Here is a 57,671-nt window from a genome sequence, read left to right as displayed (position 1 = left end):
GCGAGCGTCGGCCATCTTCTCCAGGGCGGTGTTCGCGCCGGCGACGTAGGTGGCGTGGTGCTTGCTGTGGTGCAGCTCCATGATCTTGCCGGAGATGTGCGGCTCCAGAGCGCCGTAGTCGTAATCGAGTTCGGGCAGGGTGTATTCAGCCACGATCTTCCTCTCTTCGGTTGTCTTTCCGGATTAAGTCCAGTTTCTACACTCCCCCACCCGCGGGAGGTTCGCAAGTGCCCGGGCGGAGTCTGTGCGAAGCGGTCAAAGGAGCGCGACGCCCACGATCAACAGGACGATCCCCACAATACTGACGGTGGTGATCGCGCATTGGGCGGCGAGACTGAAACCGCGCGGTGACGCGTCGCCTTCGGCCGGGTCCGCTGAGTGCATCGATCTCGGTCGGGTGGTGCTCATCTGGTCGGCTCGCTTTCCCCTCGTCAGAGCCGCGGACCGAAGTGCGATACGAGTGAGGCAGATCACACTAATGGCTCTTCCGGTTGAGCCTACCCAGACGCGGTCGTGGTGCCAAACGCGGGTCGACCTGCTTTTTCCGTACCCTGGACGCCATGAGCCTCTTCGATCGGATCATGGCTGCGGCCGACGTCAAACGCGTGATGGTGAGCCCGGAGAAGGCCCTGCCCGGCCGTGCCGAGGCGCTGCCGATCCCGGCGGTGCACGCGCTCCTGGGGCATCCGCTGCGCGGCTCGGCGGACGCCGACGGCACGTACGCCCACGGCGGGCTGGGTCGGTGGCCCGCACCCCTGCACACGATCGTGCTGGCCGGCGGCTGCTTCTGGGGCGTCGAGGAGATCTTCTGGCAGGTTCCGGGCGTCTATACGACGGCGGTGGGCTACGCCGGCGGCTATACCCCGAACCCCACCTACGAGGAGGTCTGCACCGCGCAGACCGGTCACACCGAGGCGACGCTGGTGGTGTTCGACCCCGCGCAGGTGAGCGTGGAGGACCTGCTGGCCCTGTTCTTCACCAGCCACGACCCGACGCAGGAGATGCGCCAGGGCAACGACGTCGGCACCCAGTACCGTTCGGCGATCTACACCTCCACCGCGGCCGATGCGGAAGCTGCTGCCGCTGCCGCACAGCGCTTCGCGCCGGTGCTCGCGGCCGCCGGGTTCGGGCCCGTCACCACCGAGATCGGCGAGCTGAGCGCGGTGGGCGACGGCCACTTCTACTACGCCGAACCGGTCCACCAGCAGTATCTGCACCACAATCCGCACGGATATCGCTGCCACGCGTCCACTGGGCTCACCTTCCCGACCGCGGGCTGAGTCCGCGTGGCCGCCCGCGTCACCGCCGAGCAGGCGGCCCGTACCCTGCTGCACCGGCAGCATCTCCTCGAGCGCGCGGACGAGGACGCCATCGAGGTGATCGATCGGTGCGTGGGCCTGCAGGCCCAGGACCCGCAGGCGCCGTTCTTCGCGTTGTGGTCGAGGATCGTCGACTTCGACCCGGACGAACTCGACGAACTGCTCCTCGACCGCGAGACCGTGCGGATGCCGCTGCAGCGCGGCACCGTGTTCCTGATGGATGCGCTCGACGCCCGATGGATCCGGCCCGCGGTGCAGGCGGTGTTCGACGCCGCCCTGGCGCGTACCCATCTGCCGCGACTGAGTGGTGTCGACGTGGACGAGGTGGTGGCCCTCGCCCGTGCCGAGTTCGCCGAGCACGCCGCCCAGGACGGATTGTCGGGTGCGGCGTTGCGGGCGACGCTCAGTCGGCGGTGGCCGCAGGCGCCCGCCGAGGCGTTGGCCGCGGTGGTGCGTGGACGTCTGCCGCTGGTGCAGACCCCGCCGCGCGGCCTCTGGGGACGCAGCGGCGCGCCGGCGTTCCGGCTCCTCGACGACTGGATCGGGCCGGGTGAACCCGCCGTGGTCGACGACGAGGCTCGCAAGGACCTGATCCGCATGTACCTGCGCGGTTTCGGGCCGGCCTCGGCGAAGGCGATCGCCGGCTGGACCGGCTTGACGGGTCTGACACCCTTGCTGAAGGCGATGGACGCCGACTGGGAGGTGGTCACCTACATCGGTCCCGATGGCGGTGAACTGTACGACCTCGAAGGCCTGTCGCTGGTCGACGGCGAGGCCGCGGCGCCGGTCCGGCTGATCGCGCCCTTCGATCAGGTGTTGGTGGCGAACGTGGACCGCGATCGGCTCGCCGCACCCGAGGTCTATCGCGCCACGGTGACACCGAACGGCCGGTCGCCGGGATTCGTGCTCGTCGACGGACGCCTCGTCGGGACTTGGCAACTGGTCGAGGGACGCGTGGAGTTGACCGAACTGGCGGACGTGCAGCCCGCGCAGCGCACCGAGGTGGAGCGGGAAGCGACGGCTCTCGCCGACTTCGCCGCCCAGTGATTCTCCACCGCTGTCCACTGTTCGGAGGAACAGCGCATCGGGGCGACACGCGCAACTCGAAAGTGGAACTTGAGAGTGTCGGGCGGCGTGTTGTCCACACGCTGTCCACAGGACCTGACGGACTTTCGAAGGTGGACGATCGCGAACCGGGTGGTAACCGGCTGATGACCCGGGAGCGGAAAATCGTGCGAAAGTGTGAGGAAACCGTCATGTTTGGCACTTTTACCTAGGTCTTGTCCACAAATCCACAGGGTTGTACACACCATCCGGGGAAATTGGACAGACGTGTGGATAACTGTGGGAAACGCGGCCTGTGGAAAACTTTGTGGGCCCGCGCGGGACGGTCTGCCGCGATCGTCTCCCTCCGATGTGCTAGAAACCGGTGCCGGTCGCGACCGGCCGTCGAAGCCCGAGTGGGTCGCCGGAACCCCGTCGGTCGCGGTGACCACCGCCAAGCTCGTCGCGGATTGTGGGAACATGGGAGACGTGAGCATGGACATCGAGCAGATCGACGTCGCCGGGCTACCGGACGACTTCACCGATGTTGACGACCGCGTCCTTCTGGATGTCCGCGAGGACTACGAATGGGAAGAAGGGCACGTGCGTGGCGCGCTGCACATCCCCTTGGACGACGTCCCCGGACGGCTCGACGAGATCGACCTCGACCGCGACCTCCTGGTGATCTGTCGGACCAGCGGGCGGTCGTTCCGGTTGCTGCAGTACTTGGCGATGCGCGGCATCGACGGCACCTGCGTGACCGGCGGCATGGTGGCCTGGGAGGCTGCGGGCAAGGCCGTCGAGACGGGGATGGGCGAACCGACTTGATGCTCGACGTCTGCCTGCGGTGCCAGATCCAGGCCGATCACCTGCCGGGCCGGACCACGTGTCCGCGCTGCGGGGGAAAGCTGTCGGTGCTCGACGCGCAGACCCGCCGTTCCGTCCCGATGCCCGCGCAGTCCGCACCCGCCCAATCCCCGCCGGCCCAGTCCCCGCCGACCCAGTACCCGCCTGGGCAGCCGTCGGCCCGCGTGCCGCAACGACCGCGCCCGGCCGGCCGGCCGCAGCCGCAGACCACCCGCGCTCCGCTGCGGTGGGTGGCGCATCGACCCCTGAACACGCTCCCTCCGGCGCGCCCGGTGCGTCCGGCGGCTCGGATCGGCACCCCGCGGTACACCGAGGTGCCGCGGTGGGGCCTGCGCGACGTGGGGGTCCCGCCGGGCGACGACAATCGCGAGGCGAAGAGCCCCGGTGCGCGCCTGCGGTGGGCCCTGCAGATCATCTGGCCGGTTCTCGCGGTGGCTGCAGCTCTGCAGTTGCTCCGCTACTGCATCCTGATGTTCAACCGCAGCCATCCCATTCCGTACTGGCTGGATCTGGCGAGCCTGTGGCTGCTGCTGATCTCCGGTGCGGTGGCCGTCGCTGCCGCCGTGTGGGGCCTGTTCCTGTTCGCGCGGTGGCTCCTGGCCGCGCGCGAGCGGTCGTACGAGACCGTCGAGACCAGTGATCCGCGCCGGCGCTGGTTGATCATCGCAGGAGCGGTGCTTCCGTTCGTCAACGTGCTCACCGCACCGCTGCTGCTGCTGGAGGCCGCCGCCGCGGTCGGTCCCGCGCAGGCCGCCCGGGTCCGACCGGCGATCAACCGGGTCGCGGTGGCCTGGGGCCTGGTGAACGGCCTCGCGTTGATCGCGCTGGTCTACCGGATCGTCGCGTGGTCGAGCGGGTCGATCCAGGTGGGCGCCGACGCGATGGTCGCCACCCTGGTCACGTTCGTGGCGTCGGGGATCTTCGTCGCCTGGCTGGTCCCGCGCCTGGACGGGCTGGTGGCGACCGACCTCCCGTCGGTGGCGCCGGCCCGACGGTTCGTGGTGGCCGCGTGAGCACCTCGGGGGTGTCCCGCTCGGGCAAACCGGCCGTCGTCGCCCATCGCGGGGCGTCGGCCGATCACGCCGAGCACACGCTCGCGGCCTACGAGGCCGCGCTGCGGGAGGGCGCCGACGGCCTCGAGTGCGACGTCCGGCTGACCGCCGACCACCAGTTGGTGTGCGTGCACGACCGCACCATCGACCGGACGTCGAACGGTACGGGCGTGGTGAGCGAGCTGACCTTGGATCAGCTGCGCGAGTACGACTTCGGGTCCTGGCACAGCGGGGCGTCGGCCACCGTGCTGACGCTGCCCGAACTGCTGGAGTTGACGCTGGACTGGCACCGGCCGGTCCGCCTGTTCATCGAGACCAAGCATCCGGTGCGCTTCGGCAGCCTGGTGGAGCAGCGCCTGCTCGAGACCCTGCACGAGTTCAAGGTGGGCGCCCCGCCGTCGGCGGATCACAGTCGTGCGGTAGTCATCTCGTTCTCGGCGTCGGGTGTCTGGCGGATCCGGCGGTCCGCGCCCATGCTGCCCACCATCCTGCTCGGCGAGACGGCCCGCGGGCTCACCACGGGCGCGGCCACGGCCGTCGGCGCCACCGGGATCGGGCCGTCGGTGGCGACTCTGCGGACACACCCGGACCTGGTCGACAAGGCCGCCGCCGGGGGACGGGTAACGTACGCGTGGACCGTCGATGAACGTGATGACGTGCAGTTGTGCGCGGATCTGGGCGTGCGCTGGATCGCGACCAATCATCCCGCTCGGGTGCGTGACTGGCTGGTGACCGTCGACTGACACCGTCGACCTCGATTTCGGTAGGGAGAGGCTGAACCATGGCCAAGAAGAGCAAGCGCAACAGCGGACCGCGCCCGGGTAGTAACCGGGCGGAGCGCGTCGCGGCCCGGAAGGCGCGGCAGGCGGCGGCGCTGGCGCCCCCCGCCCGGCCGTTCGAGGCGTTGCCGGCGGCCGAGTGCGACCTGGTCGCGCTCCGGGCCTTCGTCGCCTCGGCCACCGCCCAGGTGACCTTCGCCGACGGCTTCGAGGCGGCCAATGAAGTGGACTTCGCGACCATCCTGCCGGGTGCCGGCGGGGCGTTCGTGCGCTCGCGCGATGCCGCGACCTGGGGTGAGCGCGGCGCTGCCCGCGGCGTCGACGGCAAGGTGACGCAAGGCCTGGTGGGCCTGCAGACCGACCCCGAGCCCGCGGACCTCGCGGCCTCGGTGGCCACGGCGCTGACCTGGGCGGCCTCGGCCGAGCCCGGGAGCGAGTACCGCGGCGGCGACGCCGAGCGCGGACTGGCCGACATCGTCGACCCGACCGCAGCCCTCGATGTGGTGGTCTACCAGGACTTCTCGTGGTGGTTCGCCGACGACGCCGAGGTGACCCCGCAGATCCAGCAGATGCTGGGGCGGGCCAACGAGACGATCATGCCGACCGCGCGCCTCACCCCGAACAGCGGACTGGGTGCACCGTGGTGGGTGGATGCGGGCGAGCGTGCCCACCTGCGCTGGGTGCGACCCGAAGACGAGGACGCCCTGATGAAGGCCATGGCACGACTGCACGCGGCCGGCCGGCTGACGATGGGCGAGGGCTCCCGCTTCGCGGGCTCGTTCCGCACGCACGGCCTGGTGGTCCCGGTCTTCGATCTGGACAACGAACGCCACCACGAGGAGTGGTACGACGGCTTGGCGCAGCTCGACGAGTGGTTCGGCGAGGCCCTGGCCGACGACGCGGATCTCACTGCGGCAGAACGCGGTTCGCGGGCCGGCATCCTGGGCCGACAGGTCACCCTGCGCTGAGCGCGGGTGCGCCTGATCAGGCGCCGCCCTCGCTGAGCAGGTCGGTGGGGACCGGCTTGCCGCGTCGCAGGTAGTCGAAGAAGTCCGCCGTCGACTGGTCGGTGGCCAGCGAGTCGCCGTCGTCGGTGTAGGTGCTTCCGCCGGTGGGGACCGTGGTGGTGACCGTGTCGCCGTTGAGCTTGTAGCCGAGCCACGCGAGATGCCACAGGTGGTCGCCGTCGGCGACGGTCAGCGCGGCCACCGCCCCGTTCAGGAACGGGAACAGCTGGAACGGATTGAGCAGCACGCCCGGGCTCATCGCGCGATGCATCAGCGCGGTGAGGAACTTGCGCTGGTTCACCACGCGTTCGAGGTCGGCGTTCGGGAAGGCCCGGGTGCGGACCAGGCCCAGCGCCTGCGCGCCGTTGAGCGTCTGGCAGCCGGCCTTCAACCGGAGTCCGGCCTTGGGGTCGCGCAACGGCTGGTCCAGGCACATCTGGACCCCGCCGACCGCGTCGACCAGACGGTCGAAGCCGCCGAATCCGATCTCGGCGTAGTGGTCGATACGCATGCCGGACAGGTCCTCGACCGTCCGCACCAGCAGCTGCGGACCGCCCTCGTTGAAGGCGGCGTTGATCTTGTGGCTGCCCATGCCCGAGATCGGGACGTACAGATCGCGCGGGATGGAGATCAGCATCGCGCTGCCGCTCGGCGGCAGGTGGGCCAGCATGATGGTGTCGGTGCGGGCGCCGTCGCTGTCGCCGGTGGCGAGCTTGTCCTTCTCGTCCTGGGTCAGATCGGCGCGGGAATCGGTGCCGACGATCAGCCAGGTGGTGCCGGGCGTGCCCGCCGGGCGACCCGAATACGCGGCGAGCGCGTCGACCCGATGCAGCTGGGCGTCGTAGTAGAACAGGACGCCCACCGGCAGCAGGACCAGGATCAGCAGCACCACCAGGAACCAGCGCAGCAGATGGCGCTTACGTTTGCGCTTCGGCTTGCCGGCTTGACCGGGTTTTGCGGCCGGGGGTGCGTTCGGGGGACGGCTCCCACTGTCGTGCCCGGAGGCGCGCGCCGATCGTTGTCCGGCGCGATCACCGGACCGGTCGGTGGCCGGGATGGGCTGGGGCTCCTGCCGCGGTGCGTAACGACTCGGCTCCGCTGCGGGAGCGGGAGTCGGGGCGGGTACCGCGCCGGCGGGCGGCGGTACGGGGCGACCCGAAGGTTCCCGCGACCAGGCCTGCGGGCCGGGTCGCTGCGGGGGGCCCGGCACATAGGTGGTGCGCGGAGCTTCGGGCACCGGCCGGCGCGGTGGTTGCTGACCCTGCGGCGGAACGACCCGCTGCGGCTGCCGCCGCGTCGGCGGAGGCGGCGGCACCTGGCCGCGCCCCGCATGCGTGGGGCGCCGGGGCGGCTGCGGAGGAGACGCGGGCGGTCGGGGTGACGGGGAGACTGGGGGTGACGGGGAGACTGGGGGTGAGGGGGGAACGGCCTCCGGCGGACGGCCCGATCCGCCGGGCACCCGCCGGTTGGGCGGTCGCGGAGGCTGATTCATCCTCGCCAGAATACCGACGTGGCGAGGATGAGCGCGCTCAGCGCGGCTCGAGGACCTCGAAGCCGGTGAAGCGGGCCAGTTCCTCGGGGATCCGCACCGAGCCGTCTGGCTGCTGGTGGTTCTCCAGGATCGCGACCAGCCAGCGCGTGGTGGCCAGCGTGCCGTTCAGCGTGGCGGCGGTCTGCGGCTTGCCGTTCTCGTCGCGGTAGCGGGTGGAGAGGCGGCGGGCCTGGAACGTGGTGCAGTTCGAGGTGGACGTCAGCTCGCGGTAGGTGTTCTGGGTGGGGACCCAGGCCTCGCAGTCGAACTTGCGCGAGGCGGAACTGCCCAGGTCGCCGGCCGCGACGTCGATCACGCGGTACGGCACGTCGACGGCGGCCAGCATCGACTTCTCGAAGTCGAGGAGACGCTGGTGCTCGGCGGCGGCGTCCTCCGGCTTGCAGTAGACGAAGCCTTCCACCTTGTCGAACTGGTGCACGCGGATGATGCCGCGGGTGTCCTTGCCGTACGAGCCGGCTTCGCGGCGGAAACAGGTGGACCAGCCGGCGTAGCGCTTCGGACCGTCGGACAGGTCGAGGATCTCGTCGGAGTGGTAGCCGGCCAGCGGCACCTCGGACGTGCCGACCAGGAACATGTCGTCCTGCTCCAGGTGGTACACCTCGTCGGCGTGGGCGCCGAGGAAGCCGGTGCCGTCCATCACCTCGGGTCGCACCAGTACCGGCGGGATCATCATGGTGAAGCCGGCGGCCGTGGCCTTCGCGGCGGCCATGTTCAGCAGCCCGAGCTGCAGCATCGCGCCCGGTCCGGTGAGGAAGTAGAAGCGTGAGCCGGAGACCTTGGCGCCGCGGGCCATGTCGATCAGGCCCAGCGACTCGCTGAGCTCGAGGTGATCCTTCGGGTCGGCGATCTCGGTGGGCGTGCCCACGTGCTCGAGCACCCGGTAGTCGTCCTCGCCGCCCGGTGGGGTCTCCGGCGCGATGAGGTTGGAGATCGCGCGGTGCACCTGGTTGAAGGTCTGCTCGGCGTCGGACTGCTTGGCGACCGCGGCCTTCACCTGTGCGCCGAGCTCCTTTCCGCGCTCGAGGAGGGCGGTCTTCTCGTCGCCCTGCGCCTTGCCGACGAGCTTGCCGAGACCCTTCTGCTCGGAGCGGAGGGTGTCGGCCTCGACGATCGCGCTGCGCCGGGTGGCGTCGGCGTCGAGCAACTGGTCGACGAGTGCCGGATCCTCGCCGCGGGCGCGCTGCGAGTCACGAACCAGATCGGGATTCTCCCGCGCAATCTTCAGGTCAATCACGACTCAAACCCTACTCGGAGCGCAGCGTTCCCGATCGCCAGGCATGATGGACGACGATGACTGATCCCGAACTTGAGCCCCAGGGCCCCGAAGACGACGGCGCGGTGCGCCGTCGGGTGTCGGCGACCCGTCTGGTCACGGTGTTGGTGGCGGTCCTCGTCGGCGCTGCTGCGGCCGGCGGTGTGATCGCGTGGCGCGGCGGATTCTCCGAGGCCGGCGGACTCGGCGAATCGGTGATCGGCGAGGGCAACTCGTACACCGAGACCGACTTCACCCGCTCGGTGCCCGGCGACTGCCTGACCTGGGCCGACGACACCGCGGGTACGCCGAGCAAGGTGTCTTGCGAGCAGCCCCACCGCTTCGAGGTGGCGGGCACCGTCGACACCGAGCAGTTCCCGGGCGCCGAGTTCGGTGCTACCGCACCGTGGCCCGGCCCGGAGCGGTTCGTGACGGTTCGCGATGAACAGTGCGGCGTGCTCGTCGACCGCTACCTCGGCAGCGGCGGTCTGGATCCGCAGGGCCGGTTGGCGGTGGGCTTGATGTATCCGTCCAAGTCGCAGTGGGAACGCGGCGCCCGAGTGCTGCGCTGCGGCATCGAGGAGCCGGGACCGGGCGGTACCCAGCTGGAGACCGCGGGTACCGCGGCCGACGCCGACCAGTCGTTCGCCTGGCCCGACGGCACCTGCATCGGCTTCGACGACGCGACCCGTAAGCCGACCACCCAGCCGGTGGACTGCTCCGAGCCGCACGCCTTCCAGACCACCGGCGTGGTGGATCTGTCGCAGCGTTTCGGCGGCCGCGACTCGGGTAAGCCGTGGCCGACCGTCGCCGCGCAGAACGAATACCTGCAGACCATCTGCCCCAACCAGACCAACCGCTTCTTCGGCGGCGAGAAGAACTTCGCAAAGACCACCCTCAATGTGCAGTGGTCGGTGATCTCCGAGGTCAGTTGGCACAGCGGCAGCCGCCGGGTGGTCTGCTACGTCGCACTGCCCGACCGCGGCGGCTTCGCCAAGCTGGTCGGCGATGCGCGCGAACAGGTGTTGATCAACGGGAAGGTGCCCACCGCACCGGCCCAGGGCCCGCCCGGCCGGGCCCTGCCCACCCCGGTGCCGTTGCCGCCGGGATACGCCCCGAGCGATCGGGAAATGCAAGCTCCCTCAGGAGGGTGACGTTGGCAGTCAAGATGTCCGACGAGAAGTTCGAGATTCTCGTCGGGGAGGCTTTGGATCTCCTCCCGGAGGAGCTCATGCGCGCCATGGACAACGTGGTGATCCTGATCGAGCCGTTCAATCCGGAGAACCGCAACCTGCTGGGTCTGTACACCGGGGTGGCGCTGACCCGTCGTACCCACGACTACAACGGCATGCCGGACACCATCGCGATCTACCGCGACATCATCCTGTCGATCTGCCACACCTCCGACGAGGTGCGTCAGCAGGTGGCGATCACGGTGCTGCACGAGATCGGGCACCACTTCGGTATCGACGACGACTGGCTCGACGCCCACGGCTGGGGCTGACCGCCCTCCGCGCTGTCGTTTTCCGGTGAACCTGTCGGTTTCGGCTGTACCCGTCGTTCTAGAACGACAGCCTCGACCGAAAACGACAGCTTCGACTGAAACCGATGGGCGAACCGAGGACGACGGAGCGCATCAGCGGACGAGGTCGAAGTGGCGGAGCCAGCGCAGCACCTCCGGCACCACGCGTCCCCGCTCCAAGTCGACCCAGAGCCAGCGGACCACCATCACTCCGAGCGCTCGTAGCTCATCCTCCCGGCGCTTCTCCTTCGCGACGATGCTCGCCGGGGTCTGACCCGGGCGGGCATAGGTGCGGCCGTACTTCACCATGCCGTCGAATTCGCCGACGAGGCGGCCGCCCCAGGAGAAGTCGACGCGCGGGGAGCGGGTCCGACACCGGTACCGCACCTGCAGCTGCGCGGGCGGCAGCCCGGCCAGGATGAACTGGGCGCGACTCCAGGATTCCCCGACCGACTCGGCGCCCGCGTCGGCGAACTCTAGCGCCCGCTGAGCCATCGCCGCACCGCGGCGGCGCCGGGTGGCGAGCTCGGTCCGGAGGCCGTCGAGCGTCGCACCGAGGCGCAGCGCGCCGTCCAACGCGGTGAGGGCCTGTGCGAAGTCGCCGATGCAGGCGACGTCGATCGCGGTGCGCTCGAGGGAGGTGACGCGTACGGCGTCGATGACGGTCGGGTTGAGCGCGTGCCCCGGATGGAGGTGTCGCTGGTGGCGTTGATAACCGCGTCCGGACTGGCCGCTGAGCAGGTGCACCCGGGTGAGATCGGGTTTGAGCAGGGGCAACCGGTGCAGCGCTGCCGCCGACTGGTGGGACAGCACCGGAGCGGCGCCCCGCCCGGCGGTGGCGAAGGCGAGGCAGCGGAGGCGGTAGACGGCGTCGTCGTACCCGGGCCCGTCGGACACCGAACCCGCGGGCGCATAGGCGCCGTGGCCGAGGTGGATCAGCTCTCCGGACCGAGTCCGGGATTTGAGCAGATCGTCGGAGTGGCCGTGGCGCAGTACGAGGGAGCGGCGAACGATACCGAAGCGGTCGACGGGCAAGTCCATGCCGCTTAGACGCGGGGAGTGACCGGTTCGGTTCCCTCGCCACGCGCACACCGTCGGTTTCGGCTGTGCCCGTCGTTCTAGAACGACAGCTTCGACTGAAACCGACAGCTTCGACTGAAACCGACGGGGCGAACCGAGGACGACGGGCGAACCAAGAACGACGGCGCGGGTCAGCCGAGCGGGTTGTCTTCGTGGGTGAAGTCGGTGAGGGCACCCCAGCGGATCAGCTGCCAACCTTCGGGAGTCAGCTCCAGCTCCACCGAGTCGGTGTTGCGCAGGTGGTTGCGCATCGCGAACTCGGGGTCGACGCCAGCCAGGTGCGCGGCGACCAGCCGGATCGCGGCGCCGTGCGAGACCACGTAGACATCGCGGGGCTGCTCGATGCGCAGGTTCTCGGTGGCGAGGCGATCGAGCACGGGGACGTAGCGGTCGCGCAGCATCTCCAGTGATTCACCGCCGGGGAGGCGGGCGTCCAGGTCGCCGTGATGCCACGCGTGGACGACGTCGCGGAACTGCTCGTGCGCTTCGCGGTCGCTGCGGCCCTCGAGGTCGCCGACCTGTACCTCGTGCACGTCGTCGATGGCAGCGGTGTCGGTGTCCCACGCGGAGGCGATCAGTTCGGCGGTCTGCTGCGCGCGGTTGGCCACCGAACTCAGCAGCACGGCCGGTGCGGCCAGCGGGTTGTCGAGGCCGAACCGAATGCCTTGGCGCGCACCGAAATCGGTGAGGTGGGCGCCGGGCAGGGCGGTGTCGAGCTGCTGCAGCACGTTGGCGGTGGTCTCGCCGTGGCGGACCAGGAAAAGGCGAGCCATGTCAGTCATCCCCTTGTTCGAGTTTGGCGAACCAGCGCAGGCTCTCCGCGTGGTCGGTGGGCTCGCCGGCCGCACCGCTGCGATCGACGGGCCAGGAGCCCAAGAACACCACGCGCTCGGCGCCTCGGTGCAGCGCCCGCAGGGCTTCGCCGACGGCGGCATCGTCGAGATGACCGGCGGCGTCGAGGAAGAACCGGTACTGCGCCGAGCCGCCGAGGCGTCGAGGCCGGGACTCGATGCGCGTGAGATCCACTCCGCGAGAAGAGAATTCGGTCATCGCGGTGACCAGTGACCCGGGCTCGTTGGTGAGGTCGAGGATCACCGACGTCCGGTCGGCGCCGGTGCGCGCCGTGGGCGGACCGGGCCGACCGATGAGCAGGAACCGGGTGTGGGCGTCGGGCGAATCGGCGACGTCGCGCGCCAGCGGAACCAGGCCGTGCAGGTCGGCGGCGATCTGCGTGGTGACGGCGGCGTCGGCCAACCCCTGCGCAACGTCTTGCGCCGCACCGGCATTCGACGATGCGGGCACGAAGGAAGCGTTCGGAAAGCGTTCGGCGACCTGCTCGCGGACCTGTGCGGAGGCGACCGGATAGGCGGCGAGGGTGCGTACCTCGTCGGGGGCGAGGGCTTCGCGGGCGGCGATGGTGAAGGCGACGTCGAGCGTCACCTCGGCGTACGCCTGGACGCGGTGCTCACCGGGCGGCGGCACCAGAGCGTCCATCGTCGCGGGCACCGAGCCCTCCAGTGAGCTTTCGATCGGCACGCACGCGTAGTCGGCGGCGCCGCTGCGGACCATGGCGACGGCGGCGGCGGGGGAGTCGGCGGCCACGGTGCGCACCGCCTCGTCGTCGCCGGTCACACCGCGTTCGAGGAGTCGGTTCAGCGCCATCTCGGTGAAGGTTCCGGCGGGACCGAAGTATGCGAAGACGGACACAAGCCCAGGGTAGTCGGTGATGGATTTCGCGCGAGCTGTTGACGGGGCCGCGGGCCAGCCCATAGGTTAGGTAACACTTAGTTAGGCGAACCTAAGACGAAGGGAGGCTCCATGTCGGGAGCCCAGTCCAGCGCAGTGTCTGTGCCCTGCGATGCCGAGCGTATTCAGTCCGCTTGCCGGCGGGCGCAGGAGGGCACCCTGTCGGTGGACGGCCGCGCGCCGACCGCGGTCGCCATGGTCCACCTCTTCGAGACCGAGGCCTTTCTGCTGGTCCCGGGGCCGGCAGGTGTCGGCGGCGACGGTGTGCCCGCGATGCTCGAGCTCGCCGACTGCGCCCCGATCAGCCTGCGCGAACGGGTGCGGTCGCTGGTGTGGCTGTCCGGTCGCGTGCACGGGGTTCCGGCGCAGTTCGAGCGCGAGCTGGCCGTCGAGATCGCCGGCGACCATCCCGACGCGCGACTCCTCGACGTGGGCCACGGTCACTGCCTGCTGCGGCTGGCCGTCGACGATGCGGTGATCGCCACGGCCACCGGGGCGTCCGCGGTGCCGGCCAGTGCGCTCTCGTCGGCGGAGCCGGATCTGTTCTGGGAGTACGAAGGCCAGTGGCTGGCGCACCTGGACGCCGACCACCCGGACCTGGTGACGCGGCTGGCCGATCAGTTCCCCGAACACCTCCGGCGCGGACGCGTCCGACCGCTCGGGCTGGATCGGTTCGGCATCACCTTTCGGGTGGAGACGCCGTCGTCCGACGACGATGTCCGGCTCTCCTTCGAACGGCCGTGCACCGGGATCGGCGACCTGTCGGCCGCGCTGCACCGGCTGGCTGCCGGGCACTGATCAGCGCCCGGAACCTCCGCGCGGTTTAGGCTGGCCGCGTGAGTCTCTGGGCGCGGCTGGCGCGGGCACCGGAACCGGACGTGCCGGTGGTGCGCGACCCGGTGGAGCGGCGCGCGCTGATCTGGGAGCTGGTGATCGTCGGGATTCTGACGTTCGGCTTCTCGGCGCTGGGCGCGCTCATCTCGCTGATCGACGCCGAGCTCAGCGGCGGCATCGCGCAGACCACGGTCGCGCTCAATCCGGAGCAGGCGCAGCTGGGCATCCTGGACCTGATCGCCCAGCTGATGCGTGCCGCCAAGCTGATGGCGATCGGCGGCCTCGGCGTCTATCTGTTGTGGCGCAGCGGGATTCGGCTGCCGCTGGTGGGGATGGCGAAGCCGTCGGGGCGTGACGTTCCGCCCGGCCTGGCCCTCGCCGCGCTGATCGGTCTGCCCGGCCTCGGCTTCGTCGCGGTGGCCCGAGTGCTCGGTCTCAACGCTCAACTGGTGGCCAGTGACACCGGCGGACCGTGGTGGCAGTACATCACCCTGGTCCTCATCGCGATCGGCAACGCGGTAGGTGAGGAAGTGATCGTGGTGGCCTATTTCCTGGTGCGGCTGCGCCAACTCGGGGTGGGGCAGAACGCGGCCCTCGCCGCCTCGGCGCTGCTGCGCGGCGGCTACCACCTGTATCAGGGTTGGGGCGGCGGCCTGGGCAACGTGGTGATGGGCCTGATCTTCGGGCGCTGGTACCAGGCCACCGCGCGACTCTGGCCGCTGATCATCGCGCACGCCACGATCGACATCGTCGCCTTCCTCGGTTACGCCCTGCTCGCCCCACAGCTCACTTGGCTCACGGGCTAGGGTCGCGGCATGGAAGAAGTTCGGATCTCCGAGCATGTGGTGCTGCTGCGCGGCACCAACGACGGCGCGTACCCGTACGGCAATCCCGTGCGTGTGCACGGCGGCGACACCACCGTGCAGATCGACTCCTCGCTGGAGGCGCCCGCCGTCGAGACCGACCTGGTGCTGCTCAGCCACTACCACGAGGACCATGTGGTGGGCCTGGGCGAGACGTCGGCGCCGGTGCAGATCCACCAGCGGGATCTGCCGGCCGTGCAGTCGTGGGCGGAGTTCTGCCGCTACATGGACTCGCCGCCCGAGGAGATGGGCGAGGAGCTGCGCCGCCAGTTCCGGTGGTCCGAGCGGCCCGACGCCACCGCGCTGCACGACGACACGGTGATCGACGTCGGCGGCGGCGTCCGTATCCGAGTGATCCCGCTGCCCGGCCACACCGGCGGGCACTGCGGCTTCTTCGTGGAACCGGACGACGTGTTCTTCCTGGCCGACGTCGACCTGTCGTCGTTCGGGCCGTTGCACGCGGATCTGGAGTCGCGGCTGTCGGACGTGCGGACCAGTCTGGCGCGCTGCGCGGAGATCGACGCCGCCGTCTACACCACCTACCACCACAAGGGCCCGTACACCGACCGGGCCGCATACCTCGCCGATCTGCGTCGGCACACCGCTGCGGTCGACGAGCGCGGTGCGCGGATCCGCGACCTCCTCGCCCAGGGCCTGACCGCGGAGCAGATGATCGGGCGCGGTGTGGTCTACCGCCTCGACGGGCGACGCCCCTGGTACGCCGACGCCGTGGAAGAAGTGATCGTGGGCCAGTACCTGGCCGAGTTCGACGAGGTCGCGCGCCGATAGCGACGACCGCGGCTATCTGGTCACGGTTGCGCCGTTACCAGCGATTATGCCGATTCCTGGTGGACAATTCTCGATATGAACACACGGCGCGCAGGGGCCTGGCTGGTGGCGGCCACGGTTGCCGCGGCGGTGCTGACCGGCTGCGGTGACGACGCGGACTCCTCGTCGTCGACCACGAGCTCGCAGTCCGTCGTGAGCGTGACGGTCACCGAGACGGCGTCCCCGACGAACGGGGGACCGGCGAACGATGCCTCTACTGCCCAGACTCCGAATCCCCAGACTCAGACTTCCCAGAGTCCGATCACCGGCACCTTGCCCGTGCAGCACGACGCGTCGACGAACGCGCGGCTCACCGTGACCGATGTCCGGGTGGGCGGCCACGACGGCTTCGACCGCGTGGTCTTCGAATTCGGCGGCGTCGGGACGCCGGGGTGGCGGGTGCAGTTCACCGACGATCCGCGGCAGGACGGCAGCAGTGATCCGGTGATCGTGCCGGGCCGCGCCGTCATCGCGGTGACCCTGATCGGCGTCGGCTATCCCGGCGATACGGGCGTGGCCGAGTACAGCGGACCGAACCCGGTGGCCGGGGTCGGCGGGATCACGCAGGTGAACCTGGAGGGCGTCTTCGAGGGACAGCAGCTGGCGTTCATCGGCGTGAGCGCCGCGCAGCCCGCCGTGGCGGTGAGCGCGTTGAGCAGCCCGACGCGACTGGTCATCGACATCGCGCGGTAACCGGGCAGGTCAGTCGCCGACGACGCCGTCCGCGACCAGTGCGTCGATCTCGTCGGGGGAACAACCCATCGACGCCAATACGGTGCGGGTGTCCGCGCCGAGCGCGGGCACGGCGCCCATCGGTGCCTCGAAATCGGCGAAGGTGGCCGGCGGCAGCAGCGCTTCGACGGCCGCGTGTTCGGTGTCGACGGTGCGCCAGCGATCGCGGGCACGCAGCTGTGGATGTTCGACGGCGGTGCCGACGTCCTTGATCGCCGCCGCGGGCACGCCGGTGTCGGCCAGGCGGGCACTGAGGTCGGCGGCGGTCCACTCCACGGTGAGGGCGGCGACCACGGCATCGCACTCATCGCGATGGCGGACCCGGTCGATGTTGGTGGCGAAGCGGGGATCGTCGATGAGGTCGGGCCGCCCGAGGACGTCGGACATCAGTGCGCGCCAGCCATTGTCGCTCTGCACGCCGATGAGGATCTCGCCGTCGGAGGTGGGGTAGGAGTCGTACGGCGCGATGGAGACGTGCCCGACGCCCATCCGCGGCGGTTCGGCGCCGGTGTGCATCCGGCTGTACATCGGGTAGCCCATCCACTCGAGTGTCGCTTCGAGCATCGACACCTCGATCTGTGCGCCCTCGCCCGTGCGTTCCCGGCGCAGTAGTGCGGCCAAAACCGCTTGGGCGCAATACATTCCGGACGCGATGTCGGCGGTGGGGATACCGGTCTTGACGGCCGACTCCGGGGTGCCGGTGATCGAGATGAGGCCGGCCTCGGCCTGCACCAGCATGTCGTAGGCCTTGCGCTGCGCGTACGGTCCGCCGTCCCCGTACCCGGACAGATCCACCGTGATCAGCGCGGGGCGGGCGGCCCGCAACGCGGCCGCGCCCAGGCCGAGGCGTGCGGCGGCGCCGGGGGCCAGATTCTGGACGAAGACGTCGGCGTCGTCGATCAACCGGCGCACCAGCGCCCGGCCGTCGTCCGACTTCAGGTCGACGGCGACGGACTCCTTACCGCGGTTGAGCCACACGAAGTGGGCACCGGTGCCCGCGACGAAGTCGTCGTAGCCGCGGGCCAGATCGCCGCCGTCGGGACGTTCCACCTTGATCACCCGCGCGCCGAGATCGGCCAGCTGCCGGGTGGCGAGCGGGGCGGCCACCGCCTGCTCCACGGACACCACGGTGAAGCCCTCCAGCGGCGGCGTCACTCAGCCCTCGGCCGCGGCCGTGCGCTCGGCGCGGAGCTCGTGACCCTTCGAGGTGAGGCAGCGGCCCGACTCCAGGTCCCACTGCCAGCCGTGCAGGTTGCAGGTCAGCTTGCCGCCCTCGATCACGCCGAACTTGCTCAGGTCGGCCTTCAGGTGCGGGCAGCGGCGCTGAATGGTCCAGCCGTCCAGGTCCACCGAGGCGTCGTCGTCGTGCGCCTCGGCGAACCAGCCGTCGGCGTAGGCGATGCGCTCGTCGGTGAGGCACTTGAAGAACGTGTAGAGGAACTCGTTGTAGCCGCCGATGCGCCAGGTGGTGAAACGCGTGGACAGGAAGATGGTGTTGACCCAGTCCGGCTCGTTGTCGCGGAGCACCGTGCGCACCAGTTCCGGGGCGATGCGGAAGCCGTAGCGGTACTTGCCGTCGCCGTCCTCGCGCATCCGGACGGTGCGCTGCGGGAAGTCGAGGACGAAAGTCTCCTCGCCGACCACCAGACCCACCGGGTAGCCGATGCCGTCGCAGATCAGGTCCGACTGCGCCATGATCGGCTCGAACAGCGCCTTGAGCTGCGGCAGCAGCGGGTCGCCGTCGGGCGCCGCCCAGGTGGCCTTCTCCGCGGCGATGATCGGCGCGAACTTGGCCTTCATCTTCTCGAGGTAGCCGGCCTTGTGCTCGCCGAAGACCTGCTCGGGCGGGTACGGGTGGTCGATCTCCACCAGATCCGAGCCGCGGAACTGCGCCGCCGAACCGGACACCATCATCAGGCCGCGATGGCGCTCGCCGTCGTCGGTCCCGTGCGTCACCATCTGCTCCAGGAACTCGGCCTGGTCCGGGAAGATACTGGCCTGGTCCGATTCGCTGCCGGTGTTGAAGTCGTTGAGCACGAACAGGTCGTCGTCGAGGAACATCGGCGGACCGGCCGACGGCACCACCCAGGTGGCGCCGACCTGCTCGATGTAGCTGCGCGCCCGGTCCATGCCGCGCTGGCGCTTCTGCTTGGCGAAGTTGGCCTTCGACTTGCGGGGGATGTCGTAGACCATCGGGTACCAGATGGCGCCCGAGTACTGGAGCAGGTGCACGTCGACGTGCCCGAACGCCTCCTCGACCACGTCGAGGTCCACCGGCCGGGCGTCGTTCATGTTGAACACGACGGTCTCGCCGTCGTCGATCAGGATGCCGGAGTCGCCGATGGGGCCGTCGGCCGGTGCGCGCAGCGCGATGATCATGATGTCCAGGTCGCCCTTGGGGCCGCTGACCTTGTGCTTCACCGAGTCGGTGGTCTCGACGAACTTGTGGAAGCCCAGCCGCTCCAGGTCGCGTCGCAGATCCGGCACCGGGTAGTCCGGCAGGAGGACGGTGGCGTCCTTGTTGACGTTCTCGATCAGGTTGCGCTCGTCGTAGTGATCACGGTGCAGGTGCGAGACGTACAGGTAGTCGCAGTCGCCGAGGGCCTTCCAGTCCAGTTCGGTGTTGTCCGGGAACGGGATCCACGAGGCGAAGTACGCCGGGTTGACCCACGGATCGCAGAGGATGGATCCGGCCGCGGTCTCGATGTGGAAGCCGGCATGGCCGATGCTGGTGATCTGCACGGTGGGAGGACCTTTCGGATAGTGCAAGGCTGTGCCTTCAGCCTATCCGGGCGCGATGACGCCGCGCCCGGGACTAAGGTCCGCGCACCGCCGCCCGTCCTGTGATTCCGCGCGCATCGGCGGTGGCCGAGTAGCCGGATCGACGGTAAAGGTGGAACGAGAACGTCGTCGAGGGAAGCGGGAAACCGATGGGTGTGCTGGACGCGTTGCTCGACCGTTCGGTGATTCCGGGCTACTCGAGCCTGGGGTTCCGGCTGCGTGCCGCGGGGTGGTCCGTCGACGACCCCGCGCCGGGCAGCCTGACCGGTCGCACCGTGGTGGTGACCGGGGCGACGTCGGGCATCGGCGCGGCGATCGCCGAGGGCGCGGTGGCCCTCGGTGCACACGCGATCCTGGTGGGCCGACGCCGCGCGCGGGCCGACGCGGTCGCGGCTGGCATCGTCGAACGATTCCCCGGCGCGCGGGTGAGCGTGGAACCGGGCGACGTGTCCGCCGCCGAGCAGGTCCGCGACCTCGCCGCCCGCCTGGCCGAGTACCCGGTGGACGCGCTGGTGCACAACGCCGGCGTGCTGCCGCCCGAACGCACCGCGTCGGCCGACGGCCACGAACTCTCGCTGGCCACGCACGTGCTCGGGCCGATCGCGCTCACCGAGTTGCTGCTGCCGCAGCTCGCGCAGAGCGCCGATGCGCGGGTGGTCTTCATGTCGTCGGGTGGGATGTACACCGCGGAACTGCCGGTCGACGACGTCGACTACCGGCGCGGCGAGTACCGCGGGGCCCGGGCCTACGCCCGATCCAAACGCGTCCAGACGGCGCTGGTGCCGTTCCTGGCCGATCGCTGGGGCCCGGCCGGGGTGATGGTCGCGGGCATGCATCCGGGCTGGGTCGACACCCCCGGCGTCGACGATGCGCTGCCCCGCTTCGCGAGGTTCGCGGGACCGCTGCTGCGCAGCCCGGTGCAGGGCGCGGACACCGCGGTCTGGCTCCTCGCGATCGACCCCGTCCCGCCCACCGGCGGATTCTGGCACGACCGACGGCAGCGCCCCGAGCACTATCTGGATGGAACGCGATTCGACGAGACCGCGCGCCGCCGCGTCGCGGAGCAGATGCGCACGATGGTGGAGGAGGAGTACCTCCGATGATCCGCATGAGCCGTGAGGTGCGGACCGCGGCGTCGGCCACGAGACCGACCTCTCGACTATCGCGTCACCCGGGCGGGGCCGACGGACTGACCGCCGCCTTGGCGGAGCTCGACCCCGCGTAGGCCGCGCGAAAAAAAACTTCTCTCCCGCACCCATCCGGCCTGCGCGCCGATCCGAATGACCCATGTCACTGCTGACGGCGCCGACGAACCCGCCGGCGCCTTGGACTAGGGAGTTTGAGAGATATGGGTACACGCAGCACCATGACCAAAGCGGCCGTCCTCGGCTGCTCGCTCGCCGTCGCCGCGGCCATGACCGCCTGTTCGAGCGACGACTCGTCGACCGCGTCGTCGACCAGCACCATGACCACCGGGATGATGGCCGACATGGCCACGTCCGACATGACGACCCCGGCCGACGCAGCGATGGCCGGACTGATCGGCTCCGGCTGCGCCGCCTACGCGCAGCAGGTGCCCACCGGCCCGGGGTCGCTCGATCAGATGGCGACCGAGAAGCTCGGCGTCGCCGTCGGGAACAACCCGATGCTCACCTCGCTCGCGGCGGCCGTGTCCGGCCAGCTCAACCCCGATGTGAACCTCGTCGACACGCTCAACAGCGGTGAGTTCACCGTCTTCGCACCCGTCGACGCGGCGTTCGAGAAGGTGCCGGCCGCCACCCTCGACATGCTCAAGACCGACGCGCCCGCCCTCACTTCGCTGCTGACCTACCACGTGGTGTCGGGTCAAGCCGGGCCCGACATGGTGGCCGGCGAACACCAGACGGTGGAGGGCAGCATGCTCACCGTGACCGGCAGCGGCGATGACACCAAGGTCAACGGCGCGAGTGTCATCTGCGGCGGCGTGAAGACGGCGAATGCGACCGTCTACCTGATCGACCAGGTGCTGATGCCGCCGACCGACGAGAACTGACCGCGGAATCGACGATCTGATCGACGACGGTGCGCGGCCTCGACGCCGCGCACCGTCGTCGTCCCTCACTCACCGAAAGGCACCCCATCATGCGCATCGCTCGTCGAACCCTCACGTCCGCTCTGCTCGCCGTGACACTGCTGTCCGGTGCCGGCGTCGGCACCGCGGCCGCCGGCCCGAAGCCGGTGCCGAAGGTGGAGCTCGACCGGTATCTGGGGACGTGGCGTCAGCTCGCCGCGGTGCCGGCGCCGTTCAATCTCGTGTGCGCCCGCGACACCAAGGCCGAGTACTCGCTCGCCGGGAACGGCGAAGTGCGCGTGCAGAATTCGTGCACCACCTGGGCCGGCACCCCCAACACCATCACCGGTCGGGCGAAGGTCCTGGACCGTGCCACCGGCGCCCAACTCCGCGTCCGGTTTCCGGGCGTCCCGAACTGGGGAGAGTCGGAGACGGTGCCCAACTACATCGTGGTGGGTCTGGACCCGGACTATTCGTGGGCGGTGGTGACCGATCCGAGTCGCCGGTCGGGCTTCGTGCTCTCCCGCACGCCGGCCCTTGATCGCAGCCAGTGGAAGTCGGTCCGCGCGGCGATCGCGCGGGCCGGGCAGTCGGACTGCACCTACCTCACCTCGCCCACCACCGGCGGGCTCAGTGAGATCGTGCCGCTCTGCACCAGGTCGCGGTAGAGCCCGTTTCCCTGGACTAGCCGACGAGGTCGGGGATCGAGAAGGTCAGGCCTTGCCCAGCTGGTGGCCGAGGCATTCGGTGAGCGTCGGACGGCGGAAACGGTGCCCGCATTCGTGCAGGATCGCGGGGAACACGGCCTGATCGGCGAGGGCCAGTTCGCGCGCGCCCTGGCGGCCCAACAGCAGCTGCGGGCCGAACTCGGGGACCCGGAGCAGTGCGGGACGACGGAGTACGTGCGCCAGCGTGTCGGCGTACTCGTTGGCACTGGCCGGCTGCGGGGCAACGGCGTTCACCGGGCCGCGGAGACCGTCGTCGTACAGGGCGCGGTGATAGACGTCGATCAGATCGTCGAGGTCGATCCACGACAGGACCTGGTGGCCGCCCCCGAGCGGTCCGCCCAGCCCGGCCGCGAAGATCGGCCGCTGCAGTCCCAGGGTGCCGCCCAGCGGACTCTGCACGATTCCGGTGCGCACCTGCACGGTGCGCAGCCCGGCCGTGGCGGCCGGGGCGGTGGCCTCCTCCCACTGCTGCACGATGTGTGCCAGGAAGTCGTCGCCGGCCGCGGCCTGTTCGTCGAGTTCCTCGCCGGGACGGGCGTGACCGTAGAAGCCGATCGCGGAAGCACTGACGAACACCACTCCGGTGCGGGCGGCGGCGAGCTCGGCCAGCCGCCGCGTGGGCCCGACGCGACTGTCTCGGATCGCCGCCTTGTGCCGATCGGTGAAACGACCGGCGATCGGTGCTCCGGCCAGATGGATCACGGCGTCGACCCCGGTCAGCAGGTCGGCGGCGGGCGCGTCCGGGTTCCAGGTTCGCTCGTCGGGGCCGTTCGCCGGTCGCCGCACCAGCCGGATCACCCGGTGCCCGCCGGTGGTCAGGAAGGCGCACAGCTGGGTGCCCACCAGGCCCGACGCCCCGGTCACCGCGATGACCCGGGGCTCGAGGCCGGCGTCGCGCGCCTGCGCGTGTCGGGCGAGGTCGTCGGCCACCTGGCGGTGCCGGAACCGGAACGTCGAGCGCAGGGCTGCGCCCGGGACCACCGTGGTGACCCGATCGGTCATCCGCGTCCGCTCGCCGGGTTCCGGAAGGAACTCGTGCTCGTGGCGCCAGCCGCCGGACAGCGCTGCGGGAGCCGTGCGCGCATCGACGGTGATCCGCTCGTCGACGAAGCGGTGCGGGGGCCGATGGTCGTCGGCCCGATGCTGCGCACACCAGCGCAGCCCACCCGGCAGACCCAGCAGTGCCCGGCCGTCGGCCAACGACGACGACTCGGTTAGTGCGCGCATCGGCTGCCACGGCGGCAGCAGACGGTGCAGTGCGCCGGGCCGCGCGTGCCAGGCGAAGACCTCCTCGCACGGCGCGTCGACGGTGCTCGAATACGTGATGCTCATCGTCGGACATCCTCTCGTTGGCGCGGTGGGTGCACAGGGCATTCGGAACCGCGAGCCGCGCGGATGGGACGGACCCATCCGGCTGGGTGTCGGCGCCGAATGCCTTCGCGTGATGGAACACAGCTTGGCATCGTCATCGGGTCGGATCGCCGTGATCGGCAGCGGCGTCGCGGGTCTGACCTCAGCGTTTCTCCTGTCCCAGCGCCACGAGGTGACGCTGCTGGAAGCCGACGACCGGCTGGGCGGACACGCGCACACGCAGACGGTCGTCGCCCCGGACGGCGCGGACGTGGCCGTCGACACCGCCTTTCTCGTGCACAACGACCGGACCTATCCCACCCTGCTCCGACTCTTCGAGCACCTCGGCGTGGCCACCGGGGACACCGACATGTCGATGTCGGTCCGGTCCGAGTTCACCGGCCTGGAGTACGCGGGAGCGCTCGGTGCCGCCGGGCTGTTTCCGACGTGGCGCAACCTGACGCGCGGCCGCTATCTCTGGATGCTCGCGGAGGTGAAGCGCTTCCACCGGCTCGCGCAGGCGGTGCTCGACGATCCCGGCGACGACGAGCCGCTCGGGGTGTTCGTCGAGCGGGCCCGCCTGTCCCGCTACTTCCGCGACAACTTCTTGTACCCCCTGGTCGCGGCCGTGTGGTCGTGCGACGCCGACACGGCCGAGCAGTATCCGGCGCGCTACCTGTTCGAGTTCCTCGCCCACCACGGCATGCTGTCGGTCTTCGGTTCGCCGCAGTGGCGGACGGTGACCGGTGGATCGCAGGTCTACGTCGAGGCGGTGGCCGCGCGGGTCCGCGCGCGGGGCGGGCGCATCGCGTGCAGCACGCCGGTGACGGGGCTGCGCGAAGTCGGCGGCGGCGTGGAGCTGACGGCGGCGGGGGAGCGGTGCACCTTCGACGCCGCCGTGGTGGCGACCCACTCCGGTCAGGCGCTGGCGTTGCTCGCCTCGCCGTCGGACCTGCAGACGCAGGTGCTGGGCGACCTGCGTTACGCCGCGAAGCCGGCCGTGCTGCACACGGACCAGACGCTGCTGCCGCGAGCGCGGCGGGCGCGGGCATCTTGGAACTACCAGATCCGCGACGACGGTTCCGAGGTCGCCGTGACCTACGACCTCACTCGGCTCATGCGCCTGCCGCACGGCCCGGAGGCCCCGGGGCGGCCGCGCTACCTGGTCACCATGGGGCGGACCGACCTCGTCGACCCGGCGACGGTGCTCGCGTCGATGACCTACGAGCACCCGGTGTACGACACGACGTCGGTCGCGGCGCAGCGGCGATTGCCGGACATCGATACCTCGGCGATCGTCTTCGCCGGCGCCTACCACGGGTGGGGCTTCCACGAAGACGGCGCCGCGTCCGGGGAGCGGGCCGCTCGCCGGTTCGGCGGGGTCTGGCCGGACGAGCCGACTCTCGGACGGACGGAGGTGTCCCGATGACCGCCCCGGTGCCGTCGCTGGTCTACACCCGGATCCGACATGCGCGCCGGGAACCGGTGGACCATCGGTTCGCGCATTCGAGCCTGAGCTGGCTGGTCGACGCCGACCGCCTCCCCGTGCTGCCGCGCGGACTGCGCTGGACCGCCCGCTTCCGGGCCGACGACCACTTCCCGCAGGCGAGCACGCCGGGCGCGACGCTGCGGCAGCGGCTCGACGAGTACCTCGCCGCGACGGGTGAACGCGCCGTCGACGGGCCGGTCACCGCGCTGCTGTCGCCGCGAGTGGCCGGGTACGTGTTCAATCCGCTGTCGGTGTTCTGGTGCCACGACAGTTCCGGCGCTCTGCGCTGCGTGGTGGCCGAAGTGCACAACACCTACGGCCAGCGGCACTGCTACCTCGTTCACACCGACGACGCCGGCCGCGCCGCGGTGGACAAGGAGTTCTACGTCTCCCCGTTCAACGACGTCTCCGGCCGCTATCGCCTGCTGCTCCCCGAACCGGACGCCGACGGACGCGTGCACGTGGCGATCACGCTGGAGCGCCCCGGGCAGCCGCCGTTCACCGCCACCTTGCGCGGCGTCGCGCAGCCGGCCACGACTGCCGCCGTCCTGCGTGCCCAACTCCGCGCGCCGCTCGCCCCGTGGCTGGTCTCGCTGCGCATCCGGATCCACGGCGTCCGGCTGTGGGCCCGCGGGCTCCGCGTACAGCCCCGACCCGAAGTCCCGACGACCCCGACCACCCCGACCACCCCGAGAGGACAGACCCGATGACGATCAACGACTGCTGCAACCACGCCGAGGTCCGCGTCGATCCGGCGCGGTGGCCGGACGTCGCCGCACCCCGGGGCGGGCGGCTGCGCGCCCTGGCCGCGGCACGGCTCTTCGCAACGGCGACCCGCCGTCTCCCGGTGTCCATCGAATACCCGCGGGCGCGTCGAGACCGAACCCGGTCGGGCTCCCCGCGTTCGGGAGAAGTGCTGCCGCGCATGATCATTCGCGACCCGCAGGCCCTCTATCAGCGGATCGGATCGGACGGTCTGATCGGTTTCGGCGAAGCGTTCATGGCCGGCGACTGGACCACCGACGATCTGGTGGGCGTGCTCACACCGTTCGCCGAGCGCGTCGCCGACCTGGTGCCCGCGCCCCTGCAGAAACTGCGTTCGCTGGTGCTGCCCGGACACCCGGACGGCGAACGCAACACCGTCGCGAACACCCGGTCGAACATCGCGCGCCACTACGACCTGTCCAACGACCTGTTCGGCGCCTTCCTCGACGAGACCCTCAGCTATTCGAGCGCCTACTTCGGCACCGACGCGGCGGCCGATACGGCGACCTGGGGCGATCTGGCCGATGCCCAGCGCGCGAAGATCGACCGCCTCCTGGACCAGGCCGAGGTGGGGCCGGGCACCCGCCTGCTCGAGATCGGCACCGGGTGGGGAGAGCTGTGCCTGCGCGCGGCCGAACGCGGGGCCCGGGTGCGGTCGCTGACGCTCTCCAGCGAGCAGCGCGACCTGGCGCGCACCCGCATCGCCGCCGCGGGCTACGCCGAGCAGGTCCGCGTCGACCTGCTCGACTATCGGCTGGTCGACGGCGAGTACGACGCCGTGGTCTCGGTGGAGATGCTCGAGGCGGTCGGCCGCGAATACTGGCCGGAGTACTTCCAGACCGTGCAGCGGGTCCTCGCGCCCGGCGGGAAGGCGGCCATCCAGGTGATCACCATGCCGCACGACCGCATGCTGGCCTCCGGATCGACGTACACCTGGGTGCACAAGTACATCTTCCCGGGCGGACAGCTGCCGTCGATCGAGGCCCTGCGCGACGTCGTCGCCACCGAAACGGATCTGACGATGACCGATGAACTCGCGATGGGACGCCACTATGCGCGAACCCTGCGGCTGTGGCGCGAACGCTTCCTCGCCCAGTCCGTGACGATCGGCCGGCTGGGCTTCGACGCCGTCTTCGAGCGGATGTGGACCTTCTATCTGGCCTACTCGGAGGCGGGCTTCCGCTCCGGCTACTTGGACGTCTACCAGCTGCGACTGGACAAGCCGGCGACGCGCGGCGGGCCGGGTTAATCATGACCGCCGTGCTCGGTCCGGATAGGCTGGGGTGCACTGCACCGCTGCCGTCGCGACCGACGGGGCGCCCCGAGAGAGAGCGAGACGTGAGCACCGACGTCGCTGAACTCGAGGATCTGCTATCCCAGGTGGCCGACGGCGACCGCGCGGCCTTCGCCGAGCTGTACGACCGCACCAGCGCGCGCGTCTACGGCCTGGTGCTGCGGGTCCTCCGCGATCGGGGTTACAGCGAAGAGGTCACCCAGGAGGTGTACCTGCAGGTCTGGCGGGACGCCGGAACTTTTCGTCCCGAGCGCGGCAGCCCGCTTTCGTGGTTGCTCACCCTCGGGCATCGTCGTGCCGTCGATCGGGTGCGCGCGGAGACGTCGGCGTCGGACCGGGAATCGCGGTACGGCCGGGACGAGTTCGTCGCCGAGACCGGCGACCTGGAGACCGAGGTGCTCGCGCGCGACGAGGCGCAGCGGGCCCGCGACTGCTTCGACACGCTGACCGATCTGCAGCTGGAGGCGGTCAGCCTCGCGTACTACGACGGCCTCACCTATCGGGAGGTGGCCGAGCAACTGACCGTGGCTCTTCCGACGGTGAAGAGCCGGATCCGCGACGGACTGAAGAGGCTGAGGGGGTGTCTGGGCGGTGAGCGATGATCTCGACCCCCGCGAACTCGCGGCGCTGTTCGCCGTGGACGCGCTCGACGACGTCGAACGCGCGCGGCTGCTTCGGGCGCTGCGCGAGGCGCCGACCGCCGAGCGCGCCGATTTCGACGCGGAGGTGGCGTCGATCCGCGAGGCCCTGGCGGACCTCAGCGCGACGACCGCGGTGCCGCCGCCGCCCGCCCTCCGCGCGCGGCTCCTCGAGGACGTCGACGACGTTCCCGCTCCGGCCGAGCCGGCGCGGCGCGATCCTCGACGAATCCGGCTGTTCGCCGCCGCTGCGGCCGCCACCGTGCTTCTGGGCGCCGGTGGCGTGGTGCTGGGGTACACGCTCGGCGGCGACGCCGAGCCGGTCGCGCCGACCACGGCCGAGCAGATCTTCGCGGCACCGGACGTGCGCACCACCAGCGGCGACGTCGCCGGAGGCCGGGCGACGATCACCTATTCGCCGACGGCCGGCGAGGGCATTCTGGTGATGAACCAGGTACCGAGCCCGGCGCCCGGCACGATCTACCAGATGTGGCTCGACGGGCCCGACGGTCCGCGCCTGGCCGGCACCATGTCCGAGACCGACGTCGCGCCGTCGACCACCGCGGTGATTCACGACATCGGCGGTGCGACCGCGGTGTCGTTCACCGTCGGTGACGCGGCCACCCCGGACAAGATGATCGGCGAGCCCGTCGCGACCCTGCCGCTGTCTTGAGGCCCCGCGAGCACGGGGCACTAGGCTGGCAGCCATGGAACCCGTATACGACACGGTGATCGGCGCAGCGCGGACGCTGTGGCTGGCCCAAGGCCTCAAGTTCAAGATCTCCGGCGTCGAGAACGTGCCGGTGAACGGACCGGGCGTGGTGGCCATCAACCACACCGGCTACCTCGACTTCACGCTCGCGGGCATCCCCGCGCACCTGCAGGGCCGTCGTAAGGTGCGCTTCATGGCCAAGAAGGAAGTCTTCGACAACAAGGTCGGCGGCCCCATCATGCGGGCGCTGCGGCATATTCCGGTGGACCGCGGCAACGGCGCCGAGAGCTACCAGATGGCGGTGGATTACCTGCGCAACGGCGAGTTGGTGGGCGTCTACCCCGAGGCGACGATCAGCCGCAGCTTCGAGATCAAGGGCTTCAAGTCGGGGGCGGCGCGGATGGCGCTCGACTCCGGTGCGCCGATCATCCCGACGGTGATCTGGGGCGCGCAGCGCATCTGGACCAAGGGTCAGCCGAAGGCCATGGGGCGCAACAACTTCAAGATCGCCATCGGGGTGGCCGAGCCGATTGCGCCGACCGGTACCGCCGAGGAGATCACCCAGCGCCTGCACGATTCCATGTCGGCGAAGCTGCTGGAGCTGCAGGAGATGTACGCCGAGTGGAACGGCCCGTACCCGGCAGGCGAGTTCTGGGTGCCGGCCCGGCTGGGCGGCGGAGCACCGACGCTGGCCGAGGCCGACGCGATGGACGCGGCCGACGCCGAGGCCAAGGCCGCTCGACGGGCCGCCGGCGAGCAGAGCGCCGGAGACGCCTGACGCAGCGGGTCGCCATGGAACCGGTCTATCGCACACTGGAGCTCACCGCGGAGGCGCTGGTGCGTGCCCAGGGCATGCGTCGCGAGTACTTCGGACTGGCGAACATCCCCGCGACCGGCGGTTTCGTACTGGCCCTCAATCACAACAGCTACACCGACTTCCTCGCACCGGCGTTGGGGCTCAAGCGGGCCGGTCGGCGCGGCCGTTTCATGGTCAAGTCCGAGCTCAACGACGTCCCGGTGATGCGTTTTCTGGTGGCGCACACGCAGTCGGTCCCGGTGGACCGTTCGGCGGGCGGCGCGGCGTACCACGCGGCCGTCGATTCGCTGCGTGCCGGGAACGTCGTCGTGGTGTATCCGGAATCCACCATCAGCCGCAGCTTCGAGCTCAAGGAGTTCAAGTCGGGTGCGGTGCGCATGGCGGCCGAGGCCGGGGTGCCGGTGCTGCCCGCCGCGCACTGGGGTGCGCAGCGGCAGTGGAGTAAGGGCACCCGGCGGCGCATCGGGTTCGCTCGTATCCCGGTCCACGTGCGCTTCGGGACGCCGCTCGAATATCCAGCCGACGTCGACGTCGACGCGGCCACCGGGCATCTGCGGGAACTGATGGCGGCGCTGCTGAGCGCGGTCCAGGAGGAGTACCCGGAGGCGCCCACCGGCGCCGACTGGCTGCCCGCTCGGCTCGGCGGCTCCGCACCGACGCCGGGGGCGGCCCTGACCATCGAAGAAGCCGAGGCAGCCGAGAAGGCCCGACGGCGTGCGGCGAAGGCCGCCGAAGACGAAAGGAAACGTCGATGACGCGCGAGTCGTGGGGACCGCCGACGATGATCGCCTCCGATGTGGACGGAACGCTGCTCGACGACAACGAGCGCTTGACCGACCGAACGCGAAACGCCCTGGAGCGGGCCCGCGGCGCCGGGGTGGAGTTGGTGTTGGCCACCGGCCGCCCGCCGCGGTGGATTCCGCAGGTGGCCGATCAGTTGGCCGACTCGTCGGCCGCGGTCCGGTACGCCGTCTGCGCCAACGGCGCCATCGTCTACGACGTCGCCGCCGACGAGATCCTGCACGTGAACGCCCTGGTGCCCGAGGTGCTGCGCACGCTGAGCGAGGTGATCGCCGAACGGTTGCCGGGCGCGGGTCTGGCCGCCGAGCGGGTGGGCTCGGTGGGCAGTCGCCGCGGCGACGCGGCCACCCCGGAGTTCGTGGCGACGGCGGGCTACGAGCACGCCTGGCTCAACCCCGACCACGTGCAGGTCGGCGACGATGAACTGTTCGAGGCGGCCGCGGTGAAGCTGCTGGCCCGGGTACCCGGCATGTCGTCGCGCGACATGGCGGACCGGCTCCGGCCCGCCCTGGGCGGTCTGGCCGAGGTGACCTACTCGATCGGCACCGGACTGATCGAGCTCGCGGTCCCGAACACCCACAAGGCCAGCGGTCTGGCCTGGCTCGCGGCCAACACCGACGTCGACGGCCGGGCCCCGATCGCCTTCGGCGACATGCCCAACGACATCGAGATGCTCGTCTGGGCGGGCCTCGGCGTGGCGATGGGCCACGGCGACGAAGCCGCCCTGGCCGCCGCCGACGAAGTGGCCCGGCCCAACTACGAGGACGGCCTGGCCCAGGTCCTCGAGCGCTGGTTCTAACCCACCCCACCCCCGCCCCCCCACCCCCCACCCCCCGACCGCCCCTCTGGCGTGTCGCGACCCTGCTCTCGCCTCGCTCCCCGGGCTCCGAGCGCGAGGCGCAGTCAGGGTCGCGACACGCGGGGAGGGGTCGGCGGGGGGAGGGAGCGGGGAGTGGCGCCGGGGTGTTCGAAGCGTGTTCGACAAGCGTGACCCGGTTGTGACCGTGGCGGCTTGTGCGCCTCGCCGTGTGATCACTACTGTCACATGAGTCCCATTGATCACACGGGCCACAGGCTGCAGCTGGGGTCCCGCGCGAAGAGGTAATGCAGTGCCACTGACCCGACCCGGCCGAGCTAAGAAGCGAACTCTCACCTTTGCCGCCCTGGGGCTGGCGCCGTTGTTGGCCGCCGGCGGAATCGCCCTGGGTGGAAGTCAGTTGCTCCCGGACACGGGGGTCGCACTGAGCGTGAACTCTCCGCTGATTCTGAACGGCAAGGGTCACGGTCACGGGCGCGGCATGGGCCAATGGGGCGCCTACGGCTATGCCAAACAAGGCTGGAATGCCGACAAGATCCTGCGTCACTACTACGGCAACACGACCGCGGGGAAGGTGGACAACCCCGACATCACTGTCTCGCTCAGCGAGCGGCAGTCGGTGCATGTCCGCGCGGACGCTGGTGCCAAGGTGGCTGGCCAGACGGTGGCTCCCGGACAGGCAGTGCGCCTGTCCGGGGGCAACGCCACCATCACCGAAGGGTGCAACGGCGCCGTCGTTCGGACCGTTCCCGCCCAGTGGGTGGAGCCGATCAACGCCGGGCCCAACCGCCCGGCCAATGAACTTCTCACCTTCTGCGACGGCGGCAAGTACCGCGGCGCCCTGGGCTTCGGCCCGGACGGGGTGGCCAACAAGGTCAAGGTCGACGACTACGTCAAGGGCGTGATCCCCAAGGAGTCGGTCCCGGCGTGGGCGGACTCCGGCGGCTTCGAGGCGCTCAAGGCGCAGGCCGTGGCGGCGCGCTCCTACGTCGTGGCCGGTCTCGCGGCGGGCCGCAAGATGAACAACACCCAGCAGTCGCAGGTGTACCACGGCGCCTCGGGCGAGGATCCCCGCACCAATCGGGCCGCGGATGCCACCGCAGGTCAGGTCCGGATGCGCGGCGGCAAGCCGGCGCTCACCGAGTTCTCGGCGTCGACCGGCGGCTACACCGCGGGCGGCGACTTCCCGGCCGTGGTCGACGCCGGCGACCGTGTCTCCCCGAACCACAACTGGACCGCCACGGTCAGTCCCGGCAGCATCGCTTCGGCGTTCGGCGTCGGCGCGCTCCGCAGCTTCGAAGTGATCGAGGCCAACGGTCTCGGCGAGGGCAGCGGCCGCGTGGGCAAGGTCCGCGTGGTCGGCAGCAGCCGGACCGTGGAGGCCACCGGCGACGAGGTGCGGCAGAAGCTGCAGCTCAAGTCCGACTGGTTCTCCGTGGTCGGACAGAAGAGCATGCCCAAGATCGTCAAGCCACCGGTGGGCCCGACGAACCCGGGCGGCGGTGCCCTCGACTTCCTGGATCTGAGCCCGTTGACCGCACTGATGTCCGGCGATCTGCCGGACCTGTCGGCCCTCGGCCTCAGTGAGTTCAGCGGTGCCGCCGGCCAGCTGACGCCGGTCATCGAGCAGATGATCTCCGCCGGACTCGGCGTCCTCGGCGCCAAGCAGGTGGCCCTCGACCGCAGCGACAACTCGCAGGGTTCGCTGGGCACGGTCGCGAAGGACCGCAGTGACAACTCGCAGGGTTCGCTGGGCACGGTCGCGAAGGACCGCAGTGACAACTCGCAGGGTTCGCTGGGCACCGTCGCCAAGCCGGAACTGGTGGTCGACGGCAAGGGCATGCACGGCCTGGTGCAGATCCTGGAGAACGGCGTGATCTACTACAGCCCGCTCACCGGCGCCAAGGCGCTACTGGGTGACGCCTTCACCGATTACCTCGACCGCGGTGGCCTGGCGGTCCTGGGCTTCCCGACCGCCGACGCGCTCGGCTGAGGCCGGCTCTTCGCTGCACGACCACTCCCGCCGCCCGTTCCGGGCGGCGGGAGTGATCCTTCTCCACCTCCATCGGCCGCCGCGCCTTGGTCAACACTCAGGTTCCGTCCGATAGCCTGGTCTGTTGTGACCGATAACAGCGCCTACGACCTGATCGTGGTCGGTTCCGGATTCTTCGGCCTGACCGTGGCCGAGCGGGCCGCGACCGAACTCGGTAAGCGGGTCCTCGTCGTCGAACGCCGCCACCACCTCGGCGGCAACGCCTATTCCGAACCCGAGCCGACCACCGGCATCGAGGTGCACATGTACGGGGCGCACCTGTTCCACACCTCCAACCAGCGGGTGTGGGACTACGTGAACCGGTTCACCTCGTTCACCGGCTACCAGCACCGCGTGTTCTGCATGCACGACGGCCAGGCCTACCAGTTCCCGATGGGCCTCGGGTTGGTGTCGCAGTTCTTCGGCCGCTACTTCAGCCCGGACGAGGCCCGGGCGCTGATCGCCGAGCAGGCCAGCGAGATCGACACCGCCGACGCGAACAACCTCGAAGAGAAGGCGATCAGCCTGATCGGCCGCCCGCTCTACGAGGCCTTCATCAAGCACTACACGGCCAAGCAGTGGCAGACCGACCCGAAGAACCTGCCGGCGGGCAACATCACCCGGCTGCCGGTGCGCTACAACTTCGACAACCGCTACTTCAGCGACACCTACGAGGGACTGCCGGTCGACGGCTACACCGCGTGGCTGGAGAACATGGCGGCCGACGACAAGATCACCGTCGCCCTGAACACCGACTGGTTCGACGTCCGCGACGAGCTGCGCGCGGCCAACCCGTCCGCGCCGGTGGTCTACACCGGACCGCTGGACCGCTACTTCGACTACTCCGCGGGTGACCTGGGCTGGCGCACCCTCGACTTCGAACTCGAGGTGCTCGACACCGGCGACTTCCAGGGCACCCCGGTGATGAACTACAACGACGCCGACGTGCCGTTCACGCGGATCCACGAGTTCCGCCACTTCCACCCCGAGCGCACCGAGTACCCGACCGACAAGACCGTCATCATGCGCGAGTTCAGTCGCTTCGCGGACGGGAGCGACGAGCCGTACTACCCGATCAACACCCCCGAGGACCGCGACCGCCTCGCCGCCTACCGCGACCTGGCCAAGGCCGAGACGGCTGCCAACGGCGTGCTCTTCGGCGGACGTCTGGGCACCTACCAGTACCTCGACATGCACATGGCCATCGCCAGTGCGCTGACCATGTTCGACAACACGCTGGCCCCGCACCTGCGTGACGGCACACCGCTGGCGGACTGACCCGATGCGGAATGACGGAGCACGATAGATGACTTCAACCGACCTGGCCGCGACCGACAGCCGAGCCACCTCGCTGCTGCAGCGCGTGATCTTCCCCCGACCGGGTGAGCCGCTGGACGTGCGTTCGCTGTACCTGGTCGAATCCGATCGCAACGAGGCGCGGGCGCACGCCCCGGACCGCACCAGCGTGCGGCTCGGCGGCGAGTCCGAGGTCAGCTTCGCCACCTACTTCAACGCCTTCGCCGCCTCCTACTGGCGTCGCTGGACGGTGCTGACGTCGGTGGTGCTGCGCATCGAGGTGATCGGCAACGCCCGCGTGGACCTGTACCGGTCCAAGATCGACGGCTCGCGCATCGCCATCGGCGGCGACCTGGTCCAGGTCGACGCGAACGGCCGCGGCGTCTTCGAGTACGAGACCGACCTCGGCCCGTTCGAGGACGGCGGCTGGATCTGGTTCGACGTCACCACCACCGACGCCACCGAGATCGTGGCGGCCGGCTGGTACGCGCCGATCGAGGTGCCCGAGGGTGCGGGCTCGGCCAACGTGACCGTCGGCATCCCCACCTTCAACCGGCCCACCGATGCGGTGGCCGCGCTGGCCGCCCTGACGTCGGACCCGCTGGTCGACGCCGTCGTCGACGCCGTGATCATGCCCGACCAGGGCACCCGCAAGGTGGTCGACGAGCCCGGTTACACCGCGGCCGCGGCCGCCCTGGGCGATCGCCTGCACATCTTCAACCAGGGCAACCTGGGCGGCTCGGGCGGCTACTCGCGCATCATGTTCGAGGCGCTGCGGCTCACCGACAGCCCGTACGTCCTGTACATGGACGACGACATCATGATCGAGCCCGACTCGATCCTGCGCGCCCTCGCCATGTCGCGCTTCGCCAAGAAGCCGATGCTGGTCGGCGGTCAGATGCTGAACCTGCAGGACCGCAGCCACCTGCACTGCATGGGCGAGGTGATCGACCGGCATCGCTTCATGTGGACCGCGGCGCCGTTCGTCGAGTACGACCACGACTTCGCGAAGTACCCGCTGAGCGACCGGGACAACTCCAAGAACCTGCATCGTCGGATTGACGTCGACGGCAACGGCTGGTGGATGTGCATGATCCCGCGCGTGTGCGCGGAGGAGATCGGCCTGCCGTTGCCGCTGTTCATCAAGTGGGACGACTGGGAGTACGCGTTGCGCGCGGATCGCGCCGGCTACCCGACGGCGACCGTCCCCGGCATCGCGATCTGGCATATGGCCTGGTCGGACAAGGACGACGCCATCGACTGGCAGGCCTACTTCCACCTGCGCAACCGGCTGGTGGTGGCCTCGCTGTACACCGACGGCCCGATCGCCGGGATCCTGAGCTCGCACGCCAAGGCCACCGCCAAGCACCTGCTGTGCCTGGAGTATTCGACGGTCGCCATTCAGAACGAGGCGATGCGCGACTTCCTGGCCGGTCCGTTCCACATTCGCGAGATCCTGCCGACCGCGCTCGGCAAGATCGCCGGGATCCGCAAGAACTACCCGGACGCGGTGGTTCTGCCGTCGGCGGAAGATCTGCCGCGCACCTCGGGTGAGGCCACCCACCTCGGCGTCAACGAGCCCAAGGGCCCGGTCGCCAAGGTCAAGGCCCTGCTGGGCGCCGTGGTGAACAACGCCCGCCCGGCCGATCCGCGTCATCACGAGGTGCCGCAGGCCAACTACCCGCCGGTGGAGGCCCGCTGGTTCTCGCTGGGCCGGGTCGACGGCGTGACCGTCACCACCGCCGACGGCCGCGGCGTGGTCTACCGCCAACGCGACCGCGACAAGATGCTCGAGCTCGCCAAGGAGTCGGCGCAGTTGCAGAAGCAGCTGCGCGACCGGTTCGACGAGATGCGGGCGCAGTACCGCGCGGCACACGAGGAACTGGGCAGCAAGGAGAGTTGGGCACGTGTCTACGGAATCGACTGACCCGGTGACGGGCGCCGATCGCGCCCCGCGCGGTGAAGAACTGGTGCTGATCGGCGTGCAGTCGGCGTTGTCCGGCCGCCCCGGCGTGCTGCCCGCCGCGCGCGGGCTCAGCCACCTCGGCGAGCACGCGCTCGGCTGGATGGGGCTGGCCGCCGCCGGCGCCCTGCTCGCGCACCGGGCCGGCGACGAGGACCGCAAGCGCAAGTACATCGAGGCCGGCGTCGGCGCGTTCGGCGCGCACGCGGCGTCGGTGATCATCAAGCGCGTGGTCCGCCGCAAGCGTCCGAACCACCCGCTGATCGCCGTCGGCGTCAGTACGCCGAGCAAGCTCAGCTTCCCGTCGAGCCACGCCACGTCGACCACCGCGGCCGCGATTCTGCTCGGCCGCGCCGCCGGACTTCCGCCTGCTGTGCTGCCCGCGACCCTCGTCGCCCCCATGCTGCTTTCTCGTCTGGTGCTCGGCGTCCACTACCCTTCCGATGTAGCGGCGGGTGCAGTGATCGGTGCGGCGAGTGCCGGTGCGGTCATCGCGGCAGACAAGCTTTACATCGATCGGCTCGCGCCGTCGGCGTCGAACAAGTGAGGAACAGCAGATGAGCGAGGAGCCGATCGAGGGCGCCGTCACCGGGCCGCCGAAGAATCTGGCCACCGGCCTGATCAAGGCGATGCGACCCCGACAGTGGGTCAAGAACGTCCTGGTGCTGGCTGCACCGCTGGCCGCGGGCAGCGACTCGCTGACCGACGCCGCCAAGATGGGCAACGTCGGCATCGCGTTCGTGGCGTTCTGCCTCGCGGCGTCGTCGATCTACCTGGTCAACGACGCGCTCGACGTGGAAGCCGACCGCGCCCACCCCACCAAGCGATTCCGCCCGATCGCCGCGGGCGTGGTGCCGCGGAACCTGGCCTACGTGCTGGCGGTGGTCCTGATGGCCGCCTCGGTGGGCATCGCCTTCATCGCCAATTGGCAGACCGCCGTCACCATCGGCGTGTACCTGGTGGTGCAGCTGGGCTACTGCTTCGGCCTCAAGCACCAGGCCGTGGTCGACATCTGCATCGTCTCCTCGGGCTTCCTGCTGCGCGCGATCGCCGGCGGCGTGGCCGCCGACATCGATCTGTCGAGCTGGTTCCTGCTGGTGATGGCCTTCGGTTCGCTGTTCATGGCGGCGGGCAAGCGTTACGCCGAGCTGCAGCTGGCCGAACGCACCGGCGCCAAGATCCGCAAGTCGCTCGAGTACTACACCACCACCTACCTGCGTTTCGTGTGGACGCTCTCGGCCACGGCCGTGGTGCTCTGTTACGGACTGTGGGCCTTCGACGGCCAGCACAGCCAGAACGTCTGGTACGCCATCTCGATGGTGCCGTTCACCGTCGCGATCCTGCGCTACGCGGTCGACGTCGACGGCGGTTCGGCCGGCGAGCCGGAGGAGATCGCCCTCGGCGACCGGATCCTGCAGTTCCTGGCGATCGCCTGGATCGTCTTCGTGGCGGTCGCCGTCTATGGCTGATGAGGTCGAGGCCGATACCGCCACCGACAGCCGCACCGGCCGTCGGTGGCGCACTGACCGACGTCTTCTCGTCCCGGGCCTGAGCTGGCTCATCGGTACGGCTCTGGTTACGACGTTCTTCGCGATCGGTGCGTGGCAGCGTCGCTGGATCGCCGACGACGGTCTGATCGTGCTCCGCACCATCCGCAATCTCTACGCCGGCAACGGTCCGGTGTTCAACGCGGGCGAGCGGGTGGAGGCCAACACCTCCACCGCGTGGACCTATCTGCTGTCGTTCTGGGGCTGGGTCACCGGTGCGCAGCTGGAGTACGTGGTCCTGTGGGTCGCTCTGATCCTCTCGGTCGCCGCGATCCCGATCGCGATGTACGGCACCGCGCGGCTCTACGGCAACCGCTTCCTCGGTGCGGGGACCGCGGGCGCCAAGACCCTGACGCTGCTGCTTCCGCTCGGCTCGGTGGTCTACATCGCGCTGCCGCCGGCCCGCGACTTCGCGACCAGCGGCCTGGAGAACGGCCTGGTGATCTTCTGGATCGCCTGTCTGTGGTGTCTGTTCCTGGCCTGGGCGATGCGCGACCGCGAACGCACGGACTGGCGCGCGAACGCCGCCTTCCTGTTCCTCGCCTTCTTCGCCGGCCTGGCCCCGCTGATCCGTCCGGAGATCACCATCCTCGGCGGCCTCGTGCTGCTGGTGCTCTTCTGCGCTCCCATCGGCTGGAAGCTGCGGGTGTCGATGGTCGTCGTCGCCGCGGTGGTGCCGGTGGGCTACCAGATCTTCCGCATGGGCTACTACGCGATTCTGGTGCCGCACCCGGCCATCGCCAAGGACGCCAGCGGCGCCAAGTGGGGCCAGGGCTTCACCTACCTGGGCAATCTGTTCGGTCCGTACACCCTGCTGCTGCCGGTGATCCTCGCGGTGCTGGTGGCCGCGGTCGTCATCGCCACGCGCGTGCGCAGTCACGATCCCGAGCAGATCGACCCGCACGCGCACATCGCCGACGACATCCCGGACATCCTGGAACCGGTCTCTTCGCAGAGCCGGAACTGGGCCACCCGATGGGTCGACTTCCAGGCGCGCCTGCAGCAGCCGAGCACCGTGGTGATCACCGTGGCCGTGGCCGGAACCCTGCTGACGCTGTACTGGCTGCGCCAGGGCGGCGACTTCATGCACGGCCGGGTGCTGCTGGCCCCGCTGTTCATTCTGCTGCTGCCGCTGATGGTGGTGCCGGTGACCATCCCGACGAGCGCGCGCACGGCGCTCGCGCGCTGGCGACTCGCCGCGGCCGCGTTCATCATCCTGGTGGTCGGCGGCACGGTCTGGTGGGCCGCGGCGATCTCGCAGAACGTCCTCTCCGACGCCGGCATGGACATCGGCCGCGACGGCATCGTCGACGAGCGGCGCTTCTATGTGGCGAACATGGCCAACGAGAATCCGATCACGGCCGAGGACTATCTCGACTACCCGCGCATGCGCGCCATGATGGAGCGCATCGAGGAGCTCGACGGGAAGGGCGGCATCATCCTGCCCTCCGGCAACTACGACGAGTGGTACGTGGCCGAGCTCCGGAAGAACCTGCCCGAGAACAAGCGGAATCAGACCACCCTGTACTTCCTGAACCTGGGTATGACGGGCATGAACGCCCCGCTCGACGTCCGCGTGATCGATCAGATGGGCCTGGCCTATCCGCTGGCCGCGCACACCGAGCGTCTGGAGGACGGACGTATCGGGCACGACAAGAATCTGCCGACGGCCTGGGTGATCGCGGAGACCGGCGGTGTGGCGGGTGGTCCGGGTCTGCCCGGCTACATCGACCCGATCGAGGTGCGGCAGGCCAATGTGGCGCTCACGTGCCCGATGACTCAATCGCGCTTCGCCTCCTATAAGGAGACGTGGTCGTTCGCGCGGTTCCGGCACAACCTGCGCCAGGCCTTCGAGTTCAACAGCTATCGGATCGTGCGGCAGCCCGAGTACGAGATCTTGCGGTGCGGTTTGGAACCGATCAAGCTGGATGAGAAGTGATCCGGCTCACTGAGTGGGCATTTTCTATCTCGAAACGGTAACGTCGCTCCACAGCTACCCGATGGTATTGATAGCGAACGGCTCTGTGCGCAGTGATGCAGAGAGCGATCCGCGGCGTTGATTCCAGTACCGACACTGTGATCCAGGTCACTGTTTTGCGGTGGTGGGAACGAGGCGGATAGGCTTCCGTCCATCCGGTTACGGGTGTGGCGTGTGTCAAGTCAGGAGACTGCTGACACGGGACGAGGCGGTTGTCGGACCTGAGAAGGGTCTGACAATCGAGTAAGCGAAGGAAGAGAGCAGTAATGCGTGAAGCTAAGAGGAAGCCGTGGCGGGGCCGTCGCCTGACAGCGGTCCTGATCGCCGTGGCGACCACCGTCGGCCTGATCGGCACCACGATTGGCACCGGCGAAGCCAGCGCGGCCGTCGGCAAGACGTACTGGACCGACTCCTGCGGGATGCCGACCAACGGCGCCTTCGGCAACAAGTCCATGGCGCCCGGCAAGGTGAAGGTCCGTATCTGGTCCAAGCCCGGTAACCGTCGCACCGTCATCATGCTCGACGGCATGCGTGCCGAGTACGGCACCAGCGGCTGGGAGCAGCAGACCAACATCCAGCGTCTCGCCGATCGCGGCGTGAACGTCGTCGAGCCCATCGGCGGCCCGGCGAGCTTCTACACCAACTGGGATGCGCCGTCGAACTTCAACGGCCAGCAGCGCACCTATAAGTGGGGCTGCGTCATCACGCGCCTCGCTACCAACCTGCGCAAGGGCACCGGCGGTGTCCCGAAGCTCGCGACCAAGAACGGCAAGTTCGCGATCATGGGCATCTCGTCCGGCGGTAACGCCGCGCTGACCCACGCCGCGCAGCGTCGTGACCTGTTCTACGCGGCCGCCTCGCTCTCGGGCTACAACTACCTGACCGCGCCCGGCATGCGCACCATGCTGCGCGTCGCGATGCTCGACGTCGCTCCGGCGCCGTGGAACGTCGACTCGATGTGGGGCCCGCCGTGGAGCCCGCGCTGGCCGCAGAACGATCCGTTCATGCTCATCAACCGGATGTACGGCCTCAAGCTGTACATCGGCTCGGGCAACGGTCTGTTCGGCAAGTACAACTACCCGCAGAATGTCGGCGACGACCTCTTCAAGGGCACCCCGCTGGAGATCCTGGCACTGACGCAGGCGCTGGCCTTCGAGGGTGGCGCTCGCCTGCAGGGCCTGAACCCGATGACCTACTACGCCAACGGCACCCACGCGTGGGGCTACTGGCAGGACATGGTCTGGAACGCGCACCGTCGCGGGTTCTTCAACTGATCCAGTGACGTGGCTATGAAACATTAGTCACACAATTCACATGCGCCACAGCGTGGCGTACGGACAACGAGGCGCTCCACGTGTACAAAAACACGTGGAGCGCCTCGCATCGTCGTGTGCGGGCGATCCGCGAGCACAGCGATCGGGGTCCGTGATGGGCGCAGTGAAGGAGCAGGGACGTGGCGATGTGGAATAGGGCGACGAGCCGACCGGTGACCGGTCGTCGTACGACGCTGCGAACCGCGCTGATGGCGACGGCGACGAGTGCGGCGCTGCTGCTGCCGGTGGCCGGCCCCGTCGGCGCCGAGCCTGCGCAGCCCGCTCCGGCTGCGCCGACGGACCGTCCGGCCGCACCCGCGCCGGGATCCGGGGATCGTCCGGCGCCCGCCGACCGCCCGGCCGCACCCGCGCCTGCGGCACCTGCGCCGGCCCAGGCCGCGCGGGTCACCAAGACCTTCTGGTACGACAGCCACCGGGTCGCGCTGTGGGTCTTCTCGCCGGCGATGAAGCAGGAGATCCAGGTGCAGCTGCTCCTGGCCCGCGACTGGTTCGCCAAGCCGCGCGACAAGTTCCCCCAGCTGCTGACCCTGGACGGGCTCCGCGCGCAGGAGGATCAGAGCGGCTGGGTGATCAACACCGACATCCAGCGCTTCTACCAGGACAAGAACGTCAACGTGGTGCTACCGATCGGCGGCGAGTCGAGCTTCTACACCGACTGGAAGCAGCCCGACCGCGGCAAGAACTACCAGTGGGAGACCTTCCTCATCAGGGAGCTCACCCCGCTGCTGCAGGACCAGTGGCGGTCCACGGACGTCCGTGGCGTCCAGGGCCTGTCCATGGGCGGCACGGCGGCCATGATGCTGGCCGCGCGCAACCCCGGCTTCTTCAAGTTCGCGGCGTCGTACTCCGGCATCCTGCAGCTCACCTCGTACGGCATGCCGCAGGCCATCCAGTTCGCGCTGCGGGACGGCGGCGGCTACGACTCGATGAAGATGTTCGGTCCGCCGAGCGATCCGGCATGGGCCGAGCACGACCCGTATCTGCTGGTCGACAAGCTGCGCGGGACCAGCCTGTACATCTCGTCCGGCAACGGCGTCGTCGGTCCGCACGACAGCCCCAGCGAACTGCCGCTGTTGGCCACCAACTACTCCGGCGTCGGCCTCGAGGTCCTCGCCCGCTCCACCAGCCAGCAGTTCGCCACCAAGCTGAACAAGGAAGGCATTCCGGCGCAGGCGGTCTACCGCGCGTCCGGCACCCACACCTGGCCCTACTGGGAGTTCGAGATGAAGCAGGCGTGGCCGCAGGCGGCGAGCGCTCTCGGGCTGTCCGGCGACAAGGTGGCCTGCAAGGTGGGCCCCGCGTTCAAGAAGGCCAAGCAGCTGCGCAGCCTGGGCGGGTGCCTCACGGCGCAGTACCCGGTGCCCGGCGGGCACGCGCAGGACTTCCGCGACGGCCGCATCTTCACCGGACCGGACGGTCCCAAGGTGGTCGCGGGTGCGATCGGCGGCGCGTACGTGACGGCCTTCGATCGGCTCGGACTGCCCACCAGCGACGAGCGCACCTCGCGCGACGGCAAGGTGAAGTTCAACACCTTCGAACGCGGCAAGATCACCTGGACGCCGCAGGGCGGCGCGAGGGTGGAAGCCAAGCCGTGACGCCGCTCACCGTCGAGTGTGATAATCCGCTGAGTTTCTCCCGTGTTTATGCAGGTGAGTACCCCTCGGGGGGACCTGCGGTCGGATTTGGAAGGTAGCCTTTCCACCATGACTGGCAAGTTCTTTCGCGGCGTCCTCGGGTGCGCTGCCATCGCCGCTGCGGCGATCTCGCTGAGCGCGTGCGGGGATTCGTCGACGGCGAATTCTCCGCTCGATCAGGACGTCACCACGACGATGATCTCGGGCAGTGCGCCCGAGTCGGGCGAGCCGTCGTCGGTGTCGCCGTCGGAGGCCGCCGCCTCCAGTAGTGCGGCGGAGGCTGCGTCGAAGGCGACCAGCACGCTCCCGGCCACCAAGCCGGAGAAGCCCTCGGGCGGCCAGGCGGACGACTCGAAACTGAGCGAGAAGGACAAGGACTACCTCGCCGCGCTCAAACGCGACGACGTCGCCTTCCTCGGCGATGAGGACAACAACGCCGCCCTCACCTGGGGCTACTACGTCTGCGACGCCAAGGGCAAGAAGACCGACCCGGCGATGATCAAGATCTACGTGAGCGCCGGGCTCGGACCGTCGGTCAAGAGCGACAACGAGGCGGGGGCCAAGGCGGACAAGCTGATCGCTGCCGCCGAGAAGAACCTCTGCTGACCGCGTGAAGCGCCGTACCAAGAGGGTGGCGTTCGGCCTCGGCTTCCTGGCGATCGCCGCCATCGTGCTGGTGGTGGTGTTGGTGATCACCATGTTGTCGCCCGCTCCGCCGCCGCCGAAGGGGCCGTCCGGCCCGACCACGCAACCCGAGCATCGCCCCGAGGCGCAGCCGGCCGACTGCCCGGACGTGCTGGTGCTGTCGGTGCCGGGCACCTGGGAGTCGAAGGCGAACGACGATCCGTACCGGCCCACGGCCAACAGCCGGTCGCTGATGCTGCGCATCACCAAGGCACTGCAGGGCAAGTTCCCGCAGAGCCGCGCCGAGGTCTACACGGTGCCCTACGTCGCGCAGTTCCGGAACCCGACGGTGCTGACCGACAAGCAGCGCGACTACAACGATTCGCGGGCCCAGGGTAAGCGTCGTGCGTCGGCGAAGCTGGCCGAGACGCACGGCCACTGCCCGCTGACCAGCTACGTGCTGATGGGCTTCTCGCAGGGTGCGGTGATCGTCGGCGACATCGCCTCCGACATCGGCAACGGCCGCGGACCGATCCCGGAGCAGGACGCCGACCTGGTGCTCGGCGTCGGCCTGATCGCCGACGGTCGTCGGGAATCGGGCAAGCAGAACGACGTCGCGCCGAGTCCGGACGGCGTCGGCGCCGAGATCACCCTGGCACCGTTCGGTTCGCTGGTCCCCGGTATCGAGATGACCGGCCCTCGGCCGGGCGGATTCGGCACCCTGGAGGAGCGGACCTATTCGATCTGTGCGTCCGGCGACCTGATCTGCGATGCACCGCGCGTCACCAATCCGCTCAGCGCCATCGGCAAACTGGCGAACGCCGCGAACAATCCCGTGCACGCCATGTACGCGACCACGCGCTACTGGTCGGCGGGCGGTTCCACCGCCACCCAGTGGATGTTCGCGTGGGCCAGCAGGCTGATCGACGAAGCACCGCATCCGGCGCACTCCTGAGCGGAGACGAGGTCCGGCGGGTCGAGCCGTTTTCAGGTTCGTCACCTGCTAAGTTAACCTTTTCGTGACATTGCGACGGCAACTACAGGGAGGATGTCGGTGACTGCAGACCGGACTCCGAACCCGGCGACCCACACCGCCGAGGGATTCCGTAAGTTCCGCTTCGGTGCCGGCGGCGAGGGCAACAAGGACGAGGGCGGCGCCCGCCGGTTCGTGAAGCTCGCGCAGACCGCGGAGGAATACGGCTACGACACCTTCGCGATCCCGGACCATCTGGGCAACCAGGTGGGTCCGCTGGCGGCGCTCGGCGCCCTCACCCAGGCCACCAGCAAGATTCGGCTGGCCACGTCCGTGCTGGCCAACGGCTTCCGGCACCCGGCGATCCTGGCCAAGGAAGCCACCACGATCGACGTCCTGTCCAAGGGGCGGCTGGAGCTGGGCATCGGCGCGGGGTGGATGAAGGACGAGTTCGACAAGGCCGGCCTCGAGTTCGGCACGCCCGCCGAGCGGATCCGGAAGCTCGACGAGGCGCTGACCATCCTGGACCGCCTGATGCGGGGCGAGACCGTCGATTTCGATGGTGAGTTCTATCGCATTCGCGGCCTCGAAGGCAGTCCGCGCCCGCGGCAGGGTCCGCGTCCGCCGATCGCCGTCGGCGGTGGTGGACCCCGGATGCTGGCGCTGGCCGCCAAGCACGCCGACATCATCTCGGTGGCCACCGGTTCCACTCCGGAGGGGCTGCTGCGACTCTCGGACATGACGATGGCAAAGACCAAGGAGCGGGTGGACCGCATCCGGCAGGCGGCCGGCGACCGGTTCGACGACATCGAGCTGAACTGGACCATTGCGACGATCGTGATCACCGACGACCGGGTGGGGACCGCGGAGATGGCGCTCAAGGCGCTCGAACAGGGGTATCCGCCGAACATCGCGCGGGACGTCGAGCTGACCGTCGACGATATCCTGGCCTCGCCCTATCTGGCCTTCGGCACCTTCGAGGAGATCGCCGAACAGGTTCGAGAAGTGCGCAGGCAGACCACCATGAGTTACGTGGGAGTCTTCCCGACCCAGCTGGATGCCTTCGCACCTGTCATCCCGCTGCTGCGGGAGGAGTAGAATCAGCCAAGGTTTTGTGTGCCCCGGCTCGATGCGAAGCGTCGAAGAGCGGGGTGGAGACAGGGTGCCGATACCTCGGGGTGGTGGATACGGCACCGATGTGAATGAGAAGACGCCGCGCGTGCGGTACAGGAGTTTGCAATGCTGAAGACCGAATTCGAGGAGTTCCTCGACGAATCCGGCAACCTTCGAATCACCGAAGACGCCACCCTGGTGGACTACGTGGAACGAAACGTCCGCGAGCAGGCCGACACTCTGGCGTACCGGTTCATCGACTACAGCCGTGAGCGTGACGGGGAGGCCCAGGATCTGACGTGGGCCCAGTTCGGCAAGCGCCTGCGCGCGGTGGCGGCCCGGCTTCAGCAGGTCACCAAGCCCGGTGACCGCGTGGCCATCCTGGCGCCGCAGTCGCTGGAGTACGTGATCGGCTTCTTCGCCGCCCTGTACGCGAGCAACATCGCCGTCCCGCTGTTCAGCCCGGACGAGCCCGGTCACACCGACCGCCTGCACGGCGTGCTGGCCGACTGCCAGCCCACGGCGATCCTGACCTCCACCAAGTCGGCCGAGGCCGTCCGCGACTTCTTCTCGGACCGGCCCGCCAAGGACCGTCCGCGCGTGATCGCCGTCGACGCGGTGCCCGACTCGGTGGGCTCCACCTGGGTGGCGCCGGTGGCCGGCACCGACCACAACCGCGACACGGTGGCCTACCTGCAGTACACCTCCGGCTCCACGCGCGTGCCGGCCGGCGTCGAGATCACCTACGAGGCCGTCGCCGCCAACTGCCTGCAGATCTACGACTGCATCGAGATCGACCGCAACTCGCGCGGCGTCACCTGGCTGCCGATGTTCCACGACATGGGCCTGCTCACCGTGATCCTGCCCGCGCTGGGCGGCAAGTACATCACGATCATGAGCCCGGCGGCCTTCGTGCGCCGTCCGGGCCGGTGGATCCGCGAACTCGCGGCCGCAGACGACCGCGCGCCCACCTACGCCGCAGCGCCGAACTTCGCCTACGAGCACGCCGCCGCTCGCGGTCTGCCCGCGGACGGCGAAGAGCTGGATCTCTCGAACGTGATCGGTCTGATCAACGGGTCCGAGCCGGTCACCGTGAGCTCGATGCGCAAGTTCAACGAGGCGTTCGAGCCCTACGGCCTCTCGCCCAAGGCCATCAAGCCCTGCTACGGCATGGCCGAGGCCACCCTGTTCGTGTCCGCGACGCAGCGCGACAATGCGGCCCTGATCAGCTACGTCGACCGCGACAAGCTGAACGCGGGCGAGTTCGTGCCCGTCGCCGAGGACGCCGAGAACGCGATCGCGCAGGTCTCCTGCGGTCAGGTCGCGCTCAGCCAGTGGGCCTGCATCGTCGACGGCGACACCGCGTCGGAGGTGCCCGACGGCCGGGTCGGCGAGATCTGGCTGCACGGCCTGAACATCGGCAAGGGCTACTGGAACAAGGACGACGAGACAGAGGAGACCTTCCACAATCTCCTCACCACCCGTCTGCCCGAGGGCAGCCACGCCGAGGGCACGCCGGACGACGCGCAGTGGATGCGCACCGGCGACTTCGGCGTCATCTACGACGGCGAGCTGTACATCACCGGTCGCGTCAAGGACCTGGTGATCGTCGACGGTCGCAACCACTACCCGCAGGACCTGGAGGCGAGCGCCCAGGAGGCGAGTGTCAACCTGCGTCCCGGTTTCGTCGCGGCCTTCGCGGTCCCGGCCAACCAGCTCCCCGCCGAAGTCTTCGAGGGCGGCTTCTCCGGCCTCACCTTCGACGCCGACGATGCGTCCGAGCAGCTGGTGATCGTGGCCGAGCGCGGCCCCGGACGCAAGGTCGATCCGCAGGAGATCGCCGACACCGTGCGCGCGGCGGTCGCCGGGCGCCACGGCGTGATGGTGCGCGATCTGCTGCTGGTCCCCGCGGGCTCCATTCCGCGTACCTCGAGCGGCAAGATCGCTCGCCGGGCCACCAAGGCGGCCTACGTCGACGGCACCCTGCGCGGTGGCTATCAGCAGACGGCCTTCCCGGACGCCGGCGAATAAATCGTGACCTTCGAGCGGAAAGCCCGGTATGTCGTCGACATACCGGGCTTGACGCGTACTAACCGACTTCTTCGAATCAGTAGGCTGTAGAGCGATGTCTGACATTGAGAACCACGGCGCCGACTCCACCGAGTCGACCACCGAGCACCCCGATCACGCAGGGACCGCGGGCGAGACCGCCGGCGGCCTGACCGTCGAAGAGCTGCGCGACTGGCTGCGGGAGTGGGTCTCGACCACCACCGGTCAGCCCATCGACCAGATCGCCGACGACCGGCCGATGGAGGAGTTCGGGCTGTCCTCGCGCGACGCGGTGGCGCTGGCCGCCGACGTCGAGGACCGGACCGGTGTGATCCTGACGGCGACCGCCGCCTACAACCACCCGACCATCGCGATGCTCGCCAAGCGCATCATCGAGGGCGACCCGGACGAGGGCCTCGATCTCGACGCCGACCGGTTCTGGGAACGCGACCGCGACGCCGACGACGACATCGCGATCATCGGGCTGGCCACGCGCTTCCCGAAGGGCGGCTACACCCCGGAGTCCACCTGGGAAGCACTGATCACCGGCGTCGACGGCATCACCGACCTCCCCGAGGACCGCTGGGCCGAGTTCAAGGCCGATCCGCGGCTGGCCGAGGTGATCGCCGAGGCCAACGTGCACGGCGGCTACCTCGACGACGTGCGCGGTTTCGACGCGGACTTCTTCCAGATGAGCCCGCGCGAGGTCGAGATGGTCGATCCGCAGCAGCGCCTGGTCCTGGAACTGACCTGGGAGGCGCTGGAGAACGCGCACCTGCCGGCCAGCGACCTCAAGGGCGCACCGGTCGGCGTGTTCCTGGGCACCTCGACCAACGACTACCAGATGCTCGCCACCATGGGCCTGGGCGAAGGCGCCAGCGAGACCGCGGCCTACGCGCTGACCGGCACCGCGACGTCGATCGTCGCCAACCGCGTCTCCTACTTCTTCGACTTCCGCGGTCCGTCGATCGCCGTGGACACCGCGTGCTCGTCGTCGCTGGTGGCCGTCCACCAGGCGGTGCGCAGCCTCCGCACCGGTGAGACCGACGTGGCCCTGGCCGGCGGCGTCAACATGATCGTCACCCCGGCGGTGACGCTGGGCTTCGACAGCATCGGTGCGCAGGCACCGAACGGCAAGATCAAGGCCTTCTCCTCCGACGCGGACGGCATGATCCGCGCCGAGGGCGGCGGCGTCTTCGTCCTCAAGCGGCTGTCCGCGGCCCGCGCCGACGGCGACCAGGTGCTCGCGGTGATCGCCGGTTCCGCGGTGAACTCCGACGGCCGGTCCAACGGCATCTTCGCGCCGAACCCGGACGCCCAGGTCGACGTGCTGCGCGATGCGTACGCCGACGCGGCCATCGACCCGCGCACCGTCGACTACATCGAGGCGCACGGCACCGGGACGGTGCTCGGCGACCCGATCGAGGCCGACGCCCTCGGACGCGTGGTGGGCCGCGGCCGCAGTGCGGACGCTCCGGCGCTGCTCGGCTCGGCCAAGACCAACTACGGCCACATGGAGTCGGCCGCCGGCGCCGGCGCGCTGGCCAAGGTGGTGCTGTCGCTGCAGCACGACCAGATCCCGGCGTCGCTCAACTACGTCGGCCCCAACCCGTACATCCAGTTCGAGGCCACCAACCTGAAGGTGACCGCCGAGAACACCGCGTGGCCGCGCTACTCCGGCAACGCGATCGCCGGCCTCTCCGGCTTCGGCTTCGGCGGCACCAACGCTCACATCGTGGTGCGCGAAGTGACCCCGGAAGACCTGAACCCCGCAGCGGTGGCCGCGGCGCCGGCCGCCGAGCCGGTCGCGGCGCCCGTGGACGACTTCGACGACGACGAGGACTTCCTCACCGAGGCCGAGCGCGCGGTGCTCGCGGCGCAGGCACGCAAGACCGAGCCCGTGGTCGAGGTCGTCGAGGCGGATCCGACCGCGGGCTTCGCCCCGGTCGCCGGTCCCGACGCGGTGGTGCCGCTGGTGATCAGCGGCTTCCTGCCGTCGCGGCGTCGTCGTGCCGCCGCGGAACTCGCGCAGTGGCTGCAGACCGAGGAGGGCGCGGCCACCCCGCTGGTGGAGATCGGCCGTACGCTGGCCCGCCGCAACCACGGGCGCACGCGCTCGGTGATCATGGCCCGCAGCCACGCCGACGCGATCAAGGGCGCCACCGCGGTCGCCGAGGGTAAGAACGCGCCGTTCGTCTTCACCTCCGACTCCCCGGATGCGGCGTCGGCCGTGTGGCTGCTCAGCGGCTTCGGCTCGCAGCACCGCAAGATGGCCAAGCAGCTGTACCAAGACAATCCGGTCTTCGCGAAGAACGTGGACCGCGTCGACGAGTACGTGCAGAACGAGCTCGGCTACTCGATCGCCGAGATGTTCCTCGACGACGAGCAGACCTACGGCATCGAGACCTCGCAGGTCGGGATCTACACCATTCAGGTGGCCCTGGCCGACACCATGCGCCACTACGGCGCCGAGCCCGGCGTGCTGATCCCGCATTCGATGGGCGAGGCCTCGGCGGCCTACATCAGCGGCGGCCTGTCGCTGGCCGACGCCACCCGGGTCATCTGCCAGCGCTCGCGGCTGATGGGCGAGGGCGAGTCGATGCTGGTGGGCGACGACATCCGCCTGATGGCACTGGTCGAGTACAGCGCCGACGGCATCAACGACGTCCTCGTCGACTTCCCCGATCTGGAGATCTGCGTCTACGCGGCGCCCACGCACACGGTGATCGGCGGCCCCGAGCCGCAGGTCGACGCGATCGTGGCGCGCGCCGAGGCCGAGGGCAAGCTCGGCCGTAAGCTGGCCACCAAGGGCGCCAGCCACACTTCGCAGATGGATCCGCTGCTCGGTGAGCTCGCCTACGAGCTGACCGGCATCGAACCGCTGTCGCCGACCACCGGCTTCTACAGCTCGGTGGATCGCGAGGTGTTCTACCGCCCCGGCGCCGAGCCGGTGCACACCATCGAGTACTTCACCAAGGGGCTGCGCCACAGCGTCTGGTTCGCGCAGGCCATCGACAAGGCCGTCGCGAACGGCCACCGCACCTTCATCGAACTCGCGCCGAACCCAGCTGTGCTGATCTCGGTGGCGGCCGCCGCCTTCGGTGCCGGTATCCACAACGCCGAGCTCATCGAGACCCTGCGTCGCAAGGAAGACGAGAACGTCGGCCTGGTGACCGCGCTGATGAAGCTCTGGGTCCACGGCCACGCGGTGGACGTGGGTGCGCTGTTCGGCATCGGCCAGGACCTGCCGTACGCCGACGTCCCGCGGACCAGCTTCGAGCGCAAGCCGTACTGGCTCACAGCCACCGTCGACAGCGGCTCCGGCACCGGCACCATGCCGGGCGCCCACGTGGCGCTACCCGACGGCCGACACGCCTTCGAGGTGACCGCCTCGGTGGTGAAGGATCCGCGCGAGCTGGTGCTGGCTGCCGCCAAGCACGTCTTGGACTCGCCGACCGTCGTCGCCGCCGACTCGTACGGCGAACTGCCCGGCGAGGGCACGCTGACCACCGTGTACACCCGTCACCCGGGCGGTGGCGCACTGGCGATCTTCGCCGATGCCGCGCACGGGCACGCGCTGCTGTTCGAGGCGTCCGTCACCGGCGGTGCGCTCTCCGGTGCCGTGGTGCCGGTGGCGCAGGCACCTGCTGTCGTGCCGACGCCCGTCGAGGAGTCGTCCGGGCCGCTCGTCGTCGAGGACGAGGTGATCGACGACATCGGCGATCAGTGGACGCCGGAATCCGGCCAGTCCGTGGAGCAGCGGCTCGCGGTGATCGTCGGCGAGTCGATGGGTTACGACCCCGACGACCTGCCGCGTGAGGTCCCGCTGATCGAGCTGGGTCTGGACTCGCTGATGGCGGTGAGGATCAAGAACCGCGTGGAGTACGAGTTCGACATTCCGCAGCTGCAGCTGCAGGCCATGCGGCAGGCGAATCTCGCCGACGTCACCAAGTTCGTCACCTTCGCGGTGGAGAACCGGGACCAGGTGGACCTGCTCGCCAACGGTGCCGGCGACGGCCAGGAATTGGACACCGCCGCCCTCAGCGCCCTGATCGACGAGGCGAACGCACGCAAGGCCGCCGAGGCTGTCGCCCCGGCTGAGCCTGCCGCGCCGACTGAGCCTGTTGTGCCGGCTGAGCCTGTCGAAGCCCCCGAGCCCGTCCTACGACAAGCTCAGGAACCGGCCCTTCGACAAGCTCAGGAAACGGAGGCTACCGCGGACCTGACCGATCAGGCCCAGGTGGCGGCCGCGGCCGGGGCCGACGTCCCGCCGCGCGACGCGGCCGAGCGTCTGACCTTCGGTGCCTACGCCGTGGTGACCGGCAAGTCGGCCGGCGGCATCTTCAACAAGCTGCCCGTCCTCGACGAGGAGTCCGCGCAGAAGCTGACCGACCGGTTGAACGACCGCACCGGCGGCGACATCGACGTGGAGGACATCCTCGACTCGGAGACCATCGAGGACATGAGCGAGTACGTGCGCCGACACATGGAGGCGGCGGCCGACATCGACGGCTTCGTCCGCTACCTGCGCGTGCCCACCGGCGCGAACGGGGAACGCCAGCACACGTTCGACACCACCGCCGGCGACCCGATGCCGATGCTGGTCTTCCACCCGGCCGGCGGCAACACGTCCGCCTACGAGGCGCTGCTCAAGCGTCTGCCGGAGGATCAGCCGGTGATCGGCTTCGACCGCGTCGAAGGCTCCATCGAGGAGCGGGTGCACCAATACCTGCCCAAGCTCCGGGAGATTCAGCCGCACGGCCCGTACGTGCTGGTCGGCTGGTCGCTCGGCGGCGTCCTCGCCTACGGTGCGGCGCAGGTGCTGCGCGAGGCCGGCGAGGAGATCGCGTTCGTGGGCCTGATCGACGTCGTCCGTCCCCGCGAGGACATGGTGGAGACCCCGGAGACCAAGCGTGCCCGCCTGGAACGCTGGAAGGACTTCGCGGTCAAGACCTACGACCTCGACGACGACATTCCGCTGCCGATGGATCGTCTGGTCGAGGCCGACGACGACGAGCAGTTCGCCATCATCATGGAGATGATGTCGATGTCCGGGACCAAGATCCCCGGCGGCATCATCGAGCACCAGCGGACGTCGTTCCTCGACAACCGCGCGCTCACCAACATCCACCCGACCCCGTACGCGGGCAAGGTGGTGCTGTACCGCGCCGACAAGATGCACGACGGTGCCATCGAACTCGAACCGCAGTGGGCCGAGATCGACGAAGACGGGCGCTGGAGCGAGGTGGTCGACGATCTGGAGATCGTCCACATCGGCGGCGACCACCTGTCCATCGTCGACGAGCCCTATGTGGCGAAGGTCGGCGCCGATCTGACGAGTCGGATTGCGCAAGTGAACCAGAAGGAGTCCTGAGCGTGACGATCGATCACACCACCGCGGGTAAGCTTGCCGACCTGCGCGAGAAGCTGGCCCTGGCGCAGGAGCCGGGCGGCGCCAAGGCGATCGCCAAGCGTGAGCACAAGGGCATCTGCTCCCCGCGTGAGCGGCTGGAGATGCTGTTCGATCCGGGCACCTTCGTCGAGGTCGGCGCGCTGGCCAAGATGCCGGGCGCCGCCGACACCGGCTACGGCGACGGTGTGGTGACCGGCCACGGCCTGGTGCACGGACGTCCGGTCGCGGCCTTCAGCCACGACCAGAGCGTGCTCGGCGGCACCGTCGGCGAGATGTTCGGCCGCAAGGTCTCCAACCTGATGGAGTGGGCGGGCAAGCTCGGCTGCCCGATGGTCGGCATCAACGACTCGGCCGGCGCCCGCATTCAGGACGCCGTGACCTCGCTGGCCTGGTACGCCGAGATGGGCCGACGCAACGACCTGCTGTCCGGCCTGTCGCCGCAGGTGTCGGTGATCCTCGGCAAGTGCGCCGGCGGCGCCGTGTACACCCCCGCGAACACCGACGTGCTCGTCGGGGTGGAGGACAAGAGCTACATGTTCGTCACCGGCCCGGACATCCTCCGCGCCGTCAACGGCGAAGAGGTGTCGGCGGAGGATCTCGGTAGCGCCCACAACCAGGCGCGCTGGGGCAACATCCACCACGTCGCGCAGGACGAGAAATCGGCCTTCGAGTGGGTGCGCGAATACCTGCAGTACATGCCGATGACCTGCCATGAGCAGCCGCCGGTGATCAACCCGGGCCTGGAGCCGGAGATCACCGAATCGGATCTCTCGCTGAACACCTTCATGCCGGACAACGACAACGCCGGCTACGACATGCACGACCTCATCGTGCGGCTCTTCGACGACGGCGCCTTCCACGAGGTCGCCGAGCTGTTCGCGCCGAACATCATCACCGGTTTCGCGCGCGTCGACGGCCGCAGTGTGGGCGTCGTCGCCAACCAGCCCGCCGTGATGGCCGGAACGCTCGACACCGACGCGTCGGAGAAGGCGACCCGGTTCGTCCGCATCTGCAACGCGTACAACATTCCGCTGATCTTCCTGGTCGATACGCCCGGCATTCTGCCCGGTGTGGTCGAGGAAGCGAAGGGCACCATCCGGCGTTCGGGCAAGTTCCTGTACGCCTACGTCGAGGCGAGCGTTCCCAAGGTCACCGTGGTGCTGCGCAAGGCCTACGGCGGCGCGTACGCGGTGATGGGCTGCAAGCAGCTCGGTGCCGACATCAACTTCGCCTGGCCCACGGCCAAGATCGCGGTGATGGGCGCCGAGTCCGCCGCGGTGATCCTGACCCGCCACCAGACCGAAGGCCTCTCGGCGGCCGACGCCGACAAGGTGCGTCAGGACTTCATCACGTTCTACAACGCGATGATGGCCACCCCGTACCTTGCGGCCGAGCGCGGCTACATCGACGCGGTGATCGAGCCCGCCGACACGCGCCTGCAACTGCGCAAGGCCCTCGCTCAGCTGCAGGACAAGCAGGTGCTGCGCGCCCCGCGCAAGCACTACCTGATGCCGATCTAGTACTCGGGCGTCACCCGCCCACGTTCGCGTCAGGCCACACCACAGGCGGCAGCCCCGGCTGCCGCCTGTGGTGTGCGCTGACGCCGGTGGGTGGGACTGCCGCCTGTGCCCGCGACCGCCTGTGCCCGCGACGTCGCTAGGCGACGGCGGTGCCGAACGCCGTGCCGATGCCGTAGGTGACGCCCATGGCTATCGCGCCGCCGACCATCACGCGCAGCGTGGGGCGCAGCGGCTTCGCGCCGCCGAGGAGCGCGCCGATGGTGCCGGTGAGGGCCAGCGCAGCCAGCACGACGAGGAACACCGTCGGCACCCGCCAGGACTGCGGCGGCAGCAGCACCGCGATCAGCGGCAGCAGCGCGCCGAGGGTGAACGAGATGGCGGAGCTGACCGCAGCCATCCACGGATTCACCAGCTCGTCGGGGTCGAGGTTGAGCTCGGCGTCGGCGTGGGCGGCGAGGGCGTCGTGCTCGGTGAGTTCACGCGCCACCTGGTGCGCGGTGGCCGAGCTGAGACCCTTGGCCTCGTAGAGGCCGGCCAGCTCGTCGAGCTCGGCGTCGGGGTCGTCGGCCAGTTCCCGTCGTTCTTTGATCAGCAGCGCGGACTCGGCGTCGCGCTGGGTACTCACCGAGACGTACTCGCCGAGCGCCATCGACACGGCGCCGGCGGCTAGTGCCGCGATACCGGCGGTGAAGATGGGGCCGCGCGCCGCGCTGGCCGCAGCCACACCCACGACGATGCCCGCGGTGGACACGATGCCGTCATTGGCGCCGAGGACACCCGCCCGCAGCCAGTTGAGGCGGTTCGCCAATCCGCCGCCGTGCGGCTCGGAGTCGTGGGCGTGCGGGTTGGCTTCGGGGGCTGCCATCAGTCGACGGCGAGCACGCTCAGCTGGTCCCAGCCTTCGCCCTCCACCTGCCGGGCGATGATGTCCGGGGTCCGGGACAGGAACGGCTGAATCAGCGCGCCGCCGGTGCGGAAGTGCTCGCTGGTCGCGTGCGCCATGAAGCCGTCGTCGGTGTAGCCCTCGAGCACCACGTACTCGTTGGGGTCGTCGATGCTGCGCGACCAGTGGTACCAGAGGTTACCCGGCTCGTTGCGGGTCGCCTCGGTCAGTTCGGTGAGCGCGCTCGGGAATTCGTCGGCCAGTTCGGGCTTGACGTAGAAACGGACATTGACGATCTGCATGGGTGCGTCCTTCGCTAATGAGACATTCCGCTAATGGGACATTTCCCCGTACGCTACCCACTGCTCCGTCGCCCGTTGCCGCGACCCCGTCGGTTTGGGGATGTTCGGCGTCGGTGTCCGGTGGCGCCGTCGATCTAGAACGACGGCGCCACCCGAGACCGGCGGTGTGAACGGAAATGCGGCGAACGGAAAGCGCGACCGGAAAGCGTCAGTAGCCGGACGAGCGCATCGGTGCGGGACTCCAGAAGCCGTTCACCGTCCGGTAGCCGAGCTCGAGCTCGGCGGGCGCGGCGTCGGGCACCAGCGGGGTGAACCGCTCCAGCCCGCCCCAGTCCCGGCCCCAGTTGTTCCGCAGGTAGCTCGGCACCAGCGTGTGCGATAGCAGGGCGTCGGTGATGCCCAGCGGACCGCCGGACTTGCCCGCCATCCACGTCTGGCTGTTCTTCTGGGTGGCGTCGGCGTCGGGCATGATCCGCCACTCGGGCAGCTCCAGAACGCCGTTGCGCACTGCGATCGGCCGCTGGCATGGGAACACCAGGCCGGGCAGCCAGTCGATGAGCACCGGATCGGTGCGGCCGACGACGTCGTTGAGCGTGGCCAGCTCGGGGACGCGCGGCGGGGTGAACGCCAGCCACTCGGCGAGCGCGGGTGCTTCGTCGACCACGTTCAGACGCACCAGGGTGGCGCCCGGGGCGGCGTCCGCGAGCGGGAAGCGCAGGCTGCGCCACTCGCTCTTGGTCTCGATCGCGTCGATCGGGGTCTGCGGCGCACCCACCGGGACGACCTTCCCGTCGGCGCCGACGCGACCGTACTGGGCCACCAGCTTGCGGCCGGGGACCACGGCGCCGAGGCCGTTGATCGCCTCGATCGAGCCGGCCGCCGCGACCGTGAGCAGCGGCGACGAGTCCGGTGCCTGCCCGGCGGCGAACGGCAACTGGTACCAGTCGGTGGTGACCGTGGCCGGGCCCTGCGTGCGGTAGCTGCCCAGGACCGGCGTGGTGGCCGGGTTCAGGCCGTACGGCAGGCGGACCGAGGTGCTCTGCGGTGCAGGCGTGTCGGTCTCACCGGTAGCGGTGTCGCCGCTGCCGGATTCGCCGCTGCCGTCGTCGCTGTCCTCGCCGCTGACGTCGTCGGTGGTCGGGAGCGAGGTCTGCGGGCCGGCGTCCTCGGAATCACCGCTGGACTTGCGTTCAAGCGGATCGATCCCGACGTTCGACGGCAGGCCGTCGGGCGTGAAGCCGACGTTCTCGCCGGCCAGCGCGGCCTTCGGCGTGGGCGCCGGACGGCCGTCGACGGACGCGGGCTGCAGGATCGACGCGTTGGGGTCGCTTTCGACGAGGACGTCGTTGGCCAGCGCGCATTCGTCGCCGGTCAGAGCGCGGACGTTGGACTTGGCCCACGACCAGCTGTCCCGCTGTACCCAGGCGCCCTTCGCGAAGGAGCCGAGCATGAACAGAATCACCAGGGCCGAGATCACCGGCAGCGGCGAGACCTTGAGACGGTTCAGGCCGGTGCGCTGGTAGCCGGTGCGCTTGGCCTCGTCGACGTAGTCGTTGCGGAAGTAGTACCAGAGGCCCATCAACGCGCAGAAGATGGAGAGCGCCAACACCACCCAGCCGAGCTTGATGCCGGCCACCTCGATCGGGCGGTCCCACCAGGGGATGCCGTAGCTGCCGACGTACCACCACATGTTGGTGCCGGTGGCCGCGACCGCGGTGACCAGTAGGACGGCCGAGGCGAAGAACGCGCGGTTGCTGCGCGAACGCAGCAGCGCCGGCGACATCATGGCCGCCGCCGCGGCCACCAGGCCCGCGCCGATACCGGCGTAGATGCCCAGGTGGTGGGTCCACTTGGTGGGCGTGAACGAGATGAAGAACATGGTGCCGAGCATGATCGCGACCAGACGCCAGATCGGTGCGCGGGCGACGCCGTTCAGCGGGCTCTTGGACAGCAGGCGGAAGATCACCACCACCAGGGCCAGGAACATGATCAGAATGCCGAAGCGACGCGAGAACGTGCCGTCGCCGGTCTGCAGGATCAGGTAGTAGTACCGGACCGGCTCCTGCCACCACTCGAGGGTGGGGCCCACCTCGGAGGCGGTGGTGCTGCTCTCGATGAGCGGCATCAGCGGCTGCCAGTAGAAGATCAGGTACAGCACCGAGGTGCCCGCGGCGAGGACCGGCGCGATCATCGGCAGCAGGCCGTCGCGCTGACGACGGGACACGATGCCGCGGACCACCGGTCGCAGACCGGCGAGGAGGGCGGCCACGGCCATCAGGCCGCCGGGTGCG

The 57,671-nt window shown here is 69.5% G+C and carries 50 protein-coding genes (2 of these 50 cut by a window edge); 37 read left to right on the top strand and 13 right to left on the bottom strand.

Annotation, left to right across the window (positions count from 1 at the left end; translation table 11 throughout):
* Both ABD989_RS04890 and ABD989_RS04885 read right to left on the bottom strand, forming a co-directional pair.
* Positions 1–153 carry the beginning of a superoxide dismutase gene (locus ABD989_RS04890; RefSeq protein WP_246993301.1) on the bottom strand. The gene continues 477 nt to the left of window position 1, outside the view, so only the first 153 of its 630 coding nucleotides appear in the window; it begins with the start codon at positions 151–153; its stop codon lies beyond the left edge, outside the window.
* A gap of 102 nt (positions 154–255) precedes the next feature.
* Positions 256–408 carry a hypothetical protein gene (locus ABD989_RS04885; protein ID WP_345312632.1) on the bottom strand — a complete coding sequence of 51 codons (153 nt, stop codon included), beginning with the start codon at positions 406–408 and terminating at the stop codon, positions 256–258.
* Between the two features lie 152 nt (positions 409–560).
* On the opposite strand from ABD989_RS04885, the gene msrA reads away from it, so the two are divergent.
* The 6 genes from msrA (at position 561) to ABD989_RS04855 (ending at position 6,029) form a co-directional block, all read left to right on the top strand.
* Complete coding sequence (gene msrA / locus ABD989_RS04880) at positions 561–1,280, top strand: peptide-methionine (S)-S-oxide reductase MsrA (RefSeq protein ID WP_345312631.1); 720 nt, start codon at positions 561–563, stop codon at positions 1,278–1,280.
* Between the two features lie 6 nt (positions 1,281–1,286).
* Positions 1,287–2,366 (top strand): winged helix DNA-binding domain-containing protein, encoded by a 1,080-nt coding sequence (locus tag ABD989_RS04875; protein ID WP_345312630.1) that lies wholly within the window; start codon positions 1,287–1,289, stop codon positions 2,364–2,366.
* 492 nt (positions 2,367–2,858) lie between these two features.
* The gene (locus ABD989_RS04870; RefSeq protein WP_372493281.1) at positions 2,859–3,191 is read left to right on the top strand and encodes a rhodanese-like domain-containing protein; all 333 of its coding nucleotides are present in this window, start codon (positions 2,859–2,861) and stop codon (positions 3,189–3,191) included.
* Positions 3,191–4,243 (top strand): DUF4328 domain-containing protein, encoded by a 1,053-nt coding sequence (locus ABD989_RS04865; protein WP_345312629.1) that lies wholly within the window; start codon positions 3,191–3,193, stop codon positions 4,241–4,243. Before ABD989_RS04870 ends, ABD989_RS04865 begins: the two co-directional genes overlap by 1 nt.
* Complete coding sequence (locus ABD989_RS04860) at positions 4,240–5,025, top strand: glycerophosphodiester phosphodiesterase family protein (RefSeq protein WP_246993313.1); 786 nt, start codon at positions 4,240–4,242, stop codon at positions 5,023–5,025. Before ABD989_RS04865 ends, ABD989_RS04860 begins: the two co-directional genes overlap by 4 nt.
* A 38-nt stretch (positions 5,026–5,063) precedes the next feature.
* Positions 5,064–6,029 carry a DUF5926 family protein gene (locus tag ABD989_RS04855; RefSeq protein WP_345312628.1) on the top strand — a complete coding sequence of 322 codons (966 nt, stop codon included), beginning with the start codon at positions 5,064–5,066 and terminating at the stop codon, positions 6,027–6,029.
* Positions 6,030–6,045: 16 nt separating this feature from the next.
* Here the strand turns inward: ABD989_RS04855 and ABD989_RS04850 are convergent, their stop codons facing one another.
* On the bottom strand, positions 6,046–7,305 hold the full coding sequence (locus ABD989_RS04850) for an LCP family protein (protein WP_345312627.1): 1,260 nt from the start codon (positions 7,303–7,305) through the stop codon (positions 6,046–6,048).
* 292 nt (positions 7,306–7,597) lie between these two features.
* Positions 7,598–8,854 carry a serine--tRNA ligase gene (serS, locus tag ABD989_RS04845; RefSeq protein ID WP_345312626.1) on the bottom strand — a complete coding sequence of 419 codons (1,257 nt, stop codon included), beginning with the start codon at positions 8,852–8,854 and terminating at the stop codon, positions 7,598–7,600.
* Positions 8,855–8,910: 56 nt separating this feature from the next.
* Between serS and ABD989_RS04840 the strand changes: the two genes are divergently transcribed.
* Positions 8,911–10,026, top strand: a complete 1,116-nt coding sequence (locus tag ABD989_RS04840) for a septum formation family protein (RefSeq protein ID WP_345312625.1) — start codon at positions 8,911–8,913, stop codon at positions 10,024–10,026.
* A 2-nt stretch (positions 10,027–10,028) separates the two neighbouring features.
* Entirely contained in the window at positions 10,029–10,376 is a 348-nt protein-coding gene (locus ABD989_RS04835; protein WP_345312624.1) for a metallopeptidase family protein, read from the top strand.
* A 132-nt stretch (positions 10,377–10,508) separates the two neighbouring features.
* On the opposite strand, the gene ABD989_RS04830 is transcribed toward ABD989_RS04835, so the two are convergent.
* The 3 genes from ABD989_RS04830 to pheA all read right to left on the bottom strand — a co-directional run bounded on the left by ABD989_RS04830 (position 10,509) and on the right by pheA (position 13,181).
* Entirely contained in the window at positions 10,509–11,435 is a 927-nt protein-coding gene (locus ABD989_RS04830) for a hypothetical protein (protein ID WP_345312623.1), read from the bottom strand.
* 170 nt (positions 11,436–11,605) lie between these two features.
* Positions 11,606–12,247, bottom strand: coding sequence for a histidine phosphatase family protein (locus tag ABD989_RS04825; protein WP_345312622.1), 642 nt, complete (start codon positions 12,245–12,247; stop codon positions 11,606–11,608).
* A gap of 1 nt (position 12,248) precedes the next feature.
* Entirely contained in the window at positions 12,249–13,181 is a 933-nt protein-coding gene (gene pheA / locus ABD989_RS04820; protein WP_345312621.1) for a prephenate dehydratase, read from the bottom strand.
* A gap of 111 nt (positions 13,182–13,292) precedes the next feature.
* On the opposite strand from pheA, the gene ABD989_RS04815 reads away from it, so the two are divergent.
* The 4 genes from ABD989_RS04815 to ABD989_RS04800 all read left to right on the top strand — a co-directional run bounded on the left by ABD989_RS04815 (position 13,293) and on the right by ABD989_RS04800 (position 16,438).
* On the top strand, positions 13,293–14,018 hold the full coding sequence (locus ABD989_RS04815) for a DUF2470 domain-containing protein (RefSeq protein WP_246993331.1): 726 nt from the start codon (positions 13,293–13,295) through the stop codon (positions 14,016–14,018).
* A gap of 38 nt (positions 14,019–14,056) precedes the next feature.
* Positions 14,057–14,860, top strand: a complete 804-nt coding sequence (locus ABD989_RS04810) for a CPBP family intramembrane glutamic endopeptidase (protein WP_246993333.1) — start codon at positions 14,057–14,059, stop codon at positions 14,858–14,860.
* Positions 14,861–14,869: 9 nt separating this feature from the next.
* A complete protein-coding gene (locus ABD989_RS04805; protein WP_246993335.1) occupies positions 14,870–15,706 on the top strand; it encodes an MBL fold metallo-hydrolase in 837 nt (278 codons plus the stop codon).
* Between the two features lie 75 nt (positions 15,707–15,781).
* Positions 15,782–16,438, top strand: coding sequence for an AMIN-like domain-containing (lipo)protein (locus tag ABD989_RS04800; RefSeq protein WP_345312620.1), 657 nt, complete (start codon positions 15,782–15,784; stop codon positions 16,436–16,438).
* A 9-nt stretch (positions 16,439–16,447) separates the two neighbouring features.
* Here the strand turns inward: ABD989_RS04800 and ABD989_RS04795 are convergent, their stop codons facing one another.
* On the bottom strand, positions 16,448–17,632 hold the full coding sequence (locus ABD989_RS04795) for a CaiB/BaiF CoA transferase family protein (RefSeq protein ID WP_345312619.1): 1,185 nt from the start codon (positions 17,630–17,632) through the stop codon (positions 16,448–16,450).
* Entirely contained in the window at positions 17,633–19,219 is a 1,587-nt protein-coding gene (locus ABD989_RS04790; protein WP_345312618.1) for a Rieske 2Fe-2S domain-containing protein, read from the bottom strand. It lies immediately after the preceding gene.
* Positions 19,220–19,407: 188 nt separating this feature from the next.
* On the opposite strand from ABD989_RS04790, the gene ABD989_RS04785 reads away from it, so the two are divergent.
* The 3 genes from ABD989_RS04785 (at position 19,408) to ABD989_RS04775 (ending at position 21,976) form a co-directional block, all read left to right on the top strand.
* Positions 19,408–20,361 carry an SDR family NAD(P)-dependent oxidoreductase gene (locus ABD989_RS04785; protein ID WP_345312617.1) on the top strand — a complete coding sequence of 318 codons (954 nt, stop codon included), beginning with the start codon at positions 19,408–19,410 and terminating at the stop codon, positions 20,359–20,361.
* Between the two features lie 245 nt (positions 20,362–20,606).
* On the top strand, positions 20,607–21,290 hold the full coding sequence (locus tag ABD989_RS04780) for a fasciclin domain-containing protein (protein WP_345312616.1): 684 nt from the start codon (positions 20,607–20,609) through the stop codon (positions 21,288–21,290).
* Positions 21,291–21,379: 89 nt separating this feature from the next.
* Positions 21,380–21,976 (top strand): lipocalin family protein, encoded by a 597-nt coding sequence (locus ABD989_RS04775; RefSeq protein WP_345312615.1) that lies wholly within the window; start codon positions 21,380–21,382, stop codon positions 21,974–21,976.
* Positions 21,977–22,021: 45 nt separating this feature from the next.
* Here the strand turns inward: ABD989_RS04775 and ABD989_RS04770 are convergent, their stop codons facing one another.
* Positions 22,022–23,368, bottom strand: a complete 1,347-nt coding sequence (locus ABD989_RS04770) for a TIGR01777 family oxidoreductase (RefSeq protein WP_345312614.1) — start codon at positions 23,366–23,368, stop codon at positions 22,022–22,024.
* Between the two features lie 112 nt (positions 23,369–23,480).
* On the opposite strand from ABD989_RS04770, the gene ABD989_RS04765 reads away from it, so the two are divergent.
* The 22 genes from ABD989_RS04765 to ABD989_RS04660 all read left to right on the top strand — a co-directional run bounded on the left by ABD989_RS04765 (position 23,481) and on the right by ABD989_RS04660 (position 54,195).
* Positions 23,481–24,815, top strand: coding sequence for an NAD(P)/FAD-dependent oxidoreductase (locus ABD989_RS04765; RefSeq protein ID WP_345312720.1), 1,335 nt, complete (start codon positions 23,481–23,483; stop codon positions 24,813–24,815).
* Positions 24,812–25,585: a DUF1365 domain-containing protein gene (locus ABD989_RS04760; protein ID WP_345312613.1), complete on the top strand. Its 774-nt coding sequence runs from the start codon at positions 24,812–24,814 to the stop codon at positions 25,583–25,585. The genes ABD989_RS04765 and ABD989_RS04760 overlap by 4 nt, the downstream gene beginning before the upstream one ends.
* Positions 25,582–26,889 (top strand): class I SAM-dependent methyltransferase, encoded by a 1,308-nt coding sequence (locus tag ABD989_RS04755; protein ID WP_345312612.1) that lies wholly within the window; start codon positions 25,582–25,584, stop codon positions 26,887–26,889. Before ABD989_RS04760 ends, ABD989_RS04755 begins: the two co-directional genes overlap by 4 nt.
* An 89-nt stretch (positions 26,890–26,978) precedes the next feature.
* On the top strand, positions 26,979–27,536 hold the full coding sequence (gene sigK / locus ABD989_RS04750; RefSeq protein ID WP_246993353.1) for an ECF RNA polymerase sigma factor SigK: 558 nt from the start codon (positions 26,979–26,981) through the stop codon (positions 27,534–27,536).
* The gene (locus ABD989_RS04745) at positions 27,526–28,245 is read left to right on the top strand and encodes an anti-sigma factor (protein ID WP_345312611.1); all 720 of its coding nucleotides are present in this window, start codon (positions 27,526–27,528) and stop codon (positions 28,243–28,245) included. Before sigK ends, ABD989_RS04745 begins: the two co-directional genes overlap by 11 nt.
* A 34-nt stretch (positions 28,246–28,279) precedes the next feature.
* A complete protein-coding gene (locus ABD989_RS04740) occupies positions 28,280–29,062 on the top strand; it encodes a lysophospholipid acyltransferase family protein (protein WP_345312610.1) in 783 nt (260 codons plus the stop codon).
* Positions 29,063–29,076: 14 nt separating this feature from the next.
* The gene (locus ABD989_RS04735) at positions 29,077–29,856 is read left to right on the top strand and encodes a lysophospholipid acyltransferase family protein (protein ID WP_246993359.1); all 780 of its coding nucleotides are present in this window, start codon (positions 29,077–29,079) and stop codon (positions 29,854–29,856) included.
* Positions 29,853–30,701, top strand: a complete 849-nt coding sequence (locus ABD989_RS04730) for an HAD family hydrolase (protein ID WP_345312609.1) — start codon at positions 29,853–29,855, stop codon at positions 30,699–30,701. Before ABD989_RS04735 ends, ABD989_RS04730 begins: the two co-directional genes overlap by 4 nt.
* Before the next feature lie 310 nt (positions 30,702–31,011).
* The gene (locus ABD989_RS04725) at positions 31,012–32,712 is read left to right on the top strand and encodes a SpoIID/LytB domain-containing protein (protein WP_345312608.1); all 1,701 of its coding nucleotides are present in this window, start codon (positions 31,012–31,014) and stop codon (positions 32,710–32,712) included.
* Positions 32,713–32,838: 126 nt separating this feature from the next.
* Entirely contained in the window at positions 32,839–34,029 is a 1,191-nt protein-coding gene (glf, locus tag ABD989_RS04720) for a UDP-galactopyranose mutase (RefSeq protein WP_345312607.1), read from the top strand.
* Positions 34,030–34,057: 28 nt separating this feature from the next.
* Complete coding sequence (locus ABD989_RS04715) at positions 34,058–35,974, top strand: glycosyltransferase (RefSeq protein WP_246993365.1); 1,917 nt, start codon at positions 34,058–34,060, stop codon at positions 35,972–35,974.
* A complete protein-coding gene (locus tag ABD989_RS04710; protein ID WP_246993367.1) occupies positions 35,955–36,557 on the top strand; it encodes a phosphatase PAP2 family protein in 603 nt (200 codons plus the stop codon). Before ABD989_RS04715 ends, ABD989_RS04710 begins: the two co-directional genes overlap by 20 nt.
* A gap of 10 nt (positions 36,558–36,567) precedes the next feature.
* Entirely contained in the window at positions 36,568–37,479 is a 912-nt protein-coding gene (locus ABD989_RS04705; protein ID WP_246993369.1) for a decaprenyl-phosphate phosphoribosyltransferase, read from the top strand.
* Positions 37,472–39,496 (top strand): arabinofuranosyltransferase AftB family protein, encoded by a 2,025-nt coding sequence (locus ABD989_RS04700; RefSeq protein WP_345312606.1) that lies wholly within the window; start codon positions 37,472–37,474, stop codon positions 39,494–39,496. The genes ABD989_RS04705 and ABD989_RS04700 overlap by 8 nt, the downstream gene beginning before the upstream one ends.
* Positions 39,497–39,801: 305 nt before the next feature.
* Positions 39,802–40,809 carry an alpha/beta hydrolase gene (locus ABD989_RS04695; RefSeq protein WP_345312605.1) on the top strand — a complete coding sequence of 336 codons (1,008 nt, stop codon included), beginning with the start codon at positions 39,802–39,804 and terminating at the stop codon, positions 40,807–40,809.
* A gap of 185 nt (positions 40,810–40,994) precedes the next feature.
* A complete protein-coding gene (locus tag ABD989_RS04690) occupies positions 40,995–42,464 on the top strand; it encodes an alpha/beta hydrolase-fold protein (RefSeq protein ID WP_425556483.1) in 1,470 nt (489 codons plus the stop codon).
* Positions 42,465–42,572: 108 nt separating this feature from the next.
* Entirely contained in the window at positions 42,573–43,109 is a 537-nt protein-coding gene (locus ABD989_RS04685; protein WP_246993375.1) for a hypothetical protein, read from the top strand.
* Positions 43,110–43,113: 4 nt separating this feature from the next.
* Positions 43,114–44,082: a cutinase family protein gene (locus ABD989_RS04680; RefSeq protein ID WP_246993376.1), complete on the top strand. Its 969-nt coding sequence runs from the start codon at positions 43,114–43,116 to the stop codon at positions 44,080–44,082.
* A 99-nt stretch (positions 44,083–44,181) separates the two neighbouring features.
* On the top strand, positions 44,182–45,198 hold the full coding sequence (locus tag ABD989_RS04675) for an LLM class F420-dependent oxidoreductase (protein ID WP_246993378.1): 1,017 nt from the start codon (positions 44,182–44,184) through the stop codon (positions 45,196–45,198).
* 141 nt (positions 45,199–45,339) lie between these two features.
* The gene (fadD32, locus tag ABD989_RS04670) at positions 45,340–47,244 is read left to right on the top strand and encodes a long-chain-fatty-acid--AMP ligase FadD32 (protein WP_246993380.1); all 1,905 of its coding nucleotides are present in this window, start codon (positions 45,340–45,342) and stop codon (positions 47,242–47,244) included.
* A 94-nt stretch (positions 47,245–47,338) separates the two neighbouring features.
* Positions 47,339–52,636, top strand: a complete 5,298-nt coding sequence (gene pks13, locus ABD989_RS04665; protein WP_345312604.1) for a polyketide synthase Pks13 — start codon at positions 47,339–47,341, stop codon at positions 52,634–52,636.
* A gap of 8 nt (positions 52,637–52,644) precedes the next feature.
* Positions 52,645–54,195 (top strand): acyl-CoA carboxylase subunit beta, encoded by a 1,551-nt coding sequence (locus ABD989_RS04660; RefSeq protein WP_345312718.1) that lies wholly within the window; start codon positions 52,645–52,647, stop codon positions 54,193–54,195.
* 136 nt (positions 54,196–54,331) lie between these two features.
* Here the strand turns inward: ABD989_RS04660 and ABD989_RS04655 are convergent, their stop codons facing one another.
* From ABD989_RS04655 to ABD989_RS04645, 3 genes are all read right to left on the bottom strand, one after another.
* Positions 54,332–55,060 (bottom strand): VIT1/CCC1 transporter family protein, encoded by a 729-nt coding sequence (locus ABD989_RS04655; RefSeq protein WP_345312603.1) that lies wholly within the window; start codon positions 55,058–55,060, stop codon positions 54,332–54,334.
* The gene (locus ABD989_RS04650; protein WP_345312602.1) at positions 55,060–55,380 is read right to left on the bottom strand and encodes a putative quinol monooxygenase; all 321 of its coding nucleotides are present in this window, start codon (positions 55,378–55,380) and stop codon (positions 55,060–55,062) included. Before ABD989_RS04650 ends, ABD989_RS04655 begins: the two co-directional genes overlap by 1 nt.
* A gap of 208 nt (positions 55,381–55,588) precedes the next feature.
* Positions 55,589–57,671 carry the 3' portion of an arabinosyltransferase domain-containing protein gene (locus ABD989_RS04645; protein ID WP_345312601.1) on the bottom strand. 1,292 nt of this gene lie beyond the right edge of the window, so the window shows 2,083 of its 3,375 coding nt (coding positions 1,293–3,375); its start codon lies off the right edge, out of view — the gene reads right to left on this strand; its stop codon occupies positions 55,589–55,591.

The organism is Gordonia alkaliphila (assembly GCF_039542465.1).
In the GTDB taxonomy this organism is placed as follows: Bacteria; Actinomycetota; Actinomycetes; order Mycobacteriales; family Mycobacteriaceae; genus Gordonia; species Gordonia alkaliphila.
Note: the sequence above shows the minus strand (reverse complement) of the source record. Positions and strands in the feature narration are given on the sequence as shown.

Excerpts from the sequence above, each read along its gene's own strand:
- ABD989_RS04775 (WP_345312615.1), top strand. The coding sequence starts at position 21,380 with ATGCGCATCGCTCGTCGAACCCTCACGTCCGCTCTGCTCGCCGTGACA.
- ABD989_RS04730 (WP_345312609.1), top strand. The coding sequence starts at position 29,853 with ATGACGCGCGAGTCGTGGGGACCGCCGACGATGATCGCCTCCGATGTG.
- ABD989_RS04865 (WP_345312629.1), top strand. The coding sequence starts at position 3,191 with ATGCTCGACGTCTGCCTGCGGTGCCAGATCCAGGCCGATCACCTGCCG.
- ABD989_RS04800 (WP_345312620.1), top strand. The coding sequence starts at position 15,782 with ATGAACACACGGCGCGCAGGGGCCTGGCTGGTGGCGGCCACGGTTGCC.
- ABD989_RS04870 (WP_372493281.1), top strand. The coding sequence starts at position 2,859 with ATGGACATCGAGCAGATCGACGTCGCCGGGCTACCGGACGACTTCACC.
- ABD989_RS04700 (WP_345312606.1), top strand. The coding sequence starts at position 37,472 with ATGGCTGATGAGGTCGAGGCCGATACCGCCACCGACAGCCGCACCGGC.
- ABD989_RS04840 (WP_345312625.1), top strand. The coding sequence starts at position 8,911 with ATGACTGATCCCGAACTTGAGCCCCAGGGCCCCGAAGACGACGGCGCG.
- ABD989_RS04650 (WP_345312602.1), bottom strand. The coding sequence starts at position 55,380 with ATGCAGATCGTCAATGTCCGTTTCTACGTCAAGCCCGAACTGGCCGAC.
- ABD989_RS04770 (WP_345312614.1), bottom strand. The coding sequence starts at position 23,368 with ATGAGCATCACGTATTCGAGCACCGTCGACGCGCCGTGCGAGGAGGTC.
- ABD989_RS04855 (WP_345312628.1), top strand. The coding sequence starts at position 5,064 with ATGGCCAAGAAGAGCAAGCGCAACAGCGGACCGCGCCCGGGTAGTAAC.
- ABD989_RS04715 (WP_246993365.1), top strand. The coding sequence starts at position 34,058 with ATGACTTCAACCGACCTGGCCGCGACCGACAGCCGAGCCACCTCGCTG.
- pks13 (WP_345312604.1), top strand. The coding sequence starts at position 47,339 with ATGTCTGACATTGAGAACCACGGCGCCGACTCCACCGAGTCGACCACC.
- ABD989_RS04885 (WP_345312632.1), bottom strand. The coding sequence starts at position 408 with ATGAGCACCACCCGACCGAGATCGATGCACTCAGCGGACCCGGCCGAA.
- ABD989_RS04815 (WP_246993331.1), top strand. The coding sequence starts at position 13,293 with ATGTCGGGAGCCCAGTCCAGCGCAGTGTCTGTGCCCTGCGATGCCGAG.
- ABD989_RS04735 (WP_246993359.1), top strand. The coding sequence starts at position 29,077 with ATGGAACCGGTCTATCGCACACTGGAGCTCACCGCGGAGGCGCTGGTG.
- fadD32 (WP_246993380.1), top strand. The coding sequence starts at position 45,340 with ATGCTGAAGACCGAATTCGAGGAGTTCCTCGACGAATCCGGCAACCTT.
- ABD989_RS04755 (WP_345312612.1), top strand. The coding sequence starts at position 25,582 with ATGACGATCAACGACTGCTGCAACCACGCCGAGGTCCGCGTCGATCCG.
- ABD989_RS04690 (WP_425556483.1), top strand. The coding sequence starts at position 40,995 with ATGTGGAATAGGGCGACGAGCCGACCGGTGACCGGTCGTCGTACGACG.
- ABD989_RS04780 (WP_345312616.1), top strand. The coding sequence starts at position 20,607 with ATGGGTACACGCAGCACCATGACCAAAGCGGCCGTCCTCGGCTGCTCG.
- ABD989_RS04785 (WP_345312617.1), top strand. The coding sequence starts at position 19,408 with ATGGGTGTGCTGGACGCGTTGCTCGACCGTTCGGTGATTCCGGGCTAC.
- ABD989_RS04705 (WP_246993369.1), top strand. The coding sequence starts at position 36,568 with ATGAGCGAGGAGCCGATCGAGGGCGCCGTCACCGGGCCGCCGAAGAAT.
- ABD989_RS04685 (WP_246993375.1), top strand. The coding sequence starts at position 42,573 with ATGACTGGCAAGTTCTTTCGCGGCGTCCTCGGGTGCGCTGCCATCGCC.
- ABD989_RS04765 (WP_345312720.1), top strand. The coding sequence starts at position 23,481 with ATGGAACACAGCTTGGCATCGTCATCGGGTCGGATCGCCGTGATCGGC.
- ABD989_RS04695 (WP_345312605.1), top strand. The coding sequence starts at position 39,802 with ATGCGTGAAGCTAAGAGGAAGCCGTGGCGGGGCCGTCGCCTGACAGCG.
- ABD989_RS04740 (WP_345312610.1), top strand. The coding sequence starts at position 28,280 with ATGGAACCCGTATACGACACGGTGATCGGCGCAGCGCGGACGCTGTGG.
- msrA (WP_345312631.1), top strand. The coding sequence starts at position 561 with ATGAGCCTCTTCGATCGGATCATGGCTGCGGCCGACGTCAAACGCGTG.
- ABD989_RS04655 (WP_345312603.1), bottom strand. The coding sequence starts at position 55,060 with ATGGCAGCCCCCGAAGCCAACCCGCACGCCCACGACTCCGAGCCGCAC.
- ABD989_RS04830 (WP_345312623.1), bottom strand. The coding sequence starts at position 11,435 with ATGGACTTGCCCGTCGACCGCTTCGGTATCGTTCGCCGCTCCCTCGTA.
- ABD989_RS04760 (WP_345312613.1), top strand. The coding sequence starts at position 24,812 with ATGACCGCCCCGGTGCCGTCGCTGGTCTACACCCGGATCCGACATGCG.
- ABD989_RS04825 (WP_345312622.1), bottom strand. The coding sequence starts at position 12,247 with ATGGCTCGCCTTTTCCTGGTCCGCCACGGCGAGACCACCGCCAACGTG.
- ABD989_RS04805 (WP_246993335.1), top strand. The coding sequence starts at position 14,870 with ATGGAAGAAGTTCGGATCTCCGAGCATGTGGTGCTGCTGCGCGGCACC.